Origin of the sequence: Fodinibius salsisoli (assembly GCF_026229185.1) — a bacterium.
Lineage (GTDB): Bacteria > Bacteroidota > Rhodothermia > Balneolales > Balneolaceae > Fodinibius > Fodinibius salsisoli.
This window is the reverse complement of the sequence record NZ_JAGGJA010000023.1, coordinates 1-40,556: the sequence shown is the minus strand read 5'-3', so window position 1 is coordinate 40,556 and position 40,556 is coordinate 1. Positions and strand designations below refer to the sequence as shown.

At 40.8% G+C, this 40,556-nt stretch carries 35 protein-coding genes; 32 read left to right on the top strand and 3 right to left on the bottom strand.

Annotation, left to right across the window (positions count from 1 at the left end; genetic code table 11):
- Positions 1 to 536: 536 nt before the first annotated feature.
- Positions 537 to 1,205: a DUF6266 family protein gene (locus tag J6I44_RS19870; protein WP_265768019.1), complete on the bottom strand. Its 669-nt coding sequence runs from the start codon at positions 1,203 to 1,205 to the stop codon at positions 537 to 539.
- A gap of 30 nt (positions 1,206 to 1,235) precedes the next feature.
- Between J6I44_RS19870 and J6I44_RS19865 the strand changes: the two genes are divergently transcribed.
- The 3 genes from J6I44_RS19865 (at position 1,236) to J6I44_RS19855 (ending at position 6,265) form a co-directional block, all read left to right on the top strand.
- Positions 1,236 to 1,553 carry a hypothetical protein gene (locus tag J6I44_RS19865; protein ID WP_265768017.1) on the top strand — a complete coding sequence of 106 codons (318 nt, stop codon included), beginning with the start codon at positions 1,236 to 1,238 and terminating at the stop codon, positions 1,551 to 1,553.
- 258 nt (positions 1,554 to 1,811) lie between these two features.
- Entirely contained in the window at positions 1,812 to 3,089 is a 1,278-nt protein-coding gene (locus J6I44_RS19860; RefSeq protein ID WP_265768016.1) for a hypothetical protein, read from the top strand.
- Positions 3,090 to 4,168: 1,079 nt separating this feature from the next.
- Positions 4,169 to 6,265 (top strand): Piwi domain-containing protein, encoded by a 2,097-nt coding sequence (locus J6I44_RS19855; protein WP_265768015.1) that lies wholly within the window; start codon positions 4,169 to 4,171, stop codon positions 6,263 to 6,265.
- 26 nt (positions 6,266 to 6,291) lie between these two features.
- Here J6I44_RS19855 and J6I44_RS19850 read toward each other — a convergent pair whose 3' ends face one another.
- Positions 6,292 to 6,489 (bottom strand): hypothetical protein, encoded by a 198-nt coding sequence (locus tag J6I44_RS19850; RefSeq protein ID WP_265768014.1) that lies wholly within the window; start codon positions 6,487 to 6,489, stop codon positions 6,292 to 6,294.
- Positions 6,490 to 6,741: 252 nt separating this feature from the next.
- Here J6I44_RS19850 and rfbB point away from each other — a divergent pair, with 252 nt between their 5' ends.
- The 29 genes from rfbB to J6I44_RS19710 all read left to right on the top strand — a co-directional run bounded on the left by rfbB (position 6,742) and on the right by J6I44_RS19710 (position 37,517).
- Positions 6,742 to 7,812 (top strand): dTDP-glucose 4,6-dehydratase, encoded by a 1,071-nt coding sequence (rfbB, locus tag J6I44_RS19845; RefSeq protein ID WP_265768013.1) that lies wholly within the window; start codon positions 6,742 to 6,744, stop codon positions 7,810 to 7,812.
- Between the two features lie 63 nt (positions 7,813 to 7,875).
- Positions 7,876 to 8,778, top strand: coding sequence for a glucose-1-phosphate thymidylyltransferase RfbA (gene rfbA, locus J6I44_RS19840; RefSeq protein WP_265768012.1), 903 nt, complete (start codon positions 7,876 to 7,878; stop codon positions 8,776 to 8,778).
- A gap of 44 nt (positions 8,779 to 8,822) precedes the next feature.
- Entirely contained in the window at positions 8,823 to 9,359 is a 537-nt protein-coding gene (gene rfbC, locus J6I44_RS19835; protein WP_265768011.1) for a dTDP-4-dehydrorhamnose 3,5-epimerase, read from the top strand.
- Between the two features lie 77 nt (positions 9,360 to 9,436).
- Entirely contained in the window at positions 9,437 to 10,879 is a 1,443-nt protein-coding gene (locus J6I44_RS19830; RefSeq protein ID WP_265768010.1) for a lipopolysaccharide biosynthesis protein, read from the top strand.
- 2 nt (positions 10,880 to 10,881) lie between these two features.
- On the top strand, positions 10,882 to 11,595 hold the full coding sequence (locus J6I44_RS19825) for a sulfotransferase (RefSeq protein WP_265768009.1): 714 nt from the start codon (positions 10,882 to 10,884) through the stop codon (positions 11,593 to 11,595).
- Entirely contained in the window at positions 11,592 to 12,683 is a 1,092-nt protein-coding gene (locus J6I44_RS19820; protein ID WP_265768007.1) for a DegT/DnrJ/EryC1/StrS family aminotransferase, read from the top strand. The genes J6I44_RS19825 and J6I44_RS19820 overlap by 4 nt, the downstream gene beginning before the upstream one ends.
- Before the next feature lie 138 nt (positions 12,684 to 12,821).
- The gene (locus J6I44_RS19815) at positions 12,822 to 13,580 is read left to right on the top strand and encodes a phosphosulfolactate synthase (RefSeq protein WP_265768006.1); all 759 of its coding nucleotides are present in this window, start codon (positions 12,822 to 12,824) and stop codon (positions 13,578 to 13,580) included.
- Positions 13,580 to 14,107, top strand: coding sequence for a histidine phosphatase family protein (locus J6I44_RS19810; RefSeq protein ID WP_265768005.1), 528 nt, complete (start codon positions 13,580 to 13,582; stop codon positions 14,105 to 14,107). The genes J6I44_RS19815 and J6I44_RS19810 overlap by 1 nt, the downstream gene beginning before the upstream one ends.
- Entirely contained in the window at positions 14,107 to 15,294 is a 1,188-nt protein-coding gene (locus J6I44_RS19805) for a carboxylate--amine ligase (protein WP_265768004.1), read from the top strand. The genes J6I44_RS19810 and J6I44_RS19805 overlap by 1 nt, the downstream gene beginning before the upstream one ends.
- 30 nt (positions 15,295 to 15,324) lie before the next feature.
- On the top strand, positions 15,325 to 15,975 hold the full coding sequence (locus J6I44_RS19800) for a phosphoadenylyl-sulfate reductase (RefSeq protein WP_265768003.1): 651 nt from the start codon (positions 15,325 to 15,327) through the stop codon (positions 15,973 to 15,975).
- 9 nt (positions 15,976 to 15,984) lie between these two features.
- Entirely contained in the window at positions 15,985 to 16,893 is a 909-nt protein-coding gene (locus J6I44_RS19795; RefSeq protein WP_265768002.1) for an NAD-dependent epimerase/dehydratase family protein, read from the top strand.
- A gap of 42 nt (positions 16,894 to 16,935) precedes the next feature.
- Positions 16,936 to 17,901, top strand: a complete 966-nt coding sequence (locus J6I44_RS19790; protein WP_265768001.1) for a hypothetical protein — start codon at positions 16,936 to 16,938, stop codon at positions 17,899 to 17,901.
- Between the two features lie 32 nt (positions 17,902 to 17,933).
- The gene (locus J6I44_RS19785; RefSeq protein ID WP_265768000.1) at positions 17,934 to 19,082 is read left to right on the top strand and encodes a hypothetical protein; all 1,149 of its coding nucleotides are present in this window, start codon (positions 17,934 to 17,936) and stop codon (positions 19,080 to 19,082) included.
- A 260-nt stretch (positions 19,083 to 19,342) separates the two neighbouring features.
- On the top strand, positions 19,343 to 20,359 hold the full coding sequence (locus tag J6I44_RS19780; protein WP_265767999.1) for an EpsG family protein: 1,017 nt from the start codon (positions 19,343 to 19,345) through the stop codon (positions 20,357 to 20,359).
- A gap of 1 nt (position 20,360) precedes the next feature.
- Complete coding sequence (locus J6I44_RS19775) at positions 20,361 to 21,575, top strand: glycosyltransferase (protein WP_265767997.1); 1,215 nt, start codon at positions 20,361 to 20,363, stop codon at positions 21,573 to 21,575.
- Positions 21,576 to 21,583: 8 nt separating this feature from the next.
- Complete coding sequence (locus tag J6I44_RS19770; RefSeq protein ID WP_265767996.1) at positions 21,584 to 22,708, top strand: DUF1972 domain-containing protein; 1,125 nt, start codon at positions 21,584 to 21,586, stop codon at positions 22,706 to 22,708.
- Positions 22,689 to 23,588, top strand: a complete 900-nt coding sequence (locus J6I44_RS19765; RefSeq protein WP_265767995.1) for a sulfotransferase family protein — start codon at positions 22,689 to 22,691, stop codon at positions 23,586 to 23,588. The genes J6I44_RS19770 and J6I44_RS19765 overlap by 20 nt, the downstream gene beginning before the upstream one ends.
- Entirely contained in the window at positions 23,572 to 24,684 is a 1,113-nt protein-coding gene (locus J6I44_RS19760; protein ID WP_265767994.1) for a DegT/DnrJ/EryC1/StrS family aminotransferase, read from the top strand. The genes J6I44_RS19765 and J6I44_RS19760 overlap by 17 nt, the downstream gene beginning before the upstream one ends.
- 77 nt (positions 24,685 to 24,761) lie before the next feature.
- The gene (locus tag J6I44_RS19755; RefSeq protein ID WP_265767993.1) at positions 24,762 to 25,754 is read left to right on the top strand and encodes a GNAT family N-acetyltransferase; all 993 of its coding nucleotides are present in this window, start codon (positions 24,762 to 24,764) and stop codon (positions 25,752 to 25,754) included.
- A gap of 30 nt (positions 25,755 to 25,784) precedes the next feature.
- Complete coding sequence (locus J6I44_RS19750) at positions 25,785 to 26,654, top strand: polysaccharide deacetylase family protein (protein WP_265767992.1); 870 nt, start codon at positions 25,785 to 25,787, stop codon at positions 26,652 to 26,654.
- Positions 26,655 to 26,852: 198 nt separating this feature from the next.
- On the top strand, positions 26,853 to 27,971 hold the full coding sequence (wecB, locus tag J6I44_RS19745; RefSeq protein WP_265768020.1) for a non-hydrolyzing UDP-N-acetylglucosamine 2-epimerase: 1,119 nt from the start codon (positions 26,853 to 26,855) through the stop codon (positions 27,969 to 27,971).
- A gap of 307 nt (positions 27,972 to 28,278) precedes the next feature.
- Positions 28,279 to 28,485, top strand: coding sequence for a hypothetical protein (locus tag J6I44_RS19740; RefSeq protein WP_265767991.1), 207 nt, complete (start codon positions 28,279 to 28,281; stop codon positions 28,483 to 28,485).
- Positions 28,467 to 28,856, top strand: coding sequence for a type II toxin-antitoxin system VapC family toxin (locus J6I44_RS19735; RefSeq protein WP_265767990.1), 390 nt, complete (start codon positions 28,467 to 28,469; stop codon positions 28,854 to 28,856). Before J6I44_RS19740 ends, J6I44_RS19735 begins: the two co-directional genes overlap by 19 nt.
- Positions 28,857 to 29,299: 443 nt before the next feature.
- Positions 29,300 to 29,503, top strand: coding sequence for a hypothetical protein (locus J6I44_RS19730; RefSeq protein WP_265767989.1), 204 nt, complete (start codon positions 29,300 to 29,302; stop codon positions 29,501 to 29,503).
- A gap of 127 nt (positions 29,504 to 29,630) precedes the next feature.
- Entirely contained in the window at positions 29,631 to 29,861 is a 231-nt protein-coding gene (locus tag J6I44_RS19725) for a hypothetical protein (protein WP_265767988.1), read from the top strand.
- Positions 29,862 to 32,214: 2,353 nt separating this feature from the next.
- Positions 32,215 to 33,453, top strand: coding sequence for an MraY family glycosyltransferase (locus J6I44_RS19720; RefSeq protein ID WP_265767987.1), 1,239 nt, complete (start codon positions 32,215 to 32,217; stop codon positions 33,451 to 33,453).
- Positions 33,454 to 35,118: 1,665 nt separating this feature from the next.
- Positions 35,119 to 35,349 (top strand): hypothetical protein, encoded by a 231-nt coding sequence (locus J6I44_RS19715; RefSeq protein WP_265767986.1) that lies wholly within the window; start codon positions 35,119 to 35,121, stop codon positions 35,347 to 35,349.
- Positions 35,350 to 35,488: 139 nt separating this feature from the next.
- Positions 35,489 to 35,665, top strand: coding sequence for a type II toxin-antitoxin system PemK/MazF family toxin (locus tag J6I44_RS20965; protein WP_350356725.1), 177 nt, complete (start codon positions 35,489 to 35,491; stop codon positions 35,663 to 35,665).
- 526 nt (positions 35,666 to 36,191) lie between these two features.
- A complete protein-coding gene (locus J6I44_RS19710; protein WP_265767985.1) occupies positions 36,192 to 37,517 on the top strand; it encodes a nucleotide sugar dehydrogenase in 1,326 nt (441 codons plus the stop codon).
- Between the two features lie 1,434 nt (positions 37,518 to 38,951).
- Here J6I44_RS19710 and J6I44_RS19705 read toward each other — a convergent pair.
- Positions 38,952 to 39,836, bottom strand: coding sequence for an MBL fold metallo-hydrolase (locus J6I44_RS19705; RefSeq protein WP_265767984.1), 885 nt, complete (start codon positions 39,834 to 39,836; stop codon positions 38,952 to 38,954).
- Positions 39,837 to 40,556: the final 720 nt, after the last annotated feature.

Sequence of the window (40,556 nt, the reverse complement as noted above, 5' to 3'; positions counted from 1 at the left end):
GAACAAACTTATCACCATTAGTTGTGCCATCTGGAACAGTGGGGAATTTTATGACCCGGATCATACCTCCCGGTTTGACCGGGAGAAAAAAGTGGCCTAAGACTTGATAAAGTCATAGCATTCCCTCGGAGCTACGTTTTAGGATCAACGGCTGTTATCCTGAGTATTCCCAATCAGCGTTGATGTCATGGTGAGCGAAGGCTCTGCTTTTTAGAGCCGTAGTCGAATCCATCTCCCTAACTTGATTGACTAACGGTTGAAGGAGTCGCCCTTTAGATTCTACGCGAGCCCCGTGGCAGGAGATACTTCGACTGCGTTCGCTACCGTTCCCTCCGCTCAGTATGACATTGCTTTTTAAAGTGAAAATGCTTCTCAGTCCCATCAACGGCTGTCATTCCGCGCGAAACATAATGAAGCCCGCCACTTTAGTTTATAGAGGAGCTTCAGTATCTTAAAAAAGGGCCGCCCGGTGGGGCGGGCAGCCCATTATTCCCGGTATTATACCAGGATTGTTTATAGGTGACAGGTCTCCCGGATTAAGGTTCGGGAACCTGCTCTTCTGCTACGGTAAGTGATCCCAGGTAGGTACTGTCTGATGCCTCAGAGCCATCCGGCCGGACAAAAGAGAGGTATCCTTCCAGGTTATCTCCCTCGTATACAGCCGGCAGGGTGAGGGTATAGGTTTCTTCACTCCGCTTGGGACCTTCTTCTACGATGTAAAGAGCACGATCCTTTGTTGTATTATACAACAGGATGATAGCCTCATCGTCGGCAGAAGCGCTGCCAAAGGTTGTATCCGATTGCCAGCTGATAACAACCTCCCCGGGATTTTCAGATTGGAACGAAGCCGAATCGACCGGGGTTAGCGGACCGCGGGTAACCGTCAGCGCCGCAAAATCAATCTGCAGATTTTCAGGATCTTCGCCCGTCACTGCATTCTTGAGATTAAAGGATGCGGCACTGTTAAAGGCCGTCCGCTGATTGGACTCCGTTTCAAAACCGGCCTTTAAGACCGGTTTGATCTTCTTTAAGAACCCCATCATCAGGCCAAACTTGGCCCGCTGCACTTGTTGTGCATTTGTTTGGGGATCCTTTACGTGGCTGGGTACTGAGCGCATATAAGGAATTCCTCTCCAGTAGCTGCCGACAAGGTTGCCGACTTTACCTTTGAAAGAACCTAACGCGCCATTATTATATTTTGCCATAATATATTGCTTAATAGCGTTTAGTTATAATTGATGCATTCTGCGGCTTGCCGGTTTAGCCGACAGGGGACCGTCGTCTGCGATTCGGTAAGAATCTATGGGCTGAAATCGCCGTTAGCAATTTGTCAGGGCAGTTTTCGCCGCTTTTCCACTCTTTTCCATACTTTTCACATCTTTTCTATAGCGCCTTTTGGTATGGTTGGGCAGTTGAAAGAAATCAAACGTCTGGATGACAAGAAAAAACAGCGGGATTTTTCGGGAACAGTCCGCTATCAACCCGGTACCCGCCCCGTACCATCTCCGGTGCAGCCGGAAAGGGATTGGGATGGGCGCCACCGACCTTGGTAGGAGGTTGGTACGGAGGGGGTACGGAGCAGCACCGGAGGTCCACCGGAGAGGCACCGGACCCCCACCGAAGGATTTTAAAGCTCAACGGAGGCCCATTTTTTTAGGCAGGGCTTCGGTGGGTACCTAAAAATATTCGGTATCCGGGGAGAGGGAATGGAAAGTTGCAATTGTCACTATTTGCTATCACATTTGTATAAGTTTTTAAGAAAAGATGCGCATATCTCAGATAACCGCATAATGTTAGACTTGACAAAAGAGATGGATAAAAAGAAAGACCACCTGCTTCCGCAACTTCTGTACGGATCCTGGCGCCCCTGGACCAGGGAGGGCACCACTCGGTTTATGGAAGGCCGGAGGGACCGCCGGCCTGTTAAAAAGCACTCGCAACCTCCCTTATTGAGCGAAGTAGATACGCCCGAACCGGAAGGTCGCATCGCACGGGCCTATGAGAAATATATCGCAGAATATCTTTCTAAGTGGTATGGCTCGGCTATCGAATCTATTGAATCAAGGGGTGAAACAGAGGACCAGAAGTACCACTATGCGGTAGTCCGGGGTGACCTTCAGAACCTTTTGCTGGATATCTCCTCCATTAGGCAACGCATTAGGTACCATCCGGAGGAGAAAGAAAATCCGATATCCAAATTTGTCATGGAGGTCGTAAGCCTGCGCCTCGCCAACCTGTTGCTGGATCTTCAGAAACGCTATCCGGCCTTTAATAAACAGGTCTATTCTGAAGCTGATATCTATCTGGAACTGCTTGACCGACGTCCGCCCGATCCTTCCCCTCACCGGCCAACGGTGATATGGCACAGGCAGCAGTCCAATCATTATTTACACAAACTGGCTACAACAGAAGGGGCGGATGAACCGTTGATCTCCGGTATAACGGACGTAATGGATGAAATAGATAACAGGCTTTCAGCTATGGGAGGGGAAACAACGGACTTTCGTACATTGGCAGCATTATTCCATCACCTGGAAAATGCGCTGTTTTTGTGGAAGATGGAGACGTCTTTTTTAGAGAGACATCCGGAACGTCTCTGTGAAGCTGATTTTTGCCGGGAATGGGTAAGGCAGATGATTACCAACCTTGTAGCCGGAGAAGACGATAAGGCCATCCATCAACGATTTCAGCAACTGATTGAAGTGCGTTCCTGGTTTGATCTGCATTTGAGCCATCATAGAAGCGGAGGGGAGTACCCCATGTCGGAGGCCGGACGGTGGGTGCTACTGGTTGAACAGCTAATGGATTCAGAGAAGTTATCTATTGGAACGTCAGAAGATGAAGAGGTAAGCTACGGAGCGGCGGGGAACGGTGCGGCTGAGAATGAGATCAGTGCGTTTGTTAAATTTTTCCAGGAAACCTATGTACATAAGCAGGAGGTGGAAATAGCTATGGGGATAAACCACAAGACCCTGAAGAAATACCTGGATATGGCAGAAAAACCGATCAAGAGGCTGCGACTAAAACAAAATGTGTGGTATCATGAGGAGGATTTGAAGCGGTTTCTGGAGAAGCATACCGAGATGTAGGGCGAGATTTATCTCGCTTGGGTACCCATGATTGAATTACTATAGTAGGGACACGGCGCGTCCTGCCCCTACTGTTTTGTAACCCTAAATTCCCCTGGCTCCCTCCCGAATAGCTCTGGACAGGTTTTGAAAGGGGATATTTGCAGCGGTCAGACCCAAGGCTCCGAGGGAGTTACACTCCCGTTATCCAATAGCATGAGCCGAAAAACGATCGGGAGTACAACTCCCCTTGAGCTACGTTGGTTTACTTCACCGTAATAGGCCTTCACGCAGGGTGCAGGAGGCGCTTTGTTCTGTTCCTCTCCCTCTGGCGAAAATTGCGCCACAAGGAGGGGCTCTTATTTTGTGCCTCAGAACTATTTAAAAGCTCGTATCGAATTCTCCCCTTGAGGGGAGTGCCGCGCAGCGGGAGGGGTGTTTGGATATCAGGAGCCGATGAATCTCTATATACGAAGACAGAAGCAATAGTACGGTCTGTATTCTTTTTATGTTCCATTTTTTGGGTGACCAAAAAACGAAACGCAAAAAAGTCACCGACTGAGAAAGCTTCGGCTCCCCGTCGGGCTTCACGTCGCTAAAATCATTTAACTCGAGCTGGAAAACCACCAATTCTCAGACAGAAATGATTTCTTTACGCTCCCATTCGTCCCGCCGATACGGTCACCTCACCTTTCTTAGGCCGGGTATCTTATTGTAATTTCAATCTTATCTCCCCTCCGTGGGAGGGGATTAAGGGGTGGGTTTTGCTATCCTGTGAGAGTTTAAAACTTTCTCCAGCAGAATTTATTTAGGCCAGAGAGGATAAAGAAATACCCAGATTCCCCCTTTGAAGGGGCAGGCCCCAGCCGCAAAAGGTAAGTTTGACAAGGGGCGGGCAAAATGGGTAGAATGGCAAGGGCAGTAGCGACTTAGCATATTTTTTGCTACCATTGTATATGTCAGTATAAGGCTCTGAGGGAGTTAAACTCCCGTGGATCTGACACTATTGAAGATATAGCATAGCATGAGCCGAAAACGATCGGGAGTGTAACTCTCCTGGAGTCAAGTGTATTTAACATCAAGAAGACAGGGAGGCTTTTTTGGAAGTACAACAACCACGATCAGCGTTACGAAAGAAACAGCAGACGGGGCAGCAGCTTCGGATGAATATCCTCACTTTTCATCCACCGGACACGGAGGTTACCTTCGATTTCTATTATGGGGATAACCCAGACCGTCCGATGGCCCCGCTTCATAAAAGCGAATGGCCGGAAGAAGTAACACCCCGGACAGAAGATCCCTTTATATATACGGACTTTTTAACCACAGGCAAGGCAAGTCTGGAGCTGACGATCGATCTGGAAAAGGTGCCTCGCTTTGCCGGTGGATACCTGGGCTACCGTCTTTTTAAAATACTCGGAGAACTGGCGGATATACGGGAACGCAATTTTATCCATAACAATGTGCTGTGGTTGCGGGATGAAAAATACGACCATCAGGGGTGGAAAGCCTATCGACAGTTTGAGCTGCGGGTGAGCATCGGCAAATACACCGGCCGTGATGATGGACAACCCGCACTCGGAGAACTGTTGATCAACGTGCGGGGCCATCGGTATGTCGGTAAGGATAGTATGCTCGATTATCATGGAGATCCGTCGGATATCAACTGGGTGGTGTATAAGGGACAAAACGGCCGGTATGAGGATCTTTCTGAGGATACCGATCTGGACCACGAGGAAGTATATCCCGTGTTAAATCGGCAGATTGCTGCTCATCTGGGCATCTCTATGCCGCACCGCTATGTGTCGAACAAGATGAAAGATTATTACGGACAGTTGGAACGGATCCGCAAACGACTAACCGCACATGAGGATTTTAACCAGCTTTTTGACCTTACTGAAGAGGGGTGGTACCGGCCACAGCAACATCGCATCCATCGGCTTGAGGCTGCTTCCCGGAAACTGGTATTTCGGGGCGACCGCAAAGCCATAGAACCAAAGACAGGCATCTGGAAACACGGCGGCTATCGGGCCCCGGACCAGCCCTGTGGTATCTTTTTTATTATGGCCGAAGAGGATGCCCGGGAGGGCGGTGACGGCCGGGCGCTCAAAAAAGCGCTGATAGAAGGAACCGAGGATTTTAAAAGTTTGAGCCGCTATATCAATACGCCCATAAAATATTATGGGGAAGATGTGTTGTTTCGGGATATCCATAACCCTTTGCCGGACATTATGCAGCGGCTGACCAATGGCACCTTTCCCGACGATCGGCAGCTGCTGGCTATCTACGTGAATCCCATTCCCGAAGAAAAGCAGGGGCCACGCGACCAGCGCCCCTATTACCGGCTTAAGGAAGAGTTGCTGAAGCGGGGGATCGGTATGCAAAATATCCATAGCCATAACATCAGGGATAAGTATTTTAAATTTCATATGCGCAATATCGCTCCCGCAGTATTGGCCAAGCTGGGCGGGGTACCCTGGAAGCTGGACGTGCCCGAACGGGACGAGCTTATTGTAGGTGTGGGGGCTTTTCGTCCCCGTGACAAGGATCGCCAGTATGTAGGCAGTGCCTTTTGCTTTGACAACAGCGGACGGTTTAAAGGCGTGCAATGCTTTGAAAAAGAACAGACGAATATGCTGGCCGGATCGATCCGCGATGCCGTACACCGTTATGTGGACAAACACGGCAAGCCTGAGCGGCTGGTCATCCATTATTATAAACAGATGAGCAGGCGGGAACGGCGTCCTATTGAGCGGACCCTGGATAACCTGGGGCTGGATGATGTGGATATTGTGATCGTGACGATCAACAAGACGCCTTCGTTTGATACGGTGGTATTTGATGCGGGCTGGCAAGAGAAGATGCCATACAGCGGTACTTATCTCCGCCTGGACCATCACCGGCTGTTGTTATGTAATAATACGCGGTACCCGGGACGGAACGGCAAGCCGCGGGATTATCCGTTTCCGGTAAAGGTATATATAAAGTCAGATATCCGTGGGTTCATGCACAAAGAGGAAGAGGTGGAGCGCGTGGTGCGACAGATCTATCAGTTCAGCCGTATCTACTGGAAGTCGGCCGACCAGCAGAGCCTGCCGGTGACGATAAAATACCCAGAGATGGTGGCACAGATGTTGCCCTATTTTAAGGTTGATACGCTGCCGCCGTATGCCCGCCGGAGTCTCTGGTTTTTGTGAGTTAGAAGCCAGACGCTGGATATCAGTTAGCGGATGCCGGTCCGCGGGCATGTCAGACCCAAGGCTTCGAGGGAGTACCACTCCCTCAAAGCTGCGTGCAGGTTGTTTTTATCCATATCTCTTGCCTGGCTCATGGAATCCTCAGAGGTATCGGAGGCCTCAGCATGAAATTCTTTATAGGTAGGCCGGAGGATAAAGAAATGCTCGAATTCCCCTCTAACCATCAGGAACAATTTTTCATACACTGACTATACACCATTCTTACCCTTTTGGTCTTGAAAAATAATCCGTATTATTAGCGGCTTGATAAGTTACAATATGCGAGATAAGCATATCCAAAGTTATTTATGCGTAGCGGTATGCCGGCCTTTAAAAATGGGCGCCTATTGGGTGGGTGAATGTTCTCCCGGATGTAGGGTTAGGACTACTGTAGTCTACAGTCAAAAGAAAAGTTATTAATATAAGCACATAATATTTTGCGTAGCAACAAATCTGAAACAGTTTTTGTCACCGGAGGGGCGGGATTTATCGGTTCTGCACTGGTTCGATATCTAATTCGGGAAACAGACCATACTGTAATAAATGTTGATAAACTTACCTATGCCGGACACCTGGAAAGTCTGGAACCGATTACAGATTCTGATCGCTATCATTTTGTGCAGGGCGATATCTGTGATAAAGAGGAAATACAACGCTTATTTGATGAATATCAACCCGATACAGTAATACATTTGGCTGCAGAATCGCATGTTGATCGCTCTATTGACGGTTCAGCAGAGTTTATCAGAACAAATATTGTTGGAACGCATAACTTGCTGGAGCTCGCCAAAGATTACTATGAGTCTTTGGAGGGCGAAAGAAAAGAAATATTTCGCTTCCTGCATGTCTCTACCGATGAAGTTTATGGAGAGCTTGGTAACGAGGGATTCTTTAAAGAAACGACCTCCTATGATCCCAGGTCTCCTTATTCGGCCAGTAAAGCATCTTCCGATCACTTAGCCCGGGCCTGGTTTCATACTTATGACTTTCCTGTACTCATTACGAATTGTTCCAATAACTATGGCCCCTACCAATTTCCTGAAAAACTCATCCCAGTCGTTATCTTGAAAGCCCTGCAGGGAGAAGATATCCCCGTATATGGTGATGGAACCAATGTACGCGACTGGCTGTATGTAGATGATCATGCCCGTGCGTTATTTAAGGTCGCCCAAGAAGGTGAAATTGGTGAAACCTATAATATCGGCGGTCATAACGAAAAACAGAATATTGAAGTGGTAAAAGAGATCTGTTCGATACTGGATGAACTACGACCCAAAGCTACCGGACACTACGAAGACCAAATTACCTTTGTTACTGACCGCCCCGGACACGATTTCCGATATGCTATTGATGCATCCAAGATAGAAGAAGAACTTGGCTGGAAACCTGAAGAAACGTTTGAAAGTGGTATTAAGAAAACCGTACAGTGGTATCTGGATAATATCGATTGGTGCGAAGCAGTAACGGAGAATAATTATAGTCTCGAACGACTTGGAACAGCTGAATGATCAAAATAAAGGGTCGTACTATTGTTTGCCGATAACCAATAACAATTAACGAATAACCAAACCATGAAAGGAATCATCTTAGCCGGAGGCGCCGGAACACGACTACATCCCAATACGCACGTTGTTAGCAAACAGCTGCTGCCGGTCTATGACAAACCGATGATCTACTATCCCTTGTCAACCCTTATGCTTTCCGGGATAGATGATATCTTAATTATTTCTACTCCTAAAGATTTACCTCGGTTTAAAGAGTTGCTTGGTGATGGTTCACAGTGGGGGATCTCACTCAGTTATACAGAACAGCCCAAGCCCGAAGGGTTAGCCCAAGCCTTTATTATTGGTGATGACTTTATTGGTGATGACAATGTGGCTCTGATTTTGGGAGACAATATCTTTTATGGTCAGGGGTTGTCTAATAAGCTTCAGAATGCCGCAAGCCTGGAGAGTGGTGCTACCGTTTTTGGATATTACGTGCATGACCCCGAACGATATGGGGTGGTAGATTTTGATGATAACGGCAACGCTTTAAGCTTGGAAGAAAAGCCGGATAACCCCAAGTCGCACTATGCCGTCGTTGGTTTGTATTATTACGACAATAAAGTAGTGCAGCGGGCTAAATCGCTAGAACCTTCCGATCGGGGGGAGTTGGAAATTACGGACCTGAATAAAATCTACCTGAACCAGGAAGAGCTGTCTGTCGAGCTGATGGGGCGGGGAACCGCCTGGCTGGATACTGGTACCCACGACTCTATGCTACAGGCCGCCAATTTTGTACAGACCATAGAAGAACGTCAGGGACTGAAAATTTCCAGTCCTGAGGAGGTCGCTTGGCGAATGGGGTATATTAATGATGAAGAGTTAATAAAACTTTCAGAGCCATTAGTGAAAAGTGGATATGGAGACTATCTGGTAGAACTGGTCAAAAGTCGGAAAGTCGAAAGTTCAAGGACAACTTTGGACGTTTGATTTTGGATCTGTGACCTTAGACTTAAAGACCTTAGACAAAAAACATGAAAGTTATCAAAGAACCACTGCCGGGATTATTAGTAATTCAGCCTGATGTATATGAAGATGATCGCGGCTTTTTCCTGGAAACGTGGCAGCAACAACGTTATAAAAATATAGGTATTGAGGAAGAATTTGTGCAAGACAATTGGTCTCGATCTACGAAGGGGGTATTGCGTGGGCTTCATTTTCAGAAAAAGTATCCACAAGGTAAGCTGGTAAGTGTTCGGCAGGGAAAGGTTTTTGATGTAGCTGTGGATATTCGTCCTGAGTCCGAGACATTTGGTAAATGGTATGGGAACGAATTGAGTGATCAAAACCACCTGCAAATGTATATTCCACCCGGTTTTGCTCATGGTTTTTGTGTGCTAAGCAAGGTGGCAGACTTTAATTATAAATGCACGGAGTTTTATCATTCCAATGATGAAGGAGGAATAGTCTGGAATGACTCAAACTTAGATATCAAATGGCCTATTGAAAATCCAATAGTATCAAATAAGGATAAACAATTGGGTACTTTTAAAGCATATCAATGCTATTGAAGAGTGATGAGAAATTTTAAAATAATTTGTTCTTTCACATACTGTAATAACTGCTCTTTGAGTAGGGAGTTGATATAATGGCCTCACTCACGGATAAAACGTTATCCGGTTTTATTTGGGCCTTTGGAGAACGCTTTGGCGTTCAGTTGCTACAGATGGTTGTCTTTATCGTATTAGCCCGCAAGATTGCGCCGGAAGCGTTCGGATTGATGGGCATGCTGGCGGTATTTATTGCCGTCAGCCAAAGCCTGACGGACAGCGGATTTGGACAGGCTCTGATACAGAAAAAAGAGACCGATGAAATTGACTACTCTTCAGTATTTTATATTAACCTGATTGTAAGTATAGTTATTTATGGTTTGCTTTTTGTCACGGCTCCACTGATTGCTTCTTTTTATGGTGAATCCATTCTGATTAATCTCATCCGGGTCTTGGGTCTAAAGTTTATTATTGCCGCCTTTTCGATGGTCCAAATTGCACGGCTGACTAAAGAGGTACAATTTAAAAAACTGATGATGGCCAAGCTGCCTTCCACGCTGCTGGGCGGAGCCGCCGGCATAGGAGCCGCTTATGGGGGGCTTGGCGTTTGGAGCCTGATTATTCAACAATTAACAGATTCTACAGCATACTCTATTCAGATATGGATACAGTCGAAATGGCGACCGATCTTGGTTTTTGATTGGCAGCGGGTGAAAGAGCTTTTTGATTTTGGTAGTAAAATAATGATTGAAGGAGTTTTGAGTAGGATATATACGAATTTTTATGAAGTAATGATTGGTCGTTATTTTTCAACAGCTCAGGTAGGCTTTTATACCCAAGCTAATAAAATTAAACAATTGCCGGTGCAAAATATATCAAATGCACTGAGACGAGTTACTTTTCCCATACTGTCTGAAATTCAGACTGACGATATGCGATTAAAACGGGCTTATAAAAAAATCGTCAGACAACTCTTCTTGGTTATTGCACCGATAATGGTAGGAGCTATTGTTTTAGCGGAGCCTCTTTTTCGCTTTGTGCTAACCGAAAAGTGGTTGCCGGCGGTACCCTATTTTCAGTGGCTTTGTATTAGCGGGTTGTTTTATCCGGCTAGCGCATATAATTTGAATATTCTTAAGGTAAAAGGCCGAAGTGATCTATTTTTGTATGTGGGGTTAGTTAAAAAAGGAATTGCTGTTTTGGGTATTCTTATTTTTGTGCAGTACTCGGTTATAGCGCTGGTGATATTCAGAGTATTCCAATCGCTTTTGTCTTATTTTATAAATAGTTATTACAGTGGTAAGTTTATTGCATATGGAGTGTTTGAACAGATACAGGATATATGGTGTTTTTTGTTTCTCTCAGCTTTAATGGGAGGGGCCATGTGGGGAATTACCTCTTACTTAGCCCTTGGAGATCTACTAACACTTATTGTTGGTACCGTAACCGGGGTCATTGTTTATCTCAGTTTGTTATACCAATTTGAAAGGGAAATTATGCAGTATTCGATCAATACGGTAAAAGAGTTTATTTCTAAGTGAATATGATTGAAATAATTAAGGATAAATTGTTGAAAAGAGTAAAAGGAAGGGTTAAAAAAAGTATATCCCGTTTCCAGTCTATTGGTAGGCAGAAAGTATTTGGTATAGGAAATAATAAAACAGGAACTACTTCTTTGGAAGCAGCGATGGAGAGGTTAGGATTTGTCGTGGGTGACCAAATAACTGATATCCAATATACCAGAGATTGGGGGCAAAGGGATTTTGAAAGTTTGATAAAATATTGTAAATATGGACAATTTTTTCAGGATAATCCATTTAGCAAGCCATTTACATTTATTGTGTTAGATCATGAATTTCCAAACAGTAAGTTTATATTAACAGTTCGTGATAATCCAGAACAGTGGTACAATTCGCTAATTAAATTTCATGCTAAACTATGGGGAAAGGATGGACGAATTCCTAATAAAGAAGACCTTATAAATGATACAAAGTTTTATAAGGGTTATAGATGGGAGAAAAATCGAATACATTTCAATACCCCAATAGATGATTTATATAATAAAGATATACTAATCGAAAGCTATAAACGACACAACAAAAATGTGAGAGACTATTTTCGTCATCGGCCGGATGATTTATTAGTACTAAATGTCGCGAATGATGGTTCCTACCAAAAACTCTGTGATTTCTTAGATGTGAAAAGTGAGTGGCAGGATTTTCCATGGAAAAATAAGACTAAAGAGGTGAAACAGTGAGTATTCCCGTAACAAAACCGTTTTTGCCGCCCAGGGAAGAGTATGTAGCCTTGCTGGATGATGTTTGGGAACGTAATTGGCTGACCAATAATGGGCCTTTGGTGCAACAACTTGAAAATGAGTTGGAAGATTATCTGGATGTGCCGTACCTAAATTTGGTATCCAATGGGACCATTGCTCTGCAAATTGCCATTAAAGCATTGGAGCTTGAAGGAGAAGTTATTACTACTCCTTTTTCTTATGTCGCTACCACCAGCAGTATTGTCTGGGAGGGGGGCGAGCCGGTGTTTGTGGATATTGATCCGGATACGCTAAATATAAATCCGGCACTGATAGAAGAGGCCATTACCAATAAAACTTCTGGTATTTTAGCTACTCACGTTTTTGGCAATCCTTGTGATATTGATACGATACAGCAAATAGCTGATAGACATAGTTTGAAAGTTATCTATGATGCGGCGCATTGTTTTGGAACGAAATATAAAGGAGAGTCGGTCTATAACTACGGAGATATCAGCACGGCCAGTTTTCATGCCACGAAACTATTTCATACGGTAGAAGGGGGGGCAGTAATAACAAAGGATCCTGCGCTTAACCAAAAAATTCAGCAGATGCGCAATTTTGGTCATGCCGGACCCGGGCATTTCGATGGGATAGGCATCAATGGCAAAAACTCAGAATTTCATGCAGCAATGGGTATTTGTAACTTGAAATACATTGACAATGTATTAGAGCGAAGAAAAAAGCAGAGTTATGTCTATGAATCATTGCTGAATGATTTAACAGTCAAAACACAACAGGTAAAGCCAGAAACAGTATATAATTATGCTTATTATCCAGTCATTTTCAAAAATGAACAAACAGCATTGAGCGTAAAAAAAAGATTAGAAGAAGAAGACATATATTCAAGACGATATTTTTATCCGAGTTTATGTGAGCTTGATTATGTAAGGTCCAATGAAACAGACATTTCAGTTGATATTTCTAAAAGGATTTTATGTTTACCTTTGTTCCATGATTTAAAAGAGACCGATCAAACAAAGATAATTACAACTATTAAAGAAAGTTTAACAAAAGTTTTATTGTAATATCAGTTAAAACTTATTTTCTCTATTTATTGTGTATACAGTAGAGTACTAGTGGCTTGATATTATTTTATTACGAATAAAAAATCACCATTTTAATGAGTTCAGAAAGAAGAACTATTTTAGAACGAAAATATCAATATGTTTATTAATCGACTTGAAGTACCTTATAGAACAAAAAAACCAAGAAAGAAAGGGTTAACATCTATTATGGATGTTGGTTTATCTACAAGAGAATTGGAAATGATCTTGAATGATTATAGTGATTATGTAGATATAGCAAAATTAGGAGTTGGTATTGCAGCTGTATCTCCCAATTTGGAGGAAAAAATTTCACTGTATCATAAATTTGATATTAAAGTTTACTTTGGAGGAACATTGTTTGAAAAATTTCATTTTCAAAATAGGCTGACCAACCTCAAAGATATATTGTTAAAATATGAAATAGATTTTGTAGAAATTTCTAATGGTACTATCGATTTAAGTTTAAGTGAGAGAAAAGATCTTATCTCTTTTTTTACTGGAAGTGACATTGATGTTCTTTGTGAAGTTGGAAGTAAGGATAAGCAGAAAACGATGCCACCCAGTGAATGGATTAACGAAATTGAAATACTGCTGAAAGAGGGGGCTAAATATGTAATAACGGAAGGGAGAAATTCTGGGACAGCCGGATTATTTGGGCCAAACGGGGAGCTGCGGACAGACTTAATTGATGATATTATACACACTATTGATCCTGCAAATTTAATTTTAGAAGCCCCGACAGGTGATTCGCAAATGTTTTTGATTAATTTAATTGGCAGTAATGTTAATTTGGGTAATGTTAATCCCCATGATATTTTATTGCTTGAGGCGGAAAGAGTTGGTTTGCGGTCAGAAACATTTAAAATTAACTCGTGATGGAACTGTATTTAATTCGTCATTTGCCAACTACCTGGAATAAAGAAGGGAGGCTACAGGGTCGTAAAGATATTCCGATAAAAAAAGTTGATCAGAAGACGTCAAAAAGAATAAATAAGACGAAAAAAAGATTAAACAAAGTACCTATTACAAAATGTTTTTCATCACCTCTTAAACGAACTGTTAGTACAGCTAAAGAATATGGATTCCAAACTCCGACTACCGATAATCGCGTTATCGAATTTGATTTTGGAAAATATGAAGGTAGGCCAAAGAGTGAAATGCTTGCTGATATTAGTTCAATATGGTATGATAATGTAGAAAAACTAAAATTAGGAGAGCAGTTTGATGAGTTTAAAATGCGTGTGGATGCCTTTATAGATGAAAAAAAGTCTTTGGAAAACGTATTATTATTTTCGCATGGTTTTGTAAGTAGATATATATTGGCTCAATATCGATATAATGATATTGACCGTTTAAATCACATTGAAATCCCAAATAACCATTTAACTCGAGTTAATATTTGATGGAATTGAAGAAGATTTTCGTGATTCATTGCAGAAGAACTGGCTATGGTGTGATACGATCCGTAAAAGATAGTGGGTATGAAATTTATGGAGCAGATACATGGAGAACGCCCGTAAGTAAGTCAAAATATCTGAAAGATTTTTTTGTCATACCTGAAATAACTGCGGTTAGCGATGAAAAATTTATAGAGGTTTTAATTCAAGCTGCCGAAAAAATGAATTATCGAGAATCGAAACCGGTAATTTTTACCGGCGACGATGACTATTTATTATTTTTTGCCAAGTATTATAATAGACTTAAAGAATATTACCAGTACAGTTTTGAAACCGATTACAAATTATTAGAATATGCTTTGAACAAATCAAAAGTGAATAAACTCGCCCAATCTATTGGGGTATCAGCTCCTAAATCATATAAGATGGCTGAAGTTTCAAAAATAAATGCAAGTGAATTTCCTATTATTATAAAACCTGCCATTAAAAAGACTCCAGAGATAAATGTTGTTAAAGAAGCATTCCGTGTAAAAATTTGTGATAATAAAAACGAGCTTTTATCAGCAGCTAACCAGTTACAATCGCTTAATCAAGAAGGAATTGTACAGCAATATATACCCGGTGGAGATGATAAATTATGTACGATAGGGACCTATAGTTTTGATGGCAAACTCATTGCATGGTCAACCTGCACAAAAGAGAGGCAATTTCCACCAGTGACTGGAGAATGTTCATTGGGAAAAACAATTTATAAACCTGAATTAGTAAAGCCTGCCAAAGATTTGCTTAGAGAGCTATCACTGACAGGAATAGCCCAAATTGAGTTTAAAGAATATAAAGGAAAGTATTTTTTGATTGAGATTAACCCCAGAATATGGAGCTGGCACCAGATAAACAACGCAAGAGGAGTAAATCTTACACAAATTTGTTTAGACTATTTACATGGTGAAATTGAAAATAATTTAACTTTTGAACCTGTAAAAAAGGAAGAAATATATTGGCAATTTTTCTGGATGGATTTGCTTCATAATAGATTGCTAAATAAAAACACAAGCTTTTTTAACATATTCAAGTATCTTTTGAAGTCAAATCAGGAAGCATTTTTCTATGGCAGAGATCTTCGAGTATTTTGGGAACATTCCAAACGAACAATACCTTATATTGCACAACAATATCTGCAGAATCGGAACTAGATATAAATTATTTAAATAATAGTTAATAAAATGTATGATAATACTGTCGATTTATTATCAGAGAAAATAAATTATTTCCAAAAGAATGGCCGAAGAATATTTGCTACTTCCTCTTTTCAAACACAGAGTATACCATTACTGCATATAATATCTGAGGTTTGCCCAGAGATTTCAATTGTGTTCATAAATACAGGTTTTCTTTTTCCTGAAACATATAAGTTCAAGGAGCATGTGGCAAGGCTACTTCATTTAAATGTTGTTGAAATTAGTTCCGAAACTTCTTTACACCTCCAAAAAAACGATGAGGGTCTTCATTATTACTCGTCCGATACCGATTATTGCTGTTACTTGAATAAGGTTAAACCGTTGAATACATGGATTAAGAAAGGAGATGTATGGATCAGCGGTGTACGAAGGGATCAGTCATCCGTAAGAAAAGGTATGAAGCAAATAGAAGAAAGAGAAAATGATATTATACGATTTCATCCTATGCTCGAATGGACAGCCCGCGACATTTATCGCCATATTAATACCTTTAACCTACCCAAGCACCCACTAGAAGATAAAGGATATACATCAATAGGATGTGTGCCCTGCACTTCTCGCGGAGTTGCAGCAACTCGCGAAGGGCGTTGGGATGGCCAGCAGAAGACAGAATGTGGTTTACATACAGAACTTTAGAACAAGATTATGCGTGTATTAGTAACAGGAGGGGCCGGTTATTTAGGCTATTCGTTAACAAACTATCTTAATGAGCTTGGAGATATATCCGAAGTTATTGTTTATGATAATCTCTCGCGGGTGCATCCAAATTTTTTTCTGGGCTCAAAAAAGTTAAATAAAACTACTTTTATAAAGGGGGATATACTTAATACAGACAAACTTATAAAAATCCTCAAAAATATTGATGTGGTTTACCATTTAGCAGCTCATACACCTTTCCCTAAAAATCACTTAGAGAATTTTCGATATGAGCAGATAAACCAGTGGGGGACACTAAATGTGGTAAATGCTATTAAAAGGGTGGAAACTGTAAAAAAAATAATTTTTCTAAGCACTTCTGCTGTTTATGGTAACAGACATGAGATTAGTCCTGAAGCAGTTCCTCAACCGCAAAATGCCTACAGTAAATCAAAATATGAAGCAGAAAAATATGTTAAGGCACTTTCAGAAAAATGTGAAATAAATGTCATTCGATCCGGAAATATTTTTGGCTATAACCTCTGTTTCCGGCTTGACGCAGTGATTAACAATTTTATCTTTGAAAGTATTGTGAATAAAAAAATTCAAATCTATGGTAACGGAAAGCAGATGCGTCCATTTATTCATATTGATACATTGTGCATGTATTTAGTGGATTTGCTTGAAGATTTTTCAACCAGCCAAACAACCAAAACTATTGCGGATTTCAATTCCAATTTAAATCAAATTAAACAAATACTTTTAGACAATCTTCCAGAGTTGGAATATATATACTTAAACCAAAATCTCTCATTTGATAGTCATTCATTACATAAATCATTGCTTTTAGATAAGGGGCAGGAGACCTTAATCAAAAAATCTTTTTTGAATTTTAAGAATCATATAAGAATTAAATAAAAATATATAATAAAGCACACGCCAATAAGTAAAAACAATAAAATGGCTACTGTCTATTTGCACATCGGTTATCCCAAAAGTTTTTCCACGACTCTGCAGCGCAGCTATTTCGAAAAACATCCGAAACTGCATTTCGGAGGTGTAGGGATAGGTAATAATATTAGTTATGCTAATGATTCTCTTGAATTAGGATTTGAGTCGTTGTTAAAATATGCTAACGAGCATTACTGGTTCAAAGAAAGGAACAAAGTCAAACAAGCGATTCAAAATTTTATAAGCGAAGCTGGAAGTAGAAAAGTTGTTTTTTCAAGTGAGCATTTTGCTACCAAATTCACTCTTCAGGGCATCTCAAATGAAGAAAAATATGACAGGATTAAATATCTTACAGGAGAGCATAGGATCAAGATATTGGTTATTAAACGTAAGCCCGTCTCTTTTGTTCGGAGTATGTATGGTGAGTATGTCAAGATGGGATATGATAAAGCTTATCCTGAATTTCTGAAATGGATTATTACCTTTCAGGATAGAAACTTTCTGCCGGATTTAAATTTTAAAATGAAAGAAGACCAGCTCAATTCTTTTTTTGGTTCTGACAATGTAGATTGGTTAGATTTTGATTCAATAAAAGATAAAGGAGTGGAAAAAATTTTAAATGAGAAATTAACTGATTGGTTTGATATTGACTATCATCATATGCCTATAACAAATGATAATCCTTCTCTAAATTTGCAAGAAATTGCTTCGTTAGTGGAGTGGAATAAAGAAAACCCAAGAGGTTTAGGCAAAGACCAAACAGAACCGTTTGCACGCCATAGGTCTCGTTTGATACATGTAAAATCGCGTATTGATTATGCGGAGGAGGAAATATTTTCTGAAGTTTTGGCTAAGCGTAAGGGGCTAAAATGGTTAGAGCATAAGGAAAAGAATCGAAAAATAAATTTTGATGCAGCAACTGATTTGGAAAACCAATTATTAGAAGAAATAAGCAGTTACTCTTACGCATTTTAAATCTGTAAAATAAGATTTCCAAAAAATATAAAATGTCAGGAATAAAAGTAGTACATATTTATTCAGATCAAAAATTTGCTCATCAAACAAAAATATTTGAAGGAGACTATTTTAGTAACCTTATTGTCAAGGTTGGTAAAACTGATACTCAAGTTATTCATGAAGATCATAATATGGTAGTTGTCAGTCAAGATAAGAGAGGTTTAGATGAGATATTATCAATCTGTAACGAAGCAAAATTTGTTGTGTTATATAATCTTGATGTCTTTAAAATGAAAATAGCTTTGGCATTACCGAAACAGTTGAAAATAGTCTGGCGATTTTATGGTTATGAGTTATATTCAATGCGTTCGGATTTATTTTATAGCGAACTCTCCCAAAAGTATTATGAACGAAAGACAACTTTGTTAGGAATAAATTTCAGGTATATTTTAGCTCCAATACGTGATTTACTTAAATACGGAGTAAGACGTAAGAAGTATTTATGGAAGGCGATGAAAAGAATTGATTATTTTCTTGCTTTAAGTGAAGAAGAGTATTTATTCTTACAATCAATATGGAAAAATTTACCCGAGTTTGTAAAACTTCCGCATTTTCATCAAATAACTGAGTTAAGGAATATTGATTATGACATAAAACAAAAAACAAAAAAACCAACTATTATTTTAGGGAATAACCGATCCTTCTACAACAATCATTTAGATTTGATTAATATTATTGAGAAAGAAAGGCCTAAAATAAATTATGATTTTGCTCTGCTTTATAGCTACGGTAATAGTAGTAAGGACTATACCAATGAAATAAAAAGACGAACTGATAATAAAAGTTATTTTAGGTTAATAGAAAATTTCATGAGCAAGGAGAAGTTCTTTTCATTTTATCAAAAAGCTTCAGCATTAGTAATAAATGGTTATAGGCAAATGGCCGGTGCCAATATTAGGACGGCTTTTCAAACCGGGGTTAAAGTATATTTAAATAATAAAAATGTTCACAAAAAATGGCTAGAAAATGAAGGGTTCCATGTTTTTTCTATCGAGGACTTTAAAAATGACTTATATAACAATGATTTATTTTTTGATGAGGAAAATGCCAAACACAATTTTGAAAATATAATAAAATTTAAGAATAGGTATGGAATAAAAGATTTTCAGAAAAAAATAATTGATAATACAACTAAATAATATTATTCATAGAATAATTGTATTATCAATAGTTTGAGGGGAAATTTATAAATATGATTTCAGTTAAAATATTTATTGCATTAGAAGATAGGTTTAATTTCTATTCTTGATAATATTTTTTAGAACTAACTCAGTTACCGGTAATATCGTTGCAGTACATCGCAAATTTCCTTTTCAGTATATCGGGCATTTCATATCTCTTAATATGGATATTGGTATCTATTTCTATTGTAGTAATAAAGGATAAGAAAATTGATTACTTGTTATCCTCTGCGATAATTTTTTTTGCATTTTTATTTCTTGGGTTAAGGGATCAGTACTCTGGAACAGATACTATTGAATATGTAAATCATTTTCAAGAAATAGGTGCAACTTCCTCATTTAGGAACTCTTGGGATTTCCTCTACAATAGCTTTGCCTTTACCATTTCACAAATTGGGGGCAAGAACTTTTTTATTGCAAGCAATGTCTTGGTACAATTATGTCTTATCTTAGGCATTGTCTCAATTATTGGCATAAAAAATAGGTCATTAGTACTGTTAGTATATATAAGTTTTTATCCAGGCTTTGATATGCTCACTAATGGTTTAAGACAGGGGCTATCATCATGTGTTGCACTATTAATTTTTGTTTTAGCATTTCACAAAAGGAAAATTCCTAAGGTAGTTTCATTAGCTATTGTATTAGGTCACAAATCTACCTTGCTTTATCCTATCTATTATTTTTGGGAAAAAGTCTTAGACAAAGATAGAATATTAAAACTAATTAGATACGCTACTTATATTTTTGGAGCCTTGATAGTAACATGGCAATTAATTGATTTTTCTAGTTTTCTTAGCCCTTTTTTTAAGAGTATTCAGATACCTTTAATGGACAGTGTATTTGGTTTGGGAACAAAATTAAACACGTATCTTACAAGTGAAAAAGATATACTATCATGGATATATAGATATTATTTTTTGGTAATATTGATATTTTTTCTATCTCACTTTTATTTGCTAAAATCCAAGGTTCGTTTACCATTAAAAAAATTACCAAATATGAGTATTTGGGGTTTGACTTTTTTATTATCCCTGATCTATGCTTTAGTGTGGATAAGTCCTTTCTCATATAGATTTATGTATACAGCATATTTACCTGCTTTAGTTGCTAGTATTAATTCATTGGATATAATAGGTGAAAAAAAATATTATGTTTTCTATTTGCTTGTGACTTTGCTCGTTGCCATTCTGACTTATGGCAGTAATACTTATTCAAATTTTAAGTTGATATTTTGAAATGAAGAGTTTGCTAATAATTCCATTCCATGATTATAAGGTAGCCCTAAATAATGGATTTAGAACAAGAGATTCTCATATTTATGAGCACTATATTAGCGAGGAATATGATAATATTGATAATATAATTATTATCAATAGGCCAACCTCGCTTGCTGAAGTTTTATTAAGAAATAAAAAAGTAGTTTCTGAAAAAGATAAATTGATAAAGAAAAGTAACCATACTTATATTCAGAAAATTAATCATCAAACATATGTTGTTGATTTTTTTGTATATGACTTTTTTAATGTCATTTGGAAAAGGCATGCATGGTTACCGCAAATTTACTCAAGTAGTGAAATTGTGGATAGAATCAAAGATGTATTGTCATATTTGGAAATAACCCAATATTCAATTTATATGTCTTTCCCCTTTTCTGTAAATCTTGGGTTAAATCTAGATGCCAACATAAAGATGCTTGATGCTGTTGACAATTTTACTGAATATAAAGAATGGGCATATTTTAGAGATAAAATTGAGCAATTATATGATACTGCTAAATGTGATTTTGATCATATCATTGTTAATTCAAAAGACACATATAGATATCTCTCAAAAGATTGTGAGGCAAATCTTGAATTAGTACCTAATGGTGTAGATTTCAAAAAGTTCAGCGGAACTTTTGAGAGGCCGTCAGATTTGCCAGAGGATAAACCACTTGTAGGTTATGCTGGAAAAATGCAGAGAATGTTTGATACAAAGTTGTTATCAAAATTAGCTGTACAAAATCCAGATCTTAATTTTGTTATTTTAGGTAAATTCTTGGACAAAAAATGGAAAAAGAAGAATTGGGATAAAGATATCAAGGGATTATCGAATGTCTTTTATCTAGGCGATAAACATTACGAAAGAATACCAAGTTATTACAATCATTTCGACATTTTATTTATTCCATACATAATTGAAAATCAACATGGCGGAGACCCAATAAAGTTTTACGAATATATGGCTGCAAATAAGCCAATAATTTCTACTAATATTGGTAATATTGAAAAATTTCATGACGACAAAAATATCATCATTTGTGATTCAAGAGACGATTTTCTAAATAATTTTCAGATAGTAAAGAATCAGATTGGTAAAAACATTTCATATGAATTGCCAAATGAGTTGTCTTGGAAATCTAAATCAAACTATTTTGCCAAGTTACTTTTTAATGAAAAAAAGACGGTTTAATAATTATAATGAAGATAGCTTTTATAGGGTCAAGAGGAATTCCCGCAGGATATGGTGGGTTTGAAACATTTGTGGAAGAGGTAGGGTTAGGCCTTAGTGAGTATGATGATGTCAGTATTATTGTTGTCTGTGATAAGTATCAAAAGAAACTTTATTCTAAAAAGACATATAAAAATATTGATCTTATCTATTCCAAATATTCGAAAGCAGAGAACCCCAATTTATATTATTGGGACTCTACAAAGAAAGTGTTAGACAAAGCAGATATCATTTATTCATGCGGGGTGGGTGCTGCCTTTAGCTGCTGGATACCCAAGTTGAAGGGAGTAAAATTTGTTACCAACCCAGATGGCATGGGATGGTGGAGAAGCAAATGGTCTTGGAGTACCAAGATAGCTCTTTATACGATGTTTTGGCTATCGACAAAGACCAGCGAATATTATCTATCTGATTCCAGGGCAATTGCGGATGCGATGGAATCAGAGTTCAATCGACGGCAGAAGAGTGATTTTATAGAATATGGTGCCCATGAAAATATTTTCATGGAACATCATGATGATATTGATAGTACCTTAAAGTCATATGGACTGGAAGCTAATAAATATCATTTGATCGTCAGTAGGCTTGAGCCTGAAAATAATGTGCATCATATTATAAAAGGGTACAGCAACACGAAGCGTAAATATCCTTTGGCTGTTGTAGGTAATCTACAAGACACGGCTTATGTTAACAGCTTGAAAGAATTGGGCAACGGGCAGGTTAAGTTTTTAGATGGCATCTATGACAGTGAAAAACTCCAAGCCGTTCGGTATGGTGCTTTAACATATTTGCACGGTCATTCTGTTGGTGGAACCAATCCATCTCTTTTAGAAGCAATGGCTTCAAAAAACTTGTGTATTTGTCATGATAATTCATTTACACGTGAAGTGACTGATAATAAAGCCCTTTATTTTTCCGATGCTCAAGATATTTCTAACCATTTAAAAGAAATAGAGATAAGCCCAGAAGCAAGCGAATGGGATGAAATACGAGAGGCCGGTTTTAAGAGAATAGAAGAGTATTATAACTGGCCATCTATTATTAGCAGGTACTATAAATATTTTAAGGAGATTTATGGAAACTCAACTTCCTAACTTTCTAATTGTTGGTGCGGCAAGATGCGGAACAACCGCTCTCTATAATATATTAAGAAAACACCCCGATATTTCGATGGCAGGGCTTAAAGAACCTCGCTACTTTAGCTCACGGCATTTAGAATTTCCACATAATGGGCCAGGAGATCATACAATAGATAATGCAGTAATAAGGAAAGAAAAAAACTATAAAAAACTTTTTGCAAAAGTTGAAGGTAAAAGAATAGGTGAGGCAAGCCCAGACTATTTGTTTTTCCATGAATTTACTGCAGATAAGATTTATAATTATTTAGGGGATGCTGAGATAATTATTCTATTACGGAATCCAGTAGAGCGAGCATATTCAGCTTATAATCATCTATTAAGAGATAATCGTGAAAAATTAAGTTTTAAAGATGCTCTGGAATTGGAAGATCAGCGTAAAAAAGATAATTATGATTTTATGTGGTTGTATAAAGAGGTGGGATTATATTATGAACAAGTAAAAACATTTAAAGAGAGATTTTCAAATGTCCATGTTCTTTTACAGGAAGATTTAAAAAGACAACCAGAACAAGAAATTAGCAGGGTTACAGAATTTTTATCCATATCAAACAACTTTCAATATGATTCGAGTGTTAACTATAATAGTGCGGGTGAACCATCTAATTTTGTAGCAAAGTTTATTTTAGATAGAAATAATTCAATTTCATTGATGCTCAGGGAGACGGTAAAAAAAGTAATTCCGAGAAATGTTTTGGAAAAAGTATCAGGGAAAATGATTGAAGAAAAGGAAGAAATGGCACAGGATATAAGAAGAGAATTAAAGGAATTCTTTAATGAAGATATTAAAAAATTAGATTCATTAATTGATAATGATCTCAGTGTTTGGCATAGATAATATGTATACCCCACCAGCTGAAAGTGCCATTCCGTTTGAGTTTTCTAACTCTAAAGACCAAATAACTTCTTTCTTAGATAATGAAATTACATACGATGGGCAATTTCCTATTCTGATCAGTAAAAATGCACGTAGTTTGCTCCGTTTTATTGCTAAAAAAATACTAAAACCCAATGATGAAGTTTTGTTACCAGCATATACTTGTGAATCAGTAATTTATGCTTTTATTCAAAATAAGATCAAACTTTATGATATAGAGAAAACTACTCTTGAACCTTCGCTTTCATCAATTAAAAAAAATATCTCTGAAAATACGAGAGCTATTTTACTTCAAGACTTATTTGGCTTGAATATAGATGTAGAAAGGGTGCTTAATTTTGCTCAGGAGAATGAGCTTTTAGTGATCTACGATTCTTCCCAATACTTATCAACCTCTTCCTCGGATTCCAATATAAAGGGAGATTTTCAATTATACAGTTTTGATAGAGGCAAACCTTTGCCATTAGGTATGGGAGGTCTATTAAGGATAAACAATGAAAAGTTTTGGGGACTTGAGGAAGTTTATAATCCCAGTGAGGTTCATAGAAAAATTAGATTTTTATTGAATTTAGGTTTATTACAACTGGGTAAGAATTCTGTATCTTATTCATTAATAGAAATGTTATATCTGTCAAAGAGAGATAGCATTCAAAAATATAAAGCAGATGAATATACTTGCTCAAAGATACCATTTTTGAAAAATGTAATAGCTGACAAAAATACTTATCTGAAAGAATTAAACGATCATAGAAAAAAGGTAGCAGCTCTTTATTCTTCATCTTTGGATGAGGAGTTAATAACAGCTAATACGAGTTCTATATTTATTCGTTTCCCAATTATACATGAGAATGATAGTATCCCAGAGGTATTATATAGGATGGGTGTTAGAAAAATGTATCGAAATAATATTTTTATCAGCAAAGAATTTGACAATGTTTCATCTAACTGTAAACTCAAAAATTCGAACTTCTTGGAAGAGTTTTTAATTACGCTACCAACTCACTTAGGAATTAGTAAAGAAATAGTGCATAAAATATCTACCTTGCTAAAAGAATAATATAGTTGTATAGCTGTAAGCTGATTTTTATACTATGAGCAATTTTTAATTAGGCAATCTTAAATAATTTTGAATTCATGAGGATTGAAAAGCTGCAAGCCAATAATCAAGAAGATTGGAATACATTTGTTGATCATTATCCGGGCCAACCAACGATTGCCCATAATCCATCCTTGGGTAGTATAATTGAAAAAACATTTAAATTTAATGATAAAAGTGTATTGCTCTATGATGATGAAACTGTCATAGGAATTTTCCCTTGTTGTCAAGTGGGTAATACGATAGTTTCTATGCCACATTTTTCATATGGAGGATGTTTTTTATCAGAAGAGTATGATAAAGATGAAGTATATAGAGAAATATTCAGCTACTTCGATGCAGAGTTCGAAATACGATCCTTCCATGGGATTTCAGATGATCTTGTCGAGGAAACCAACAGCAAAAAAATTTCAGCATTCTTAAACCTGCAGGACTCTGAAGATGAACAGATGGAGTTTTTTGATGGGGATAAAAGGACGGAAGTTCGCAAGGGAAGAAAGGAAGGCATTGAAACGGAAATAGGTGGAGTAGAACTTCTTGATGAATTCTATACCGTATATTCTGACATAATGCATAGGTTAGGGTCTCCCGTGCTTACAAGATCACTGTTTTCTAACATTTTAGAGGATTATGAATTTGGTGAGGCTAAATTATTTATTAATTATTATGAAGATAAACCGGTCAGTTCATCTATAATAATGACCTATAAAAACTTTGTAGAAGTCCCTTGGGCTGCATCACTTTGGGAATACAGCAAGTTTGGGGCAAATAACTTCTTGTATTGGAAGATGATTGCGTACAGTATTAATCAAGGGTATGATATTTTTTCATTTGGCCGGGCAACAGAAGGGAGTGGTTCTCACAGATTTAAAAAACAATGGGGGACAGAGGATAAACAGCTATATTTTAATTATAGTAATCCCTCGGATATGAATGTTAAGAATATGGATTTTTTGGCTGATATATGGGCTAAAATCCCTAAATCTATTGCAGATAAAATAGGTCCATTCTTTTCAAAAAGGGTGTATTAATTTGACCATTTTAAGATAACTGTAAAATCCTTGAAACACGCTTTATCGTTTGATATTGAAGATTGGTTCCATATAGCAGGGCTTCCTCAGCTTGAGCGGCGGGGAAATTGGGAGCAATATCCTTCCATTGTTGAGGACAAGACAAATCTAATCTTAGACATTTTAGATAGATATGGAGTAAAGGCTACTTTTTTTGTTTTGGGATGGGTTGCCCAGAAATATCCCAGTCTTGTAAGAGATATAGCCGCCCGAGGACACGAAATTGGTACCCATGGCTATTGGCACTACCGGGTAAACACATTATCGCCTGATCAGTTTCATGATTATTTGAAACAATCTGTAGAGGTGTTGGAAGATTTAATCGGCTCCAAGATAAAAGGATATAGGGCACCTTCTTTTTCAATTACACAGGGAAATGAATGGGCCTTTGAAGTAATGAGTGAAATGGGTATAGAATATGATGCCAGTTTGTTCCCTGCCCAGCGAGGTCATGGTGGCTACGACATTGAACAAGGTCCTCAGATTCTCTCCAAAGAATATTTTGACACTCGGTTTGCTGAATTGCCAATGAGTATGATATCATTTGGATCAATGAATATTCCATTTAGCGGTGGAGGATATTTGCGTTTCTGGCCGAAATCCGTCATTAAATATGGCTTTAACCAACTGGAAAAAAGGGAGATACCAGGTGTGGTCTACCTCCATCCAAGAGATTTTGCTCCCGATTGTCCGAGAGTACGAATGCCTTTGAATAGACGGTTTAAATGTTATATCGGCCTAAGTACAACTAAAGGTAAATTAAATATGTTGCTCCAAAATTTTACCTTTGGTACTTGTCAGGAGGTATTAAATGATTGGAACGTTTTGAACCGAGTTAATGGTGATAGGCCTTCTAAATAGAAAGGTATATTATTTTTTTGTTAAAATATTGAATAAAAACTACTGATAATAGGCCTATGTGAAATCATAGCTTATCTTCGCATAAGGTATAGTCTGCCAAAGATTTTTAGCATAAACATGGCTTCAGTGGACAAGTATCTGTTTATAGAATTCGCAAAAACATGAACAAATTAATTATAGTAATCCATAATGTAGGTAATCAACGTAGCAAGCACTCGATCTAATTTTATGAAGGTTGCGCCCTTATTAGAAGAATACAAAAACCATCAAGAGATAGAAGCACAGTTGTTGCATACCGGTCAGCATTACGACTATGAAATGTCCAAAATATTTTTTGATGAACTGGGGATACCGGCTCCCGACCACCATCTGGGAGTGGGTAGTGGCAGCCATGCCGTACAGACCGCCAAAGTGATGACCGAGTTTGAGCAAGTGCTTGAAGAAGAGCAGCCCGATTGGGTGGTGGTAGTGGGGGATGTCAATCCCACCATGGCCTGTACCATTGTGGCCAATAAGATGGGTATCAAGGTGGCGCATGTAGAAGCGGGCCTGCGCAGCTACGACCGAGAGATGCCCGAAGAGATCAACCGGGTGCTGACCGACAGTATTGCCGATCTGCTGCTGACGCCTTCCATTGATGGCAATATGAACCTGAAGAAAGAGGGCATACCTGATGCAAAGATCCGTTTTGTGGGGAATATCATGATCGATACGCTTTTCAATATGCGGGAGCGGTCGGGCGAATCAACCATACTGAGCGACCTTGGGCTCGATGCACGAAAATACGGGCTGGTGACACTGCACCGTCCCTCGAATGTGGACCAGGAAGAGACGCTTAACAACTTTGTGGATATCCTGGAAGAGACGGCCTCCGATATACCGCTGGTATGGCCCGTACATCCGCGCTCCAAGAACCGAGCCGAGCAGTTTGAGTTGTGGGAGCGACTTGAGTCCATAGCAAACTTACACCTGCTGGAGCCGGTGGGCTACCTCGATAATGTAAACCTGATGAACAATGCCCGACTGGTCCTGACCGATTCAGGCGGCATCCAGGAAGAGACCACGGCTTTGGGCGTTCCTTGTTTGACGGCGCGTGAGAATACGGAGCGGCCTATTACCATTACGGAAGGGACGAATACGCTGGTAGGTACGGATCCAAAGGTGATTTTGGATCATATTGAAAAGCACCTGCAAAATGGAGTGGCCGGTCAAAAAGACTTGCCGAAGCCGCTGTATTGGGATGGGCATACGGCGGAGCGGATTGTGGAAGCGATTATGAATTGGGAATTTTCAATCAGAGTGTTGAAAAAAGCATAGAACGCAGAGGACACGGGGTTTGATCACAGAGGGCGCAGAGAAAAATATAAGCTCTGTACTCTGTGTTAAAAAGGTATAGAATATGAAGACTAAATTATTAAGCTGAGTAAGATCTGGATCAAAGCGTCTCTTCCCCTGCCTGGTAGGGGAAGAATAAGATGGGGTCAAAAATGAAAGAACACGGCGCCCACGGAGAAAAATATTAACTGTGTACTTTGTGGGTTCTCTGGGTACTCTGTGTTCAAAAGTATGGAGGAAATTTGTATTTTAATATATTATGATAAATAACTATTGGAAATAATCAATTATGAAGAAAATAACGCTGACCATAAAAGATGATAAAAAGATTGGTTTTTTGATGAAGCTGTTGGAGGAGTTTGACTTTATAGAGATCCAACAAAGCGGAAAAAAGGTGGATGAGGCGTATGATTTTTTTTCGTCTGCCGGAATGTGGAAAGGCCGAGACATTGATGCCAGGGAATTAAGAAAGCAGGCATGGAAGAGAAGTCGTTAGTACTTTGTGATACAAATATCATTATTGATTTCTATAAAGAGCATCCGGATACGCTAAAAAAGCTACAGGCTATTGGGCAGAATTCTATAGCTATAAGTATTGTCACTGCCGGAGAACTTCTGTTTGGTGCGTTAAATAAGGAAGAATATCAGCAAATTCGTCAGGATATCGCTCATCTTCATCTTTTACATCTCGATCCGGCTATAGATGAATGCTTTATGGATCTGATGGATACCTATTCATTGAGCCATAACTTGTCATTACCGGATGGACTTATAGCAGCTACTGCTATTGTAGAAGATATCCCGCTTTATACTCGGAATAAAAAAGATTTCAGATATATTGAAGAGCTAAAATTATATCAAACGTAGAATAGAACAGGGAGGGCACTGAGGGTTGGAACACAAAGGGCACGGACAAAATATGACTGTGCTTTCTGTACTCTGTGTTAAAAAGGTATAGAATATGAAGACTAAATTATTAAGCTGAGTAAGATCTGGATCAAAGCGTCTCTTCCCCTGCCTGGTAGGGGAAGAATAAGATGGGGTCAAAATGAAAGAACGCGGAGAGTTACAAATTATGAATTAGGAATTTTCAATCAGACGTGGTTTATATCAAAATGGGAAGTGCCGGGGACGTAAGTAACAGACCTATCAGGTTTTCAAAACCTGATAGGTCTTGTAGGGCGTATTCTGCGCGCTCTGCGTTAAAAAAGGTAGCATAGGGAACCTGCAACAAATTTGGAAAAGCAATATCAGAGTATCATTTTAATTGTTACATTAGTATGTAATATCTATTTGCAAAATAACTATTTATGATTAAAGAAGCCCGTTTTTTAAGCAGAGATAAGGCTGAACAGGAAGATATTACCTATTGGAAATCCAAATCACCGGAAGAACGTCTAAGCATACTCCAGGATTTACGAGAGCAGTATATTAGATTGTTCCTAAAGGAAAAGGGAGGCTATGAGGCTCGAGAAGGATTACAAAGAGTTTATCGAATTGTTGAACGAGCATAGTGTTGAGTATCTCGTTGTGTAGGCTTCCCCATTTTTTGTCAATAATTCAAAAGAAAATATAAAGCGGCTTTTGACGGTGCTTGGTGAATTTGGTTTTGGTGAACTCGCTCTAAGTCAAGAGGATTTTATGGGGAATGATAAAATTCTCCAGCTGGGATATGAACCGGTGAGGATAGATATTATGACCGGTATAAGTGGGGTTTCATTTCAGGAGGCCTATCGTAATAGAGAAAACAGCGAACTTGGGGGACAGGGGATCAGTTTTATCTCTTTGGATGATCTGATTATAAATAAACGATCCAGTAGCAGGACGAAAGATTTAGCGGATGCTGAGCTGCTTGAGCAATTTAGAAATTAGTTGATGGAACACAGAGTCCCCCTTAAATATGTAGGTCGGGAAGCTTTCCCGACCCTTAATAACGGTACTTGTCCAAAGAGTGTGTCAGCCAGTATCGATGTCACGCTCTGCCTTTAGAGTAGAAGATCTCTCCCGCTGGTCGAGATGACAGTATGGAGGTGATGATGAGAGCTATGGCTTTTCTTCTTGTATGAGCTATCCCCCCTGACCGTCATTTCGCCGTGCCCCGAGCCAATCGGGGAGCGTTAGCGGAATGAGAAATCTTCTACTGTAATGGGCTATTTTCTTGTTCCATTTTTTGGTTGGCCAAAAAACGAAACGCAAAAAAGCCACCGTCTGAATAAATTCTTGCTGCCGTTCTCTTTGCCTCCGTTAAAATCATTTAACTCAAGTTGCCAAAAGCGCAACTTTCAGACAGGAAATGATTTTTTACACTTCGGCTTCGGTCACTTGTTCCAGCAGAATTTATGTTAGGTCGGAATGCTAAAAGGAGCATGATTCTAAGGTATCACTGGCTTTACATTTGTCGGCAGATATCTCCCCTTCAGGGGAGTGCCGTCCCGATTTCTCGGGAGGAGGGGTGTTTGTTCGTATAGTATAAAGCAGCAAGTAGGTAAGTGTTCAGTTTTTAAGTATGGCATTCGTTTTTTTACTTACTCTTACCGTCATTTCGCCGTGTCCCGAGCCAATCGGGGAGCGGAGCGAGAAATCTTCTATTGGTAAGCTGGAAAATGAAGAAAAGCTCAGAGTCCCCATTCGAAGGGGGAAAATTTGCAGCGCTTTTTACTGCAAATTCAGAGGGATGACCTGTGGCATCTATAACAGGTTGGGCCTTGGAAGTGTCCGTTCCAGCTTTGCGACCCCTAAATCTCCTGGCCTGCGAGTAGGGGGGCTCTTATTGCATTCGAGATGACTGTGTGGGGTAAAAAAGAAAGGGGGATCTTACAATGTCATTTCGAACGGAACGCAGGTGGAGAGAGAAATCTTCTACTGTTGAGGATTTTGCCCTGGGAATAAAAGATCTCTCCCGCTGGTCGAGATGACAGAATAGGGAAGCGGGCTATAAAAGTTTAGCAGAATTGTAGAGCGAAATTAATTACGCTAAGATTCTCTACCTCTAAATCCCCCTGTCCCCCTCCCGAATAGCTCGGGACAGGTTTTGAAAGGGGGAATATCCAGAGTCGATCCCTTTGAAAACCGAGAGTCCAGGTTGTCACTCCGAGGAGGGCTGTCATCATGAGGGAGCGCCTGTTGCAACCGCGGTAATCTCCCGGATCTTCTATTGATAAGCTGGAAAATGAAGAAAAGTTTGGAGTCCCCCTTCGAAGGGGGAAAATTTGCAGCGCTTTTTACTGCAAATTCAGGGGGATGACCTGTGGCATCTATAACAGGTTGGGCCTTGGAAGTGTCCGTTCCAGCTTTGCGACCCCTAAATCTCCTGGCCTGCGAGTAGGGGGGCTCTTATTGCATTCGAGATGACCATGTGTGGGTTAAAAAAGAAAGGGGGGGCTTACAATGTCATTTCGATCCGCCCGTTGGCGGCCAGAAATCTTCTATTGTTAAGCAGGACAATGTCCCTCTCCCTAATGTTAGGGAGAGGATAGGAGTGGGTCAAAATAAAAGGCAAAAGAAACGATAACTCGGTTATTAAATAATGCGATGCTTCCATTATTATTTTTCACCCAGGAAATCCCGATGTGTCGGGACCAGGCAAGTTAAATCCCCCTGTGTGGCTGTCCCAAAAATCACAGTCAACAATCAGATTCCTAAACAAATGAGGTCTATGATTTCAATCGATTGGTCAATCCTCCTGTCCTCCTTCTCCCCCGAATCGCTCGGGACACGCAAGGAGGAACTCTTAGACTTCGATATCGCTCAAAATGCCATCAAGGCCCTTTTAAAGTCCCTCCCCGACAGTGGTCGGGACAGGCTTTGGAGAAGAGGGATTTAGGGAGATTGATATACTTTAATTATTTAGGCCCCATTCCAGAGTTTGGACTTTTTGGACAGCCTCAATATCCAGAGTCGAATCCACTTGAAAGCCGAGAGTCCAGGTTGTCACTTTTGAGCAGGTCCAACACGGCAAAAGGGATAGAAACAATAGCTCAGTTGTTAAGGGTGCGGCCTCCGAATAGAAAATCTATACCTGAAATAGAGATGGCTTGGTCATTAACATTAGAAGTAAAGGCGCATTGACGATAGATTCTGTAATAGAAATTCATTGGAACATTTAATGGCAGCTTTTACTATAAACAGACGTTAAGAATTGTTAATATTGTGTCAAAGGTATTAATGTGTTATCTTCAGAACGAAATATAAGATGAGGCGTATACCGATGAATTAATCATATTCTATGGAATACTTGTTACAGGACAGGGTGATGATGGGCGGGATGGTCCTATTTGCTTATTTGATATCCTCTTTTTCCATTCCTGTCATTATCAGAGCGGCGAATAGGCGTAATCTGTTTGATCATCCGGATTACAGCCGTAAAATACATTCAGAGTCCATACCCACCCTGGGAGGAATTGCTATATTTGCTTCTTTCCTTTTGAGCTTTGCTATCAGTTCCTGGTCGGACAGCTTTACCGGTTTTTCTTACTTGGTAGCAGCATTAGTCATCTTATTCTTTGTTGGCCTTAAGGATGACCTGGTGACCCTGTCGGCGAAAGTAAAGCTGGGAGCCCAGATATCTGCGGTCGGCTTGGTTATGTATGGCTCCGGCATCATTATTAATGATTTTTATGGGATGTTCGGCCTGGCAGAAATACCGTTATGGATAGCCTTGCCGATTACGTTGTTCACGGTGATAGTCGTTATTAATGCGGTAAACTTAATTGATGGTATCGACGGGCTGGCCGGAGGCTTTGGCGTCCTTGCTTCGCTGTTATTTGGGGCGGGATTTATGTTCGCAGGCCAATGGCCCATGGTTGCTTTTTCGTTATGCCTGGCCGGGGCGTTATTAGGATTTCTGCGTTATAACTTTAGCCCGGCTTCCATCTTTATGGGCGATACGGGATCCATGATATTGGGCTTTTTGCTTTCAGTACAAGCGATTGCTTTTTTAAACCTGGGTAGTGTACCGGCCTTTACGGCCTTGTTTGGCAATACGGTATCGGTACTTACGGTTGCTATCCTGGCTTTTCCACTCTTTGATACGCTCCGCGTCGTTGTTAAGCGATTACGAAGAGGTCGCTCAATATTCCGGCCGGGGCAGGATCATGTGCATCATGAACTGCTTCGTATGGGACTCTCGCATAAATGGGCCTCAACGACGCTTTATGTTTTAAGCTCTTTGGTAGTGGGTTTTGCACTGCTCCTTAGCCAGACGACTCTGAATGTAAATGTGATGCTGGGGCTGGTGGTAGGCTCTTGCCTGCTCATCTTTCCTACTAATGGGTTTAAACGACGTCTCTTTTCAAAGGTCTTTGGCCGCAAGTGGCAGCGCTGGTATAGCTACAAATGGGGCCTGCAGTTTGACCAGGAGCGAGGTGTTGACCTGTTAAGCAATATTGTTGAAAACGGTTCCGCGTCCAAGGTCTACGATTTATCGGATAAGGAAGAGAGCGAACAGGATAAGATTGCGGTTTAAGTACTCCGGATGTTAAATGTTGGATGTAGAAGGTTGAATGTTCGGGCAATGCTCTAATTCCATTTCTCTGCTGTTTCAAGTTTGTAACTTGGAACAGTGTAAAGCAGCCCCATATTATCTCGCCTTGTCATCCCGAGGAGCCAACGACGAGGAGTCTCAAATGGGAAACAGGACAGTATTCCATATGTAGGTCGGGAATTTTTCCCGACTGTAACAACTATAATAAAGATGCTATCAGCCGGACGAGATGTCCGGCCTACTATTGTAGGCCACCTGTCACAATCTAATCTCCCCTTCAGTTGAAGGCCCAAGTTGCAAACTTGCGCCAGTTAGGGAAATGCTCGAATTCTCGGTTGTAGAGCGAAATTTATTTCGCTTAGATTCTCTATCTCTAAATCCGCTGCCCCTCCCGAATAGCTTGGGAAAGGTTGATATCCAGAGCCGAATCCACTTGAAAGCCGAGAGTCCAAGCCGTCACTCCGAGGAGGGCTGTCATCACGAGGGAACACCTGTTGCGACCGTGATGATCTTCAGGATCTTCTATTGGTAAACTGGAAAATGAAGAAAAGTTTGGAGTCCCCCTTCGAAGGGGGAAAATTTGCAGCGTTTTTTACTGCAAATTCAGGGGGATGACCTGTGGCATCTATAACAGGTTGGGCCTTGGAAGTGCCCGTTCCAGCTTTGCAACCCCTAAATCTCCTGGCCTGCGAGTAGAAAATCTCTTCCCCGACAGTAGTCGGGATCGAGATGACAGGGTGGGGAAGCGAGCTATAAAAGTTTAGCAGAATTGTAGAGCGAAATTTATTTTGCTTAGGTACCTCTACTGACAAAAAAAGCAGCATGAAATGCTCTAATTTAACATTCTATAGATCTTTTCTGTGTAGTAGTATGGATATTAAATCAAGCATGGTCGGGACAGCTTCCCGACCTACCGATCTCTTGCAGGTTGTTTCAGCGGCCTGCATATAAGAGGCATCACAGCTCGAAGAGGAGTTGTACTCTCGATCGGTTTTTAGCCCCAAACTGTTTCAAGTTTGTAACTTGGAACAGTGTAAAAAGCATCCCTATATTATCCCAAGCCGTCACTCCGAGGAGGGCTGTCATCACGAGGGAGCGCCTGTTGCGACCGCGGTGATCTCCCGGATTTTCTATTGTTAGGCTGCACAATGTCCCTCTCCCTAATGTTAGGGAGAGGATAGGAGTGGGTCAAAAAAGAAACGGAAACCAGGCCTGTCCACACATCAGATGCATATTATCTAAATGACCGGGTGGAGCCCTACATCCCCTGAATAGGGATTCTCAATAATTAACTATGTAAGTGGGGCAGGAACACGTTTGGGGATCCGCAGTGGAGGGATCTCCTAATAAAGGTCCGAGTAGCATCTGAAGGGTTTTTACGATAGCAGGATAGTTCGAGCTGCGAAACCTGCTTGTCAGGGTTTTCGTCAAGGACATCCATAGACTGGTACTTTAGTGCCGGGCGGAGTGTGTGGGCCGTATACTATCCGTGGACTGCCAATAGTTAGACTGATACCGTATTCCGGACTGTTTTTAACACCACCGGTTGTTAAATAGTGAAATATGAATAATATTTGTTTAAGTTTTATTAATGTAGCAACATTCTTAGTGCAATGATCGTGTCCAAAGCTATTTAATTCCTGAACAATGAAAAGAGATCAAGTTTTAAAAAATACAATAGAAAAGCTTCATCAGCTTGATGATGTTGAGTTGAAAGAAGCAAAGGATTTTGTGGATTTCTTGCTGTCTAAAGTTGCTGAGAGGGGATTGGTGGATGAGATCCAACAACAGGCAGAGAAGGGCAAATCTTTTGATTTTTTACATGACGAAGAAGAGTTATATACCCTTGAGGATCTTAAAGGTGACGAGGAATTATGAGGAAAGGAGATATTGTGTTAGTTCCCTTTCCTTTTACGGATTTATCTTCAACTAAGAGGAGACCGGCCGTGGTTTTAGTAGATGATGAAGATGATGTAACATTGGCTTTTCTTACTACACAATTACATTGGAAAAAGGAGTGAGACCTTTTTTAGAACCGACAGAATTGAATGGCTTGAAGAAAAAGTCTCTTGTTAGATTGGCAAAAATTACGACTCTCGAAAAGAATTTAATTTTAGGTCGCCTGGGGACTATTTCTGAATCAAGATTAAAAGAGCTGAATAAGAAGCTGAAAGTTTTACTTGGACTGAAATAGTAGGGTATTTGATTTGAAATTAGGGGTTGTCATCACAAGGGAACACCTGTTGCGACCGCGGTGATCTCCCGGATCTTGTATTGGTAAGCTGAAAAATGAAGAAAAGTTTGGAGTCCCCCTTCGAAGGGGGAAAATTTGCAGCGCTTTTTACTGCAAATTCAGGGGGATGACCTGTGGCATCTATAACAGGTTGGGCCTTGGAAGTGCCCGTTCCAGCTTTGCAGCCTCTAAATCTCCTGCCCTGCGAGTAGAAGATCTCTCCCAATGGTCGAGATGACAGGATAGGGAAGCGAGCTATAAAAGTTTAGCAAGTCCATAGGTTTATCACTCATCGGATGAGTGATTTGACCGAATATGTAACCATGTCTTTTGGTACTCATCCGATGAGTATGAAATGCTCTAATTTTCGGCTTCCGTGAACGGGAACATAAATTAAAGTACGGCCTTCAATAATAGGTATTCCATATTCTTATAACATTTGCTTATATTCAGCGTCTTATAAAATTTATAATCAGCCATAAAATTCATGCTTCAAGAGCTACTCAAAAAAATAGATGACAAAGAGTTTGCCATCGGTATTGTAGGGCTGGGCTATGTGGGTCTACCCCTGATGTGGACCTTCCACAATGAAAACATGCCGGTGTTGGGCTTTGATATCGATAAAGAAAAGGTCAATTGCATCCGGGAGGGGCGTCCATACATTAAGCACCTGGGCAAAGAGATGATGGGGAAGCTGGCACAAAGCGACCGGGCCGATGCAACCACCGATTTTGATCGTCTTGCGGAAGTGGATGCGGTCCTGCTCTGCGTGCCTACGCCGCTGGATGAACACCGCGAGCCGGATATGCAGTACGTAGAGCGTACCTGTTTTACCGTTGGTGAGCACCTGCAGAAAGGCCAGCTGGTTATTTTAGAGTCTACCACCTATCCGGGGACCACCGAAGAGCTGATCATCCCCATCCTGGAGTCGAAGTCCGGCCTGACATCAGGAGAGGATTTTTATGTGGCCTACAGCCCCGAACGCGAAGATCCCGGGAATGTGAACTTCAATACCGCCAAGATTCCCAAAGTTGTGGGCGGCCATGGGGAGGAGGCCATCAGGCTGGCCTGCGCGCTTTATGACACGGCCATCGTGCAGACGGTGCCGGTCTCTGATACCAAGACGGCCGAGGCGGTGAAGATTACCGAGAATGTGTTCCGGGCGGTCAACATCGCCCTGGTGAACGAGCTGAAGGTGGTCTTCCAGGAGATGGATATTGACGTGCATGAGGTGCTGGATGCCGCCGATACGAAGCCCTTTGGCTTTATGAAGTTTGTGCCGGGTCCGGGGCTCGGGGGGCACTGTATCCCCATCGATCCCTTTTACCTGACGTGGAAGGCACGGGAGTATGAACAGAACACCCGCTTTATTGAGCTGGCGGGGGAGATTAATACCTCCATGCCGCAATACGTGATGGACCAGACGCTGAAGGCCCTGAATGCCCACAAGAAGCCGATGAACGGAAGCCGCGTGCTGGTCCTGGGACTGGCCTACAAGCCGGATGTGGACGACATGCGGGAGTCGCCGACCTTCAAGATCCTGGACCTGCTGAAAGAGTACGGGGCGGAGGTAGCCTATTACGATTCGCATATCCCGGTCATCAAGCCGACGCGGGAGCATGCGGAGTGGACGGGCACGGAGTCGATTGCGTGGAGCGAGGAAAATATCCGCAGCTATGATGCGGTGATCATTGCCACGAACCATTCGGATATCGACTATGAGCAGCTGGCGGAGTGGTCGGAGTGCATCATCGACACCCGCGATGCGATGAATGGCTACGCGAAGAATCCTGAGCAGGTGTGGCAGGCGTAGGGAATGGGCAATGAAGAATTAAAAATTAGGAATTGAGAGGGCAGGGCGTTTTAAGTTAGAGGACCTTGTAAAACAAAACTATCAGACCTTGTCATGCTGATCCCGAGAATTCGGGACAGCATCTCATATGATTTTAGTAAACTTTGAGGAAGATCCTGATCCCGATTCCGACTACTCGGGAGGGACAGGATGACAAGCTAAGTTTTGCAAAGTCCGTGAGTGTTAAGTCTAAAGGTTCACAGCTCCAGGGGAGTTGTACTCCCGCCGGTTTTAGCTCATGCTATTGACTAACGAGAGTTTAACTCCCTCAAAGCCTTGTTCGGTTTTAAGTATCCATAAATCCCCCTAACCCCCTTTTATAAGGGGAGAATCTTCTGGAGTTGAATTTTTTACTGTCGCAAGTTTGTAACTTGTGACGGTCAAGAGTTAGCTCAATGCCGTGCATGTCACTCCGAGGAGCCGGTGACGAGGAGTCTCAAGTGGGGACATAGGCTGTCAACTTATCGGGGGGAGTTTTGCTCTTTTTTGACCCATCCCCGACCTGACCTGTGAAATCTTATTCCACTGGGGGCAAATGGGAAATTGGCTGGTATCACTCATCGGATGAGTGATCTTGCTCAATGCTTGTTATGGATCCTGTCACTCATCCGATGAGTAAGAAGATTCTCTCTCTACAAGCAGGTCTTGGGGGATACTACGCTGTGGCCCTCCGATTCTTCGGAGGATTCCATGGGTCAGGGAAGGGAGTAAAGGCATATTTTTTAATCAACTATCACAGTCATATTAGAACGAATTCCGCCAGCCGTCGTGAGAAGAGAGAACCCCTTTTAGTTTTTAGCTGCAAAATATCCCTCTCCCTAATCCTAACATTAGGGAGGGGATAGGAGCGGGTCAAGAATAAAGGCGAAAGGAATGACTGTCGTATTGTTAAGCAATGCCATTCTGCTATCACTTTTTTGAATGATCAAAAAAGTAACCCAAAAACACACCGTCCCATGGAATCCGGGCGGGTCACTGCGTGATATTCCAAGGGGCAGGCTGATGGATTCATCAGGTGTATATTGGGTCGCTTCCTCGGGAAAGAATGGAAACTCATCCTGAAGAATCTAGACTCGGACAACCATTCTTTCTGATTCCCCTCGGCTTCCGCACCGTATTCTGATGCCGGAATGTTAAAGGCTAAAGACCAGTAAAAGGAGAGATAAAGCTACATGTCCCCCTTTGAAGGGGGCCATGGGGGATGACTTTTGATCATTCTTTAAGCCTCGCCAATGATTCGTTGGGCCGGGATATTGATATTTCGCCAGTCGGCGGAGAGAAATCTTCTATTATTAAGCTTCAAAATGTTCCTCTCTCTAATCCTGACATTAGGGAGAGGATAAAATGGGCAGACACGGCAAAAGGGAAAGAAACAATGGTAGTGCGCACGTGGAGTTATTTGCCGGGAATATCGCTGAGCCGCAATCGCTTATTTATCACATACCTTCCTTTTTCAGATGCTATGGTAATAACCTCTTCTTCTGCATCATGCTCCAGGAAAAGATGCCAGTTGTTTTCTACGGCCTGGTCTAAAAGGCGTTCTTTTTCAGTCAGCGTTTGTACGGGATACATGTCATACCCCATGATCCAGGGCAGGGGGAGATGAACGTGTGTGGGGAGCAGATCACCCATAAAGACAATGGTCTCATCGCCAAAGGTAAGTTTGGGTAGTTGCTGCCCGAGCGTATGACCATTGACCGGCAGGGCCTGCAATCCTTCTTCATACTCATGATTTTCATCCACTACATTAAGCTTACCCCATTTTGCGATGGGGGCTATGTTGTCGGGCAGGAAGCTGGCCTTTTCACGGGCGTTGGGGCTGGTAGCTGTTTGTAGATGTTCCTGGGTTACATGGTAGGTGGCATTGGGAAAGGTATGCTGAATTTCTTGCTGCTCATTATAATAGGTGGTGCCGCCACAATGATCAAAATGCAGGTGTGAGAAGATAAGGTCGGTAATGTCTTCGGGATCAAAGCCGTGATATTTGAGGGAATCTTTAAGGGTGCTATGGGTGTAATCCAGCTGGTAGATCTGTTCATATTTTTCATCAAACTTGGTTCCGCAACCGTTATCTACCAGGTAGGTGCGGCCGGTATTTTCGGAGGTGATAAGCAGACACCGCATAGCCATGGGAATACGGTTATCATCATCGGCTTCAATATAACGAGACCAGAGTGTCTTGGGGACTACACCGAACATTGCCCCCCCATCCAAACGAAAACGGCCGGTTTCAATGGTGTATAAATGGAAAGGTCCAAAGGATAGGTCTGATAGTTCCATGGGTATGTAATCGAAGTTATTAGTTTTGGACTAACTTACAGAAAAGAATCAAATATTTAATATAAAGTCCAAAGTGTTACGTTTTAAGTATGGAAGAAGAAAACCTTTCATTGGGGAGTCTCAGTTATGAAGCTGTCAGTCTCCCTTCTAAGGCCTCTTCCGGAGGGGGAAAACGACTTCTTTTTTTTATTTCTACAAAAAGGACAATGCCCATCGGAAAAATTTGTGTCCCTTTTTAACCATCCCACCACTACGTTAAAAGTCCACTACGCCAAAGTAGCTTAACGAATGTAGAAATTTCTTGAACAGGCGTGGCTACGTAGGCTGTACTTCGTAGTGCAGGCCAGCCCTTTCCTACTGGTAGGGAAGGGAGAACATAGCGTGATTTTGAATCACCTTGTCCAGTCATTTCGAGTGGCAGGAAGAAATCTTCTATTGGTAAATCGAGAAATGAAAAAAGAGCTCAGAATCCCCTTAGCTTGCCCCGAGCTATTCGGGGAAGGAAGATAAATTTGCAGCGGTTAATCTGCAAATTCAGGGGGATGATGGCCTAAAGTAAAGAAAGTTAGCGCTGTATAGCCTTCCCCAACCACAGCTCGGAGGGAATGCTATGACTTTATCAAGTCTTAGGCCACTTTTTTCTCCCGGTCAAACCGGGAGGTATGATCCGGGTCATAAAATTCCCCACTGTTCCAGATGGCACAACTAATGGTGATAAGT

Bases quoted from the DNA above. Each gene is read 5' to 3' on its own strand.
- J6I44_RS19765 (WP_265767995.1), top strand. From the start codon at position 22,689: ATGGAAACTCAACTTCCTAACTTTCTAATTGTTGGTGCGGCAAGATGC.
- J6I44_RS19775 (WP_265767997.1), top strand. From the start codon at position 20,361: ATGAAGAGTTTGCTAATAATTCCATTCCATGATTATAAGGTAGCCCTA.
- J6I44_RS19740 (WP_265767991.1), top strand. From the start codon at position 28,279: ATGAAGAAAATAACGCTGACCATAAAAGATGATAAAAAGATTGGTTTT.
- J6I44_RS19815 (WP_265768006.1), top strand. From the start codon at position 12,822: ATGTTTATTAATCGACTTGAAGTACCTTATAGAACAAAAAAACCAAGA.
- J6I44_RS19710 (WP_265767985.1), top strand. From the start codon at position 36,192: ATGCTTCAAGAGCTACTCAAAAAAATAGATGACAAAGAGTTTGCCATC.
- J6I44_RS19860 (WP_265768016.1), top strand. From the start codon at position 1,812: ATGGATAAAAAGAAAGACCACCTGCTTCCGCAACTTCTGTACGGATCC.
- J6I44_RS19795 (WP_265768002.1), top strand. From the start codon at position 15,985: ATGCGTGTATTAGTAACAGGAGGGGCCGGTTATTTAGGCTATTCGTTA.
- J6I44_RS19770 (WP_265767996.1), top strand. From the start codon at position 21,584: ATGAAGATAGCTTTTATAGGGTCAAGAGGAATTCCCGCAGGATATGGT.
- rfbC (WP_265768011.1), top strand. From the start codon at position 8,823: ATGAAAGTTATCAAAGAACCACTGCCGGGATTATTAGTAATTCAGCCT.
- J6I44_RS19735 (WP_265767990.1), top strand. From the start codon at position 28,467: ATGGAAGAGAAGTCGTTAGTACTTTGTGATACAAATATCATTATTGAT.
- J6I44_RS19725 (WP_265767988.1), top strand. From the start codon at position 29,631: ATGGGGAATGATAAAATTCTCCAGCTGGGATATGAACCGGTGAGGATA.
- J6I44_RS19705 (WP_265767984.1), bottom strand. From the start codon at position 39,836: ATGGAACTATCAGACCTATCCTTTGGACCTTTCCATTTATACACCATT.
- J6I44_RS19715 (WP_265767986.1), top strand. From the start codon at position 35,119: ATGAAAAGAGATCAAGTTTTAAAAAATACAATAGAAAAGCTTCATCAG.
- J6I44_RS19810 (WP_265768005.1), top strand. From the start codon at position 13,580: ATGGAACTGTATTTAATTCGTCATTTGCCAACTACCTGGAATAAAGAA.
- J6I44_RS19850 (WP_265768014.1), bottom strand. From the start codon at position 6,489: ATGGTTAGAGGGGAATTCGAGCATTTCTTTATCCTCCGGCCTACCTAT.
- J6I44_RS19785 (WP_265768000.1), top strand. From the start codon at position 17,934: ATGTCAGGAATAAAAGTAGTACATATTTATTCAGATCAAAAATTTGCT.
- J6I44_RS19790 (WP_265768001.1), top strand. From the start codon at position 16,936: ATGGCTACTGTCTATTTGCACATCGGTTATCCCAAAAGTTTTTCCACG.
- J6I44_RS19805 (WP_265768004.1), top strand. From the start codon at position 14,107: ATGGAATTGAAGAAGATTTTCGTGATTCATTGCAGAAGAACTGGCTAT.
- J6I44_RS19720 (WP_265767987.1), top strand. From the start codon at position 32,215: ATGGAATACTTGTTACAGGACAGGGTGATGATGGGCGGGATGGTCCTA.
- J6I44_RS19825 (WP_265768009.1), top strand. From the start codon at position 10,882: ATGATTGAAATAATTAAGGATAAATTGTTGAAAAGAGTAAAAGGAAGG.
- J6I44_RS19830 (WP_265768010.1), top strand. From the start codon at position 9,437: ATGGCCTCACTCACGGATAAAACGTTATCCGGTTTTATTTGGGCCTTT.
- rfbA (WP_265768012.1), top strand. From the start codon at position 7,876: ATGAAAGGAATCATCTTAGCCGGAGGCGCCGGAACACGACTACATCCC.
- J6I44_RS19870 (WP_265768019.1), bottom strand. From the start codon at position 1,205: ATGGCAAAATATAATAATGGCGCGTTAGGTTCTTTCAAAGGTAAAGTC.
- J6I44_RS19800 (WP_265768003.1), top strand. From the start codon at position 15,325: ATGTATGATAATACTGTCGATTTATTATCAGAGAAAATAAATTATTTC.
- J6I44_RS19730 (WP_265767989.1), top strand. From the start codon at position 29,300: ATGATTAAAGAAGCCCGTTTTTTAAGCAGAGATAAGGCTGAACAGGAA.
- J6I44_RS19755 (WP_265767993.1), top strand. From the start codon at position 24,762: ATGAGGATTGAAAAGCTGCAAGCCAATAATCAAGAAGATTGGAATACA.